The following is a 41437-nucleotide window of genomic DNA, read 5'->3' on the forward strand; positions in this document are numbered from 1 at the left end:
AAACAAATAAAAATCCAGCCCCATATTTCAACAGCAAGGCTTTTAAAAGCGGCTAAAAAATCACCTTGAAAGGGCTGATCTATAGAGTTGCAACTTATACAGTTACAAAATACAGTTGCAAAAGTCTGATTGAGAAAAAACAATAGTGTAATTGAACATGTTAAAGTACCAAATTCATCCTGTAACGCCTTTTCAGCAAAATTGTTCATTGGTTATTTGTGAGTCAACCAATAAAGCAGCACTCATTGATCCGGGTGGTGAGGCAGAACGATTAATTACCGCGGTTGCAACAGCTGGCGTGACGTTGGAAAAAATATTATTAACCCATGGCCATCTGGATCATGTAGGCGCTACTCAGCAGATTGCCCGCCATTTTCAAGTGCCTGTTATTGGTCCTCACATTGCGGATAAATTTTGGTTAGATGGTTTACCTGAGCAAAGCCAAATGTTTGGTTTTCCCCTGGTGAAAGCATTTACCCCTGATCAGTGGCTACAGCAAGGCGATCATGTAATGGTGGGGGAGCAGCTTTTTAATGTGCTGCATTGTCCAGGCCATACGCCTGGGCATGTGGTGTTTTATCATCAGCCGGCGTCGCTGGCCTTTGTTGGAGATGTTATTTTTGCTGACTCGATTGGACGAACCGACTTTCCCCAGGGAAATCATGAAGCACTGATCCACTCTATAACACAAGTGTTATTTCCACTAGGTGATGAGGTGGAGTTTATTCCTGGTCATGGCCCTAACTCAACGTTTGGTCAGGAAAAATGCACGAATCCATTTGTCAGTGGACAATTTGGTTAGCCTGTTCTTCTTTATCTTTACTACATCATCTACACAGCCCGTATAAGCTAGCAGCGGGGGGACTCGCAAACTCATGGGGTTCGTCTATTCTAAAATCACCAGCCAGTGATTTTGTCACTATTGAGTAGAAGGTGTAGTAGAGGATGAAAAGCATTCGCATGAAATTAACACTCATTATCATGAGTGTTACTTTAATTCCCCTCATCGTGTTAGCTTCTATATTAGGTTTTCAAAGCTATCAGTCTGCGCGCCAAGCTTTGGAGTATCAGGCTCGTGAACAATTAGTTTCTATTAGGGAAGTAAAGAAACAACAGATAGAGCGGTATTTTGGCACCATTCGTAATCAAGTGCTTAGTTTTGCTAATGACCGAATGATTATTGATGCTATGGCAGAGTTTAAAACCGCCTTTGCCAATTACCGTAGTGAGGCTGGAGAATTAGACATTAGCAAGCTTAAACCTGAGCTCAAGCAATATTATGATGGTGATTATAATAATGAGTATGCCAGCCGAAATAGTGGTGCAAAAAAAGACATTGGCAGTTTATTTAATCAGTTAGATGATGACTCTATAGCATTACAACATGCTTTTATTAAAGCAAACCCAAACCCCTTAGGGGAAAAGGATAGCTTGATAAAGCTCGATGGAAATACTCGTTATGCAGCTGCTCATGCTAAATATCATCCTCATATTCGTGAGTTTCTCCAGCGCTTTGAATATTACGATATTTTTATGGTAGACCCAGAAACAGGTGATATTGTTTATTCTGTTTTTAAAGAATTAGATTATACCACTTCTCTTAAAAGCGGCCCTTATGCTAATTCGGGTATAGGCGAAGCGTTTAAAGGTGTAGTTAATGCCAGTGATCGAAAAGTTCACTTAACGGATTTTGCCAGTTATACACCTTCTTATGAAGACCCAGCCTCATTTATTGCCACTTCTATTTATGATCAAGGTAAAAAACTGGGAGTGTTAATTTTTCAGATGCCGATTGATCGCATTAATTTAATTATGACCCATGAAAAACATTGGAAGGAAACAGGATTAGGAAAATCAGGGGAAACCTATTTAGTAGGTGCTGATTATACCATGCGGAGTATGAGTCGGTTTTTAATTGAGGATGCAAAAGGTTATGAAGCCGCGCTGGTCGCTGCAAAAATCGATCGTAAAGTTATTGATACTATTTTATCCAAGGGAACCACTATAGGGCTACAGCCAGTCAAAACAGCAGGTACCCAAGCGGCGATTGCTGGCAAAAAAGACTTTCAAATTTTTCCTGACTATCGCAATGTGCCAGTGCTGTCTGCTTATAGCCCGTTAGCAATAGAGGGGTTAAATTGGGCAATCATGAGTGAAATTGATGAGTCAGAGGCATTTGAAAAGGCTGATGAACTGCAGGTATTTATTACTCAGGTCAGTTTTGGTGTGGTAGCAGTATTTTCAATACTTGCTTATTTATTGAGTTTATTGGTTTCTAAATTATTTACTTACCCTATCACTAAGTTAGAAGACAATATTTTATCCATTCAACAAGATGCTGATTTAACCAAACAAATAAAGCTGGATGTTAAAGATGAAATAGGTCGAATTGCCAGTGCTGTTAATGGTATGTTGAGTAAGTTTAATCATACGGTAAAACATATTACCAATGCGGTGGTAGATTTACAGCAGTCGGCTAATAAAATGGCTGGTTTAAGTGCAAGTACCGCTGATGGGGTTATGCAACAACAATCTGAATCACAACAAGTGGCAACCGCTTCAACGGAGATGAATGCTACTGCCCAAACAGTCGCCTCCAATGCAGCTTCTGCAGCACAATCTACCGACCGGGCAAACCAGTTGAGTGAAGAGGGTATTCAAATTGCCAATGAAACTAATGTGTCTTCTGAGGCGTTGGTTAAAGAGGTATCAGAAACTGCCAGTACTATGGAGCGAGTAGAAGCAGATAGCGATAAAGTTGGCTCAGTGTTGGATGTGATTCGTAGTATTGCTGAACAAACTAATTTGCTGGCATTAAATGCGGCTATTGAAGCTGCGCGTGCAGGTGAGCAGGGGCGAGGTTTTGCAGTGGTGGCTGATGAAGTAAGAACTTTGGCTCAGCGTACTCAAGATGCTACCCAAGAAATTCAGCAGATGATAGAAAGTCTGCAAACAGGCTCTCGCGAAGCAGTAGCAATGATGAACCGTTCAGTTGAGCGAGCAGCAGGCAATAAGAACCAGGTTGAACGGTTGAGCGAAGCATTAAGTGAAATTAGTCATTCTGTTGCAGAAATTAATGAAATGAATACCCAAATGGCAGCGGCAGCAGAAGAGCAGCAAATGGTAGCCGATGGTATTAATAGCAGTATTGTACGTATTAATGACATTTCTTCGAGTACAGCGAGTGACGCGCAAAGTAGTTTAGATACAGGACAACATGTGGAGCGATTAGCCAAACGATTGGAATCGTTGGTTAGTGAATTTAAAGTGTAAAATAACTATAACAGGATGAGCAATATAATTAGCCGCTGGTATGTTGTCATAGGGTAAGCATTATTTTTGTAGCAGGTGGTATTTTCTGTGTAGCAAGCACTAGCACCTATTTTCTGGCAAGTTTTTTACAACCATAATATACCTACATTAAAAAAAAGCAACGCTGTTAATGGAGAAGACCTAAATGGAGGAGAAACTGTTGTTTTATGTATGTAAATGGGCTACGAAGCTTACTTTCGTAAAAACCGGAAGAGTAACTGCTTCTAAGGACTTTCCATAATCACTCAATTAAATATTTCATTATTCTTGATCTGTTTCATAAACTGAAGAATTATGCCCGGAAAAAAGACGTGGCATCAGTAGAATGCTTTTCACTGATGTAACTAACCAGGGTGATTTTTCACAATGCAAAGCGTAAGCATTGTTTGTCAACAAGTGAAACATATTAATCGCTTGATCATGCCAATCAGGGTCTGGATTGGCCGGTTAAAAAGCATTGGGCGCTTCAAAGCCAGGCAGCGGACGGTGATTGCTTGGTGGCTGGCATTATTGCCCCAGCTTGGAGCTTGCCTCACTTTCCCTTTGCCTGAAAATGGCGACGATGTGATAGGTGATCAACGGATTATTATAACGGCTTATACTGATACCTTCGCTGATTTAGCCTTAAAAGAAGGAGTGGGCTTTTTAGCGTTAATAGCAGCTAACCCAAAAGTGGACGCTTGGGTTCCTGGAGAAGGAACCGAAGTCGTGTTACCAACGCAAATGATATTGCCACCAGGTCCACGTAAAGGCGTTGTTATTAATCTGGCAGAACTCCGGCTTTATTATTATCCGCCCAATGATCCTGTTGTGATGGTTTACCCTATTGGAATTGGCCGTAAGGGGTGGGAAACGCCGTTAGGTAAAACCAGGATTACTCAGAAAAAACCTAACCCTTCCTGGCGGCCTCCTGAGTCAATTCGTCAAGAACGGGCAATGAAGGGTGAGTTTTTGCCTGATGTCATTCCACCAGGCCCTAATAACCCATTAGGCAAATTTGCCTTGCGGTTAGGTTTTCGTGGTAGTTACCTCATTCATGGGACCAACTTGGATTTTGGTGTGGGGATGCGAGTCAGTCATGGTTGTATCCGACTGTTTCCTGATGATATTGAAGAGCTATTTTACTGGGTCGACCGAGGTACGCCTGTTAGGGTGATCCATGAGCCTTATAAAATTGGCAAGCTAAATGGTGAGTTTTATGTGGAAGCCCATGAGCCCCTGTCTGAAAAAAAACAGCATCATCAAGCAGCGCCCTATCGCGCCTTGGAAAGCTGGTTTGAAGTGATTGATGCGCAAAAGGCAACGGTTGATCAGCGAAAGATTTTAGATGTTCTCACTGAACAGCAAGGAATGCCAGTGAAAGTGTCTGCTGACCTAAAGACATCAGCCACAAAAGTAAACCACACATCACCTCATCCTTAATGGCTTGTCATTTATTTTTAAGCACCTCATTGTAGGTGCTTTCTTTTCTCTTTTTTTATACCTCTTTAATAAAAAGATTGCCTTTCTTTTGCTATTAGTTCTTTTGAACGTTTTCCTGAAAGTACGACCACGGTTAATCTGAAAAAGGCTGGATAGGTTTTAGCTGGATGAGTATGTTGCTTGTTGATGTTTATAACAGGAAGTAGAAGAAATTCGGCCTATAAGGCTGTCAGATGATAATAGCGTGGTTTCTGGCAGGGCTTTAAGGCTACCTACTGGTAGCCTTAAAAGTATCACTAACGGGTGCTGATTACTTGCTGTAGTGAGAGCGATTCATACGATCTAGCTTCTCTAAAATCTGATCAGCTTTTGCGTCAGCACTGTTTGCAGTTGACTCAACACGATCTAAGCGATTACTTACGTCATCAAGTTTAGCTTCGATAGCATCAACACGACTGCTAGAAGCACAACCAGTCATAATGGCCATTGTTGTGACAACTAGAGCTGCCTTTAACATTTTAGTGTGCATTTTATGCCCCTTATTCTCGTTGAATTAAGGTAAATGGATACAATCAAATCCTTGGGTATTAATGACTGGTGCCTAAGCACCGACCATGCCTGACGCCCCCGTTAGGCATACAGCTTTTGACCACAAGGTTAAAAGCCACTCAACAACTCAGTATGGACGACAATTAGCATTGCGCAAATTCCAACTAAGCGCCAAGCTCAAGCTTAGGATTTGAGAAGCGCTAGGATAATTAATTTGCCCCGTTTGAAAAGCCAAGCTTTAGGCATTTTTGAAAAAAAATGATGATGAAACACTGTTTTAAATATCGGTCATTAGTATACCTAAGGTCGAATTTTGACCAATTATGATCTGAACGCAGTTATTTTTTATTATGCTGAGTAAGTACTCTAAAATTTCTTAAAAAATGACAACGAGTGTAGTCATTTTCTAATACTAATGTTGTGCTTTATCTGCATGAATAATAAGACTGAACCGGTCTAAAATTGTGTTAAATAAATCTCCTCTGTCTAGCGCTGAGAGCTCTTGCATACTGGCAATGTCTGCTCGATGCAGGTGTAGGTATGGAGCGGTAGTTTTGAATGCTTGCAAATCGCCCTTCAGGATTATAGGAAGGAATGGTGCACCAGTATTTTCCATAAAGGTTTGATTAAGAAACTCAATACCTTTGGTAAGCGAAAAATGTTTTAAACATTCATCTTTATGAATGGGAATACCCAGGTAATATCCATTACGATGTAAGTACTTGCCAGAATATAAAATGATACCTGTATTTTTAATACTATTTGGTGTAATGAATTGATAGGTGTTGTCATAAGCACAGGGGGTTGGCTCAATCATGAGGCGACCACCATCATCAACAGACTCAACATTAAAATGACTGTAGAGTTTGTGGCTTGCTGGGCTGTAAATACAAAAGCTATGTGAGATTTGTAGGAAAAAATCACTGGCTAACTGGCTGTTAGCTAAGTGAGATAAATCCCACATAAGGTCTGGATTATAGGTCGACTCTTGTCGTAATTGTGCTGCCATCATAATTTAAATTTACACGTCAGAAAAATGCATTTCTAAAGTAACACTACTCTGACTAATTATAGTTCATAGTTTCAAATTATGATTACTTTATCGTCATAAATTTGTAGTGATTTGTATACCTTACGCTTTGGGAATATCAGTAACCTGGTTCTTTAGTTGGAATCGTTGCGGCTCATGGGGTTGGCAAGGGGAATCAGGATAATAATCAAACTCAGTATAGAGTGGGTTGACTTTGATATGGCTAAAGCTAACGGTTTGGGCATCTTCTCGATGCATACAAATGGAGTAGGCTGATGCTTTGGGTTGATGACTGCGGTGTAGTTGTAATAAATCCTGACTGGTTAAAGCGCATGACTCATTTTGAGCAGAGGTCGAAGTATTTGAAGAGGTTCTCAGAGCTTCATAGCAAGCAAGGCGGTTAGCTAAAACGGTTTGGGTGGCAACGGAAGAAGAGCTAAAAAAAGGATGTTCAGGCTGCTGTTGTTGAAAGGTTTGGTTATCCCAGTCGAACTGATGAACTAACAGTTGTTTGAGTTGACTTTGGCTGTGCCAGATAGGGGTAAAAATAAATAAACTAAAAGGGCGATATAAATGATAATCAAGCTGCTTTAACCAGTGTTGTTGGGCTTGCCAATCAGTAAAGCTGGCTAACTGATGAACCAACAGGCCGCGGCTTTGTTGCTCTGATGACACTTCCCCTATATCTGCCTGATAGAGGTTAAGTAGCGCGATAATTTGCCCATATTCTGTTGCTGCTAACCAGCTCCCCCCTCCTACTGGATCAATGGGCATTAAGCTAAGGGTGGGGGAGTGATTAATGAGTTGTGGTGGAAGAGCCGCCGCACGGCTTTTTTGCTCATCTCGATTAAAAAAAACTTCGTAGTGGTCGCTATGAACTAGCCAACTTATTGTGCACATTGAATTTAAAACTTTCGCAACTGCTGTTGCTGATATTCTAAAGTAGCAGGGGCTACACCAAAAGCTTCATCAACAGGAATTTTTTTCAGCTTCAGAATAACACTGATTAAGGCGTAATGGTGTACGGCGTGACTGGCACTAAATAAGAGTTCTCGTTGAAAGCTGGTCACACAACTAACTGGAGAGGGGTTCTCAACGACCAAGCTGCGTAAGGTCATGGATTGATTGTCTAACTCCAATAATCGTTTTAGCCATTCTTGTAGGCTAACAATCTGGTTTAAGGCTGCAGCAGGGTTGGATTCTACTTCGGTACCTCGTTTACGTTGATCATAATCCAGCACACTGCCTGGTTCCCAGTTTTGTAAGTGGGTGTAATGATCAAGCACATGACGAATATGCTGGCCTATGGAGCTGTTTAAGGGGGCTGCTGGGGTCTGGTAGTCATCAATGGACAACTGTTGGATTAGGCTAAATGCCTGGTTTAATACGGCAAGACTACCTTGAATTGTTGCCTTCATAGCACTCCTTGAGACAGTTGAATATTGCTTTAAAGTGATGACTCCACATATTGCTATTAACAAAATGTGTATTAAAAAATTAAATTTTAGTGTGTTTGCTTCTCAAGGCCATTAATTAGCATAGTGTCTAATCAATGTGATGATCAGCTTAGTGTTGCCCGCCAGCTTAACTACCGAGACCTAAAAATGAGACAAAATATTTCAACTAATGGCACATTTTGTATGGGCTTGTATGGGCGGCTAATAGTTCATGCATAAATAGGTAGTTACCTTATTTTGTACATGCATCACTCTAGTCTAGCTTTGTTTAGCACCTTCAACGAGGGTACTAGCCAAGCAGTCCTGTGGTTATAGCTAAAATTGCATATAATAACTCACTACTTTCATAACTCTGTGAAATAATTTGCATATTAGTTTGGTCTGTATAACTAGTGAGTCATTTGAGGTTACTACTCATAGACAGTTTTAAAGTGAATACCTATTGTTGGCACAGGTAATTTGAAGGTTTGTTTCCATGCTAGAAACATTGTTAGCTATCTCTCAGCAGCCGCTGACACTTGCTATCTTGCTCGTGCTGATCAGTTATTTACTAGAAGATGTAGCAATTATTTTAGCGGCATTGTTAGCATTGGATGGTTATCTTCCTATCAGTTGGGGTATGACAGCTGCATTTATTGGAATCTGGAGTGGTGATTTAGGCTTATATGGGCTAGGGCGTTTAGCTCGTCGTTATCAATGGGCGCAACGGTATGTTGCAAACCACCCTAGAGTGAAGCAATTTGGCAGTTGGCTGTCTGACCAGCTATTAGTGAAAATTTTAATTTGTCGTTTAATGCCCGGATTACGTTTTCCCGGTTATGTGGCTTGTGGGTTATATCAATTGTCATTGGCGACCTTTTGTCTGGCAATTTCACTAGCTACTCTGGCATGGACCGTATTGATATTTGCTGGCTTTTATTTATTTGGTGAGCTATTTGAAGGCTGGTTTGAACAAGCAAAATGGGGGTTGATTCCGATAGCGCTACTATTGATTTGGTGGTCGCGCCGGAAATCCCAACAAGCGATAATTAAGGAGCTAGTTTCGTGACGAATGCGCCGGTTTATGAAAATGCCCTCATTGAGCAAGCCGTTAATCCTACCTTTGCGAATCGTCCGGTGCACCCTGGGATGCCTCCCTTGGATTTATCAGGCAAAGCGGTATCATTTTTTGAATTTTGGCCTACTCAGCTTGTGTATTTACCAGTCGTAGTGCAATGGTTACTACTGGCGATTAGATACCGTTCGCTTAATTTACCGCTCATTGCTAACCCAAACATTCCATTGGGTGGTATGGTAGGTGAGGCGAAAAGTGATGTATTTAAATTAGCTAAAAGGGATGCAAAACAATTTATTGCGCCAGCTATTTCTTTTGTCACTGATAAAAAAAATACGGCAAGAGAACAGGCCGCTCGGGCAGTTGACATGTTGGCTAGTCAAGGAATGCAATTACCGTTAATTGCCAAGCCGGATATTGGCTGTCGAGGGGTTGGGGTACGAATTGTCCGGGACCAACAGCAGTTAGCGGATTATATAGAGGGTTTTCCCAACCAGGCCAGTTTGATTTTACAGGAGTTGGTTCCTTATGAAGCTGAAGCTGGCATATTTTATATCCGCTATCCAGGAGAAGAACAAGGGCAGATTTTTTCTATTACCTTAAAGTATGCACCTTATGTTTTTGGTAATGGCACGGATAATTTACGAACGTTAATTGAAACAGACCCTCGTGCAAGTAAAATTGCGCATCTTTATTTGGCTAGGCATCAGCAGCACCTTGATAAAATATTACCTAAGGGACAACCCTTTCGCTTAGCATTTGCTGGAAGTCATAGCCGTGGCTCTATTTTTCGGGATGGTAAACAGTTAATCACCCCTGAATTAACAGCTAAGCTGGATGAAATAACCAAGGATATTGATGAGTTCTATTATGGTCGACTGGATGTACGTTTTAAAGATGCTGAGTTACTTAAACAAGGCCGTGATTTTAAAATTGTCGAAATAAACGGGGCCAGTAGTGAGGCAACCCATATCTGGGATCGTGGTGCTAGCCTAAAAGATGTCTATAAAGCCCTTTTTTATCAATATAAAACCTTGTTTGAAATAGGCGCGATTAATCGGCAACGAGGCTTTAAAACACCAAGCCTGAAAGCGTTATGGCAAGCCTATAAAAAAGAAAAAATGCTGGTAGCTAATTATCCGGCGACTGAATAATTATTTTTTTCAGACATGAGCTATTTTTAGGATAGGTATGTACTCACAGCGAAGGATAATTTAGGCGAGGCCATCGAGTGATGAGGTCCCAGGAGTTTAGATAAACTAAATGACTGGGGTGAAGACAGTTTATTGCTCCTGCATAAACTGCATTCACACCATCCTTGGTGCTTAACGACGATAACAAAGCCTAAAAATCATTCGCGAAGAGTAGGTTTTATCAATGCAAAGAGAGGTAACGGCATGAAACGATGGCTAATTGTGCTTTTTAGTTTATGGGTTAATTCTGCTCTGGCAGGGGATGCTATTTACACTGGATTTTTTAGTAATAAAGCGGTAAGTGGCTATGATACAGTGGCCTATTTCACCCAAGGAAAACCAGTAAAAGGTAAAAGTCAGTATAAGTATACCTATCAAGGTGCCGACTGGTTTTTTGCTAGTCAAGAACATCTTGATTTGTTTAAACAAAGCCCAGAAAAATATGCTCCTCAATATGGTGGATTTTGCGCATGGGCAGTAGCAGCAAAAAACGCACGTGCTTCAGCTGACCCTAAAAACTGGAAAATTGTAGATGGTAAGCTGTATCTAAACTACGATGATAATGTACAACAAAAGTGGCTCCAAGATATCCCTGGCTTTATTGTAGAAGGTGATAAAAACTGGCCTAAACTACTCACCGAATAAAACTACCCCTCGAGCAGACATCAACAGGCTTTAGCTCGAATATTAAGCATCATTGATATTTGATGAGCTATTCGAGCTAACACTAAAATTTGTTAATTCACATTAAGTTATACCTTAACAGTGGTTCACTAGTCACAAAAAATCACTAGTCATATTAGTAGCAGCCTCTCAAGTGAGAACTGTTTAGCCAATAGCCTGCTAATACACTGTCAATCAGTTGGAATATTTTATGAAACGTCATTACATCAAATGGTTACTATGTGGATATATTGCTTTCATATTTGTGCAATCTTTATTTTTTAAATTCTCAGATGCCTATGAGACACAACATATTTTTGGTGTGTTAGGTGAATGGTCAGGCTTACAGTGGTTTGCAGATTTTGGTGCATATGGGGTGGGTATCGCAGAACTGATTGCGTCGATTATGTTATTTATCCCAGCCATTAGGCTTTTAGGAGCTGGGCTGGCAGCAGGAATAATGTCTGGAGCGATCTTTTTTCACCTGTTTACGCCATTAGGTATATCTATGCCAGAATTTAATGTCCAGGGAGAAGTGATTGGTAATGATGGTGGTTTACTATTTATTAATGCATGTATCGTATTTACTTGCGCCATTATTGTTGCGATCTGGGAATGGGTTGGAGGCAACCATCTGTTTGCCAAGCATTGATAACTGTTGTATGGATAGCGACCTGTTTGATCGCAAGTTGCTCTCCAGGGGGGAGAAATCATGACGCAGCAAGTGACGCCTTTTCAGTTACCTAAGTTGACTCGGCTGGGAATTGTTGAAGGTGTATTAGAGCGCCTGTCAGGGCTACGTTATTTAGATACGCTTTATCAGCGTCGCCATCAGCAATTACAATCTTCTGACCCTGCTGCATTTGCAGGCTATACCCTTGATGCCTTAGGGGTAGATTACAGCGTGGTGGAAGGACAGATTGAGAATATCCCCTATCAAGGTGCTGGGATCGTAGTAGCTAACCACCCGTTTGGTGCGATTGAAGGGGTGATCTTAGCGCATTTGCTACTGCGCTATCGACCTGATGTAAAGATTATGGCTAATCATTGGTTGCAGCAAATCCCAGAGCTAGCAGACGCTTTTATTGGTGTGGATGTGTTTGCCACGGCTGACAGCCAACGACGTAACCGCAAAGGGTTAAAAGCGGCTTTAGACTGGGTTCGTCAAGGCGGCTTGTTAATGATATTCCCAGCAGGAGAGGTGTCTACGTTTAACTTCAGAGAGCAGCAAGTCGTTGATCGGCCGTGGAACCGCTTAGTGGCTACTATTATGCGGCGAACCCAGGCACCTGTGACCCCGATTTATATTTCGGGCAAAAACAGTTGGCTGTTTCATGCGGCAGGAATGATAAATGCTAATTTACGCACGGGCTTGTTGGTCCGCGAAATGATTAACAAAAAAAATCGCACCATTGAATTACACATTGGCCAGCAAATTCCCTTTAAAGAGGTTACTGCGCTGGATTCTGATCAGGCGCTGACTGAGTATTTGCGAATGAATACTTATTTATTAGCCCATACTCATGCCCGTGCTACCCAAACGGATAAGCAGCCCACTTATAGCCCTCAGCCGATTGCTCAGCCACAAACTAAAGCGGCTTTAGCACACAATGTGGCGGCGCTGCCTGATAGTTGTTTACTGATTGATAATGGGGAATTTAAAGTCTATTGTGCTTCAGCCGATCAGCTACCGACTGTTTTGCCAGAAATTGGCCGGTTACGTGAGTTAACTTTTCGAGCGGTTGGTGAGGGCACTGGGGAGTCAGTTGATCTTGATGAGTATGACCAACACTACTTGCATCTGTTTATTTGGTTTCCAGAACAGCAGACTATCGTTGGTGCATATCGGCTTGGTCGGTTAGACCAATTGTTAGAAAAACAAGGGATGGCATGCCTTTATACGCGTAGTTTATTCAAATTCGATCAGCGGTTTTTGAGTAAACTGGGGCGGGCCTTGGAAGTGGGGCGTTCGTTTGTTTGTGCTGAATACCAAAAAAGCTTGGCTCCCCTGTTTTTATTATGGAAAGGTATCGCTACCTATGTAGCGTCTAACCCTCAATATAAAACATTGTTTGGCCCTGTCAGTATCAGTAGTGATTATCAAGAATTTTCTCGTCATTTAATGGCTCGTTGTTTGTCTGCTTTCCATAAACATGAGGATATGGCGGAATTTGTTAAGCCAACTAACCCGTTACCCAAATATAAGTCAAACTGCTGGCAACCGGGCTTACTAAAAGGGCTGGCCGATATTCAGCAATTATCTAAGTTAATTACCCGTATTGAGGGAGATAAAGGCATTCCTGTTTTACTCAGGCAATACCTGAAATTAAATGGCCAATTGGTTTGCTTTAATGTAGATAAAGATTTTAATGATGCACTGGATGGTTTGATTATTGTAGATTTACTGGCAGTACCAGAAAAAACCTTACAACGATACATGGGCAAAACGGGCATTCGCCAGTTTTATGATTATCATCAGCGTTTATCCCAAGTCAGCTAATATCGAAATCTAGTTTCTAATTGTGCTCACAGGGTCTGTTGACAGGCCTTGTGCTGATTCTCTTCCGGCTCCACGCCTATTCACCCTTGAACTTTCCTCATACACTGTTAGCTGCGACTGCTACAATTAGTGGAATCTGTCAGACAGTAAAATAGATTAAGTGACTATAGATTAAATTGCTATAAATTAAGTTACCTATGCATAGCATGTGCCGCATTACAGCAGTAATTAGTCGGTGGCTGTGGCTACTGCTACTCTTATCTTTTTTGTTAGCCTGCAAACCGCCTCAGACTCACCTTCGAGTAGGTACGACGGTGGAGATTGGTCATGAGACGTTATTTCTTGCCCGTGAACTGGGGTATTTTGATCAAGCACCTATTCACTTAGTTGAGTTAACTTCCCAAAGCCAGGTAATGAACGCACTACGGTCTGAAACCATTGAAGCAGCCATTCTTTCCCTGGATGAAGTGATTAAATTACTGCAGTCAGAACTAGCAGTAAAAGTGGTATTAGTATTATCCATTTCTCATGGAGCAAATGCATTAGTCACTCAACCGTCTATTAAACAAATAGCTGATTTAAAAGGGCGACGCATTGGCTCCAGCCAAAATGCAGAAAGTATTTGGCTGCTTGAGCAAGCATTAGTGAAGGCGGGAGTTGATTTTAAAGAAATTAGTTTAATCCCCATTCACCAAAATGAGCATATTAATGCTTATAACCGCAATTTAGTGGATGGAATAGTAACCTTTGAGCCATTGCTTTCTCGATTAGAGCGGCTTGGCGCTACTGTGCAGTTTGATAGTGCGCAAATGGCTAGCAAGATAATGCAAGTACTGGTGATTCGGGAAAATGTAATTGACCAATACCAGCAGTCTATTGAGCAATTATTAGCAGGCTATTTTAACGCGGTGGAGTACCTTACTTATAATCAACGGCATGCCATTAATTTAATTGCACCCCGTATGACAATTTCCACTAGTACCATTGAGCAACTTTATAAAAAAATAAAAATAATGGGGTTGGAAGACAATCAACGCTTACTGATTGGTGAGCCGCCAATCGTCAGACTCACGGTTGAATCCCTACAAAGGGTTATGTTAAGCCATGGGTTAAGTCAGAGAATTTTACTGATTGATCAAGTTATTGATAGTCGATGGCTAGGGACCACTGATGATGTTCACTAGTGCCCGATTGTTATCATTACGCTTGCTCATTCCCCTGTTTGTGATGGTTTTATTCGGTATTTTAATTACTGGCATTTTATTGTGGAATGCTCGTGAGGCACTGGATCAGAAAGAAGAAGAGGTTTTAGGCCAGGTTAAGCGAGAAATCACCTTACTGCAGCAAAAAATGTCAGAAGCATTTGTTGATGGTGATTGGCGGGAAGCAGAAGAGTTTTTAGTCTATTTTGGTATTTATCCTGAATTTAATAGTTTAGCGCTGGTAACACCCAGTAAAGAAATTTTGTATGCCACACGTTTTGCCTGGAAAGATCAACTAGTGGTATCAGTATTACCCAACTTTGATATTAGTCAGTTCGCCATGGTCCAACTGCAATATAAGCCAGTTTATGTAAAAAATGACAAAAAACGGCTGCTGCAAGGGTATGTACCGGTTGAGTTGGGGTTACGGGACCATGAATTGCGCTCCAATCATTTAGCGGTATTGTATGTAGAGTATGACTTAAACCAGCTCCATCAAGAGGTTTGGTATAACTTTTGGACGCATGCTGTCGTGTTATTGTTAGCAGGGCTGTTGACAGCACTGGCATTGTTATGGGGGTTATCTTATTGGGTTATTCATCCGATCAAAGTGTTAGTAGAGGCTGCAAAGCGAGTGGGTAAGGGCAACTATGATGTTCATGTACAATTAAATGAAAGTCGAGAATTTAATAAGCTGGGGCGCACCTTAAATTTGTTGGCTCATGAAGTGCGCCGGAATATGACAGAATTAGCTGAGCGAAAAATCAGATTTGACGATTTTTTACAATCTGGACTGATCGGAATGGCAATTATTAAGCCCAATATGCATTGGCAAGAATTTAATAATCGCTTATGCGAAATTCTTCATTATCAACCAGAACAAATGATGGAGCAGGACTGGTTTGAGTTAACCCATCCTGATGACAGAGAAACAGAGCGTCAATTATTGCGCAAAGTATTAGCAGGAGAGTGGGAAAGTTATACCTTAGACAAACGCATGTGTTGTAGTGATGATGAGGTGGTTTATGTCTCAGTGAATACTAAATGTGTTCGGGCATTATCAGGTAAGCCAGATTATTTTGTGGTATTTGCGCAAGATATTACTGAGCGAAAAAACTCTGAAATTGCCCTAATGGAAGAGCAGGCATTATTTAACACAATTCTAGATAATATTGTAGATGGAATCGCGGTATGTAACCGAGAAGGCATTTTAACATTATTTAATAAAAGCTTACAGAATAACTATGGCCTGCTTTTTAAACGACTGCCACCAGAAAAGTGGCTAGAGCATTACCCGGTGTATCAGGCTGATGGAAAAACACCAATGGAATTAAGTCAGTTGCCGTTATTTCGGGCTTTGCATGGTGAACAGGTCAATGATTTAGAGATGGTTTTTTCTGGAGATAATCAGCAACCCATTGTGGTATTGGCCAGTAGTAATCCACTGATTAATGCAGCAGGAAAAAAATTAGGAGCAGTTGCCTCTTATCATAATATTACCCAGCGGGTCCATGCTGAATCGGAAATGCGGTTGGCTGCTATTGCGTTTGAAACACACGAAGCGATCATGATTACTGATCATCAGCATAAAATTTTGCGGGTTAACAATGCATTTACTGAAATTACTGGCTATGACAGTGAAGAGGTAATTGGCTGTAGTCCAAATATATTATCATCTGGTCAACATGATGATCAGTTTTTTCAAGCGATTAATAAAGCCCTGGCAGAGCAAGGCTATTGGGAGGGGGAAATTTGGAATCGACGAAAAAATAGAGAAATATATCCACAATGGGAAACGATTACAGCAGTAAAAAATAAATATGATCAAATAACCCATTATGTATCAACATTTGAAGATTTAACGGAGCGTTTGAAGTCTGAGGCAGAAATTCAGCGCTTGGCATTTTTTGATAGTTTAACGGGGCTACCTAATCGTCGCTATTTGGATGAACAATTACAGAGTGAGTGTTTAAAATCCTTAAGCACGCGTTTAGTGGGGGCTTTACTGATAGTTGATTTAGACCACTTTAAAACCATTAATGATTCTCGCGGCCACCAAATTGGTGATGAGCTATTAAAACAAGTGGCAGAACGTTTAACGTTAGTTATGGAAGAAGATCATACCCTCGCCAGACAAGGAGGAGATGAATTTGTCATTTTATTGGAAGGTTTTTCAACCGACAGTGATTATGCTGTCCAACAGGTAACTGAATTAGCGATTGGCTTACTGGAACAGCTGCATAACCCTTTTATTATTGAAGGCGAGAACTTTCATATTACAGGCAGCATTGGTATAGCGACCTATCCCTTTACTGCTGATAATCCCATTGACTTAATGAAGCGAGCTGATGCGGCACTCCACCGTGCGAAGGAGGCCGGGCGTAATACGATTCAGTTTTTCTCAGATGATATGCAACAAGAGGCAGATAAGCGCTTACAGTTGCATAATGAGTTGCGCCAAGCGGTCGAAACGGAGCAATTAATTTTATATTTTCAGCCTCAAGTGTCGGTTAATGAGGGGCATGTGGTGGGTGCTGAAGTATTAGTGAGATGGCTGCACCCAGAGCGAGGGATTGTCTCACCAGTTGATTTCATTCCGTATGCTGAAGAAACAGGACTTATTTACCCATTAGGTATGTGGGTTATTCGACAAATGTGTCAGCTGGTTCATTTTTGGCAAGCTGAGTCTACAGGATGCTCCGTAGAACACTTCTCGGTTAATATTAGCCCTTATCAGTTTTATCACCCTGACTTTATTTCGGAAGTGATTAATATTCTTGAGTTAACTCAGGTACCAGGTCATTGTTTAATGTTTGAAATAACTGAAGGGCTGGTATTGGATAATTTGCAAGATACTGTACAGAAAATGGAAAAACTTAGAGAGTTAGGGATTCGTTTTTCAATCGATGATTTTGGTACGGGGTATTCTTCGTTAAGTTATTTACGTAAGCTTCCTTTAGATGAGCTGAAGGTGGACAAGTCATTTATCGACCAGGTATTGCATGACAGTAGTAATCAAGTCATTGTGGAGACCATTATTTCCATGGCTCGGCATTTACAGCTCAAAATTGTGGCAGAAGGGGTCGAGACATCAGGGCAGCTTGATTTTTTAAGGGAACATCAGTGTGACTTATACCAGGGCTATTATTTTTCACCGCCTTTGCCCTATGCAGAATTTCGGCAGCGCTGTGCGAAAGAGATTAAGCCAATTGAACAAGAGTAAGCCACTCTAATGAGCTTACTCTTGATAGTAATCGGTTAAACGCCGGTTGCTAAATCCCTTAATACGGCTTGTACACTGTCTTTAGCATCACCAAATAACATCCGAGCATTGTCCTTAACGAACAAGGGGTTCGCTACCCCGGCATAACCAGATGCCATTGAGCGCTTTAATACAACCACTTTTCTTGCCTTCCACACTTCTAACACTGGCATGCCAGCAATGGGGGAACTTGGTTTTTCGACAGCATCTGGATTAACGGTGTCGTTGGCGCCAATCACTAATACCACATCTGTTTCTGCAAAATCGCTGTTAATTTCATTCATATCCAGAACAATATCATAAGGCACATCAGCTTCTGCCAGTAATACATTCATGTGGCCAGGTAGCCGACCTGCTACAGGGTGAATGCCAAAACGGACACTTTTTCCTTGTTTGCGGAGTTTTTCAGTCAACTCACTAACGGCCATTTGGGCATGGGCAACAGCCATGCCGAAGCCTGGCACAATAATGATATTTTTGGCTTCCGCCAGGTAATCTGCTACCTCAGCATGGCTAATGGATACAGGATCACCCTGGTCATTTTCAACACTGGCAACCATAGCCCCTTCATCGGTACCAAAGCCACCTAAAATGACACTGATAAAGGAGCGGTTCATACCACGACACATGATGTAACTCAAAATAGCACCCGATGAGCCAACCAACGCACCAGTGACAATCAATAGGTTGTTTGCCAGCATAAACCCTGTCGCGGCAGCCGCCCAGCCTGAATAACTGTTCAGCATTGAAATGACCACTGGCATGTCAGCGCCACCGATGGCAGCAACCAGATGAATACCGACCAGTAATGCAATAATGGTCATAATCAATAAATAAAATGTGCTGGCACCACTGTAACCAGCTGGCACGAACTCCATGCCCAGCCAGATAGTAATCAGCAGTGCGCCCAGGTTGAGTAAGTGACGAAAGGGAAGCATTAAGGGTTTGCCCGAAATGGTGCCCTGTAACTTTCCAAAGGCGACAATTGAGCCAGTAAAGGTGATAGCACCAATAAAAATACCTAAATAAAGCTCTATGTTATGAATAACATGTGCCGCACCGCTCAATGTGGCTTTATCTGATACCAAATAGCCTGACCAGCCTATTAACACAGCAGCTAAACCAACAAAGCTGTGTAATAAAGCAACCATTTGAGGCATTGCAGTCATTTGTACTTTTTTGGCTAATATAAACCCTATTGAAGAGCCAACTAACATGGCGAAGATAATCAGGCCATAAGACTCAACGTAAGCACTCATAGCCGTTGCCAAAATAGCAACAGCCATACCAATCATGCCGTATATATTGCCGCGCTTGGCGGTTTCCTGGGCACTTAAACCACCTAGGCTTAAAATAAACATCACGGCCGCAAATAAGTAGGCCATTGCAATCATTCCAGTCATTTTTATCGCCTCCTGGTTATTTGCGGAACATTTTTAACATGCGGTGGGTAACAAAAAAGCCACCTGCAATATTAATAGTGGCAATGAGTACAGATACAAATGCTAGGAAAGTAACGACACCTGACCCTGAGCCGGTAATTTGTAATAAGGCGCCTATGACTACAATACCTGAAATAGCATTGGTGACGCTCATTAAGGGGGTGTGCAACGAGTGGCTGACATTCCAGATGACTTGCCAGCCAATAAAAATGGATAAGATAAACACAGTAAAGTGGGTAACAAACTCTGGAGGGGCTGACTTACCAATGCCTAATAAGCACAAGCCGGCCACCAACCAAAAGGCAATCAATTGTTTGGTGTTGGTTTTTTTATCTTGATTTTTATTAACGGCGGGTTGTGCGGGTACCGCTGTTGATGGCTGTGCTTGTGGTTGAGCGGTTACTGGAGGGGGCGCAGTTGGTTGTATGGGGGGAGGGGGCCAGGTAATGTTCCCTTCTTTAACGACAGTAGTTGCCCGAATCACTTCATCATCAAAGTTAACGTTAATGGTGCCATCTTTTTCAGGGCTTAATTCCGACAGTAGATGTACTAAGTTAGTGGCATATAATGTTGATGACTGGGTAGGTGAAAGGCTAGGTAAATTAGTGTAGCCAATGATGGTAACACCGTGCTTGACGACTTTTTTTTCTGGCTCGGTTAATTCACAGTTGCCGCCTTGCTGAGAGGCCAAATCAACAATGACGGACCCCTCTTTCATTGTCTCTACCATATCCGCTAGCCATAATTTAGGCGCTGGCTTACCAGGAATGAGGGCGGTAGTAATCACAATATCAACATCTTTTGCCTGCTCTCTAAACAAGGCCATTTCCGCATCAATAAAGGCTTGGGACATTTCTTTGGCATAGCCACCACTACCACTGCCATCTTCTTCGATTTCAACCGTTAAAAACTCTCCGCCTAGAGACTCCACCTGCTCTTTAACAATAGGGCGAGTATCAAATGCTTTGACGATAGCTCCCATACTTTTTGCAGTGCCTACAGCAGCTAGCCCGGCAACGCCTGCACCAATTACTAAGATTTTGGCTGGTGGAATTTTGCCTGCGGCGGTAATTTGCCCGGTAAAAAACCGACCAAAATTATGAGCAGCTTCTATGACTGCACGATAACCGGCAATATTGGCCATAGAACTCAGCACATCAAGTTTTTGAGCCCTGGAGATTCTAGGTACGCAGTCAATCGCAAGGGTATTAATTTGTTTATCAGCTAAAGTGGCTAGGTAATCTTCATTTTGTGCGGGAGAAATAAAACAAATAAGGGTGGTATTCGGTTTTATATGGCTTAATTCGTCAGCAGAGGGGGCTTCTACTTTTAGAATGATGTTGGCATTAGCTAATAGTTTGGCGTGATCACTCTCAAGAGTAGCGCCTGCTGTTTCGTATTGGTTGTCAGGAAACTTAGCAGCAGCACCGGCATTACTTTCAATGGAAACACTAAAACCCATTTGAATAAGCTGTTGAACACTGGCGGGCGTAGCTGCCACCCTGGACTCCAGTGGGTTGGACTCCTTTGGTATGGCAATGTGCATGATGTTTTACTCCTTCCTAATGATGGACGACTGAGAATAGTTGCTGCGCTTGTTATTTTTTTGAGTAATACGACACTATTTTGACATACTTATCAGGCAAACAGGGTTACAAACGACTTACGTTTTTATAACGGTAAGATGTCTTTCATGTGTCGTTTTTAAGCAAACAGGTGTATATGTTTCACCGATAGACAAATTTATACCTAATTTCCGAAGAATTGAAATGGCTATTTGCGACACCCTTTTAGGGTATAAACATTAGAGGTAGGGCTGACTGCATCAGTTGATTTATTAATTTGATTGGCTGTCTGCATCATAAAAGCCACTGGCGAGTTGTTGAAATAAGCGAGAGTAGGTGCCGTTTTGTTTAATGATCTTTAAGCCTTGATTAAATTGCTTGACCAGTTGTTCATTGTTGGATAACTTTTTATTAATAATTAAAGAATACTCACGGGTTTGAATGACTTTAGGGGCACTAGTAATTAATGTGCTTTGTTGCGGTGAATATTGGGTGCGTAAATAATATTGACCAACCTGCTTGGCTTGAGGTATCGCATCAATACGGTGCCCAAGTAATCGATTAAATAAATCAAAGTAATTGCCAGCACGTTCTAAGCGTAAAATCCCTTTTTGTTCGGCTTTTTCAAAGAAGGGATAAGCTGTATGCTGAGTGCCACCAATCACTTGTCCTTTTAAGTCGTCTACATGTTGCCAGCCTTGGAGTGGGGTGCTTTTTAAATGGAACAATACTTCTTCATCTTTTACAACAGGGTCTGAATAGATAAAGTGGTTGGCGCGTTCAGGGGTGTATATCCAAACCAATGTACCATGCCAGGTTTGGTTGATACCTTTGCCAGTCAGAGCATACTGATAGGCGCGTGACCAGGGGAAGAAACTATAGTGTACTTTAATACCAACACTAGAGAAGGCTTTACTCACAATATGAGAAGCAAAGCCATGATGGGGTAGTGCCTGACCAAGGTAAGGTGGCCATTCGCCATTGGTTAAATTGACCGTAGTAATGGTAGCTTTTTCAGCAAAGCTTTGAGTCGAATGTAACCATAGGGTTATAGTAAATATATAGGGCTTCAGCATCCATAGTCGGCACACTAGAAGTTTATACTTATGCCTTAAGTCTAATCGTCTTTGGGGCAACATATGACAGTCTGTACCAGTAAATCTCTGTTGCTATTAATTGTATATACGTTAACTATTTTACCAATCTATACAGTATATGTAGAAAGTGTTTTAAGTTGTGAGTTAACGATATTTGGTAATTCTAATAAACCACCTAAAAACTACCTAGATCAACAGGGTAAGCCTCAAGGGATCTTAGTGGATATGATGTCTTATCTAGGTGAGAAAATGGATTGTAAATTTAACATTCGGCTTTACCCTTGGAAGCGGGCTTATAAGTATGCGCTCGCCGGGGAAGGTGGAATTATCGGTTTTTCAAAGAACTCTCAGCGGCTTAAACTATTTGATTACTCTGAGGTTATGTATTATGACGATATGATTTTGGTGACTACCCAACGAGGTAAGTTTGATTATCAGTCGATTAAAGATCTTCGCGGAAAAACCTTAAGTGTTACTTTGGGGTCAAGCTTTGGAGATGAATATGATAATGCCGTTGCTAGTAAGCTATTTAGTGTACGAGCAGCTCCCTTTCCAGAGGATCGGTTATTGCAGTTATTATCAGGCCAAGTTGATGTCGTGTTACTAGGGCCTGGAAAGCTTGGCTTACACGCAGCGATTGCTCAAAATGAAAAGCTGAAACAACAGCAAAATCAATTTGTCATTTTACCCAAGCCTTTTAAGCGAGATCCTAACTTTTTAGGTATTGCAAAAACCTTGAACAGGCAGCCATTTATTAAGCGCTTTAATCAAGCATTACATGAGGGGGTTAACTCAGGTAAGTTTAATGACATTCTATTGCGTTATTTAACTGAAAAATAAAGAGTGAGCCCCCTATCAGCTAGCAACTTCTGTACCTATTGATTCTCCCTTATTTTTTACTGTTACTTTAAAATAATGAGTTACCATTTTTTTTCGATCTTATGATGTTTTTTTGTAAAGCAGTGCTAGACTTGAAATCAGCTTATAGTTTATGTAGTTGCTGCTGAAGGGGTTTAACCATGAAAGCACTAATTGGTTTGATTTTTACTGTATTAGCTTTACCAGTATGGGCAGACCCAACCCAAGGAATCACCTATATTACGGAAGAATTTCCACCCTATAACTTTAAAGGGGAAGGCGGTGAAGCGGTTGGGATGAACACTGATATATTAGTGGCTATGTTAGAAAAACTGAAAAGTAGTCAGGCACGAAAAGATATTAAAATTCAGCCTTGGGTGCGTGGTTATCGAACTACCCAGGAACCAGGTAATTTAAATGTGCTCTACTCAACTACCCGCACGAAAAAAAGAGAGGGTTTATTTAAGTGGGTAGGTCCATTATCCAAAGGATCAAATGATTTAATTGTGCTTAAAGGTAATCCAAAGAAAGTAATGGTCAACTCGCCTGAGGACTATAAAAAGTTTAAATATGCAGCCATTCGTGATGATTTAGGTGAATTGTTACTGAAAGAGAAAGGCGTGCCTAAAAAGAATATTTCTCAATCTACAAACTTTTTTGCAATGATTAAAAAATTGCAAGATGGTAAGGTTGATGCCATTTCTTATAATGGTACGGTAGCCAAATGGTTGATAAAAAAAGAAGGGTTAAGTCCAGCCGATTTTGAAAGTGCAGTATCGACACCAATTGGAGAGCATTATTTTGCTTTCAACAAAACCATTGATGATGAAGTGGTCAAAGCTCACCAGAAAGCACTGGAAGAGGTGATGGCAGATACTACTTTTGTTCAATCTGTGCAAGATAAGTACTTGAAATAAAATGTCTATACACATGGTATGGAGTTGCTACACAACTGTTAGTACTGTAATTGAATGCCCTTAGTGATAAGGGCATTTATTTTTGTAAGTATGATCTAGGTGTTAGGGATGACTAATTTAGTGATATTTAATTTTTTGCATGATGTATAGACTCAATATACTAGTTTAGATACCGAATACGAAGAGTATACTGCTTATAAAGGGTAATGAATAAGGTAGATAAGGGGAAATCTCAAGTAGTAATGAGTTTTGCTTGCAATAAACAGCATTTAAATAATACTATGGTATTCAATGGTACGTAAAAAGTACTGCCCATAAAATAACTCGCGACTGGTATAAACATAATAGCTATCAATATAAAGTGAGGGCGTAGTAAAATGGCAGTCAAGCTAAAACGACACAGTAGTTATGTCGCTATCTTTTTGAGTTTTTTGCTCTTGTTTTCTTCAATGCTCTCTGTAGCTGAAGTTACCCCTAATTTTAGAGTCATCTTGCTTACTGAAAATTATCCTCCCTATAACATGAGTGTAGATGACAAGAACTTCGCCAGGGGGGATAATGTTGATGGTTTGGCCACTGATATTGTCCGGGAAATGTTTAAACGAGCTGGCGTTAAGTATTCATTAAGCCTTCGTTTTCCCTGGAAACGAATTTTCGAACTAACGGTTCAAAAAAGACGGTACGGACTTTTCTCCACATCTCGCACCCCGGAAAGAGAAGATCTTTTTAAGTGGGTAGGGCCTATTGCTTCCAGTGACTGGGTGTTTATGACCTTAAAGGATAAGCCTATCAAAATTAACAATCTGGATGAAGCGAGACCTTATCGTATAGGGGGCTACAAGGGTGATGCTAAAGCAAAATACTTGGAGTCACAAAACTTTAAGTTGCACTTGTCCTTTAGAGATAATGAAAACATTAAGAAATTGCAAGCAGGTAAAATAGACCTTTGGGCAACAGGTGATTTATCAGGTCGTTATTTAGCTGCCCAAGACAATTTTAGAGACCTGAAAAAAGTATTTACCTTTAAGAAAAGCCAACTGTATTTAGCGATGAATAAAGAAACACCTAATGCAGTTATAGAAGCGTTACAAAAGGCATTAGATTCTATGGAAGAGGACGGTACTAAAGAAAAAATTACCAATGACTACTTATAAGTCAGTTAACTGAAAAATTATTATATGTATTCACCAAAAGCAGGGATGCTATCATTTCACTCATTCCCAAACCTATTTGCCTTAAGTGGTATTTACAGTTATACGTCGAAAGCACTATGATCGTGAGATTTTCTTAACACGAAACATAGTGACTGCATGAATAAAGCAATTGTCTCCTGGAGTGGTGGTAAAGATAGCTGTCTTGCCTTATCTCAGGCGTTACAGCAAGGATATGAAATTGTTGCTTTATTGGTAATGATGAATGATCAAGCCCCTTTTTCCAGGTCGAATGGGGTATCTAAAGCCGTCCTCCTCCAGCAAGCCCAGATGATGAATATTCCCATTTCTTTTGTGTATTCATCCTGGGCTGACTACGAGACTTCACTAGTTTCAGGCCTAAAAGAATTAAAGCAACAATACCAGACAACTACTTGTATATTTGGTGATATTGATATTATTGAACACCGCCAGTTTGAAGAAAAAATCACCAAAGCAGCATGTATGACTGCTCACCTGCCACTATGGGGGCAAGCCCGAACAGCTGTATCAAGTGCCATTATCGCTGCAGGTATTAAAGCCAAACTATCCGTAGTAAGAACCAAAGTAATGTCAGGTGATTTTTTAGGAATAGATTATCATCAACTGCCGTTTAACCAGCTTGAAGCAATGAATATTGATGTGTGTGGTGAAAATGGAGAGTTTCACACCATTGTGTATGACGCACCATTCTTTAGTAGGCCGATTGAGTTAGGGGTTAAGGAAAGGCATACGATTGATGATGTGGAGTTGTGTGAGTTTGTTGTCCTTAAAGAGTCAGTAAGGGTGTAGAACTATGACTACTTTATTCCAAGCTTTTATATATTCCTAAACAAATGGTATATTTGGCTAGTATAGTATTATAAATCCTTGAAAATAAAATTTAATGTTATATATTCACCAAGTAAGAGCAATCGGTAGGCTAAAATTTAAACTGATGTGCTTTACAAGGTAGAGTATAGATAACTCTTTTTTCACAGATAAATGTAGGCAGTTGCTAATGGATAATAGTTTTGCCTTTGAATCTCTGGAGTCTGTTCGCAAGAAGTTACTTGATTTAAGTAGTCGCAATTCACTAATTAACTACCGTCACTCTAAGTCAAATAGCGTACGTTTGATAGATGAGCTACCAGATCAAATCTATAGCGTATTACAGCAAGGTGACCACTCCTTAACTTTTATTCCAGTGCCTGAGCCCTCAGAAACTGAGTTAATTCAGGCCGGTTATATTGTTATTGATAGGCAATCAGGTGAAAAAGTTAAGAATGAGTATCCAACAGAAGACGTGTGGGCAAAGCGCCTTGGCTTGGACACGGGTTATGATCTACCACCTGCAGATGCAAAACTTCAGGGCGCTGCAAAGCATCAGGATCATCAACTACAAACGCTGCTTTATGCTTCCTCTTTAGAAGCAAGATTACGTAGTATTCGCAATAAGTCAGAAACTGCAATTGAAGAAAGTGGAGCAAATGTACTGTATTTGGCACTTGGTTTCCTACAATGGTATGAAAGCCCTGTTTCAGATGTGGCTCGGCTGGCACCTTTATTTACTCTACCTGTGCGGCTTAAGCGAGATAAGCTCGATAAAATGCTGGGGGTATATCGTTATAGTATTGACCTTAAAGATGATGGGCTTTTCACTAATATCACCTTGAGTGAAAAGTTGGCGAATGATTTTGGTATGATCTTGCCAGAAGTGAATGAAGATATAAATCCAGAAGAGTATTTTGATACTATCCAACAAACTATCCTCTGCGCAAAACCTCGCTGGAAAGTTTGCCGTTATGCATCTCTGGTCTTGCTGGATTTTGCTAAACAAACCATGTATCAAGATTTAGACCCACAAAACTGGCCAGAAAATCACAGCATTCAAAATCATAATTTGATTAGAAGATTTTTTCATTCGGTCGCTGATGAGGAAGAGGTTGGTATTTCGTCTTATGTTAATGAGTATTCTATCGATGATATTGAAAATGTTCATAGCCACTTCCCTTTAATTTATGATGCAGACAGCTCTCAACATAGTGCACTGATTGATGCTGTAGAGGGAAAAAACTTAGTTATAGAAGGGCCACCAGGGTCTGGTAAATCGCAAACTATTACTAATTTGATAGCAGCTTGTATAGCAAATGGGCAAAAAGTGTTGTTTGTTGCTGAAAAAATGGCAGCATTAGACGTAGTGAAAGGACGTCTTGATAAAGCTGGCTTAGGGGATTTTTGTTTAGAATTACATAGTCATAAAACAAATAAGCGAAAAATACTTGATGATTTGATTCAACGAATTAATAGGCTGGGGGAGTATCCAAAACCAGGCAAGCTTAATGATAGTATAGCCCGGTATGAAGATTTAAAAAGTAAGCTTAATTATTATGTTTCTCAAATAAATAATAAGTGGAAGCAAACAGGTCTCACTATACATCAAATCTTAAATAAAGCCACTCGCTATCGCGAACAATATGGCATTCAACCTGATACACTGGAAATTGAGGGAGTCAGTGGTCAAACGCTGACGAGTGTTAAGCAGCAAGCTTTGTTAGATGATGCTGATATGCTGGCAGATATTTTTAATCAGGTAGCTGAGCAGGCAGAAGGAGGAAAAATCTATAATCATTATTGGTATGGTGTCGATAATACTGAATTATTAGGTTTTCAGGCAAAAGAATTATGTCAGGCATTAAAACATTGGAATGGCAGCCTTCAATGTTTAAATCATCATTGGCAACGACAAGTAATACAGTTACAGTTGACAATTGATCCAAATACCTTACTGGAAACCATAGAGTCAATTATTGATGCATTGGCTTTGTTACCCAATATTCAAGGTGAAGAGCTACTGGGGGATTTAGTAGAAATTGCCCAGCAAGGCGAGGCCTTTAAGCAAATGCTAGACGGGTACCAATGGATTCATGCTGAAAATGACAGTTTAAGTACAATAATCAAACCAGAGTTTATTAGTGATAGTAATACAGTAAAAAAACTGGATAAAGTATTGACAGAATTTCGAGGTCTCGGTATTAGGTATGAAGAAACACTAGATGCATTAGGGCAAGATAAACTTAGTTTACTGAAGTCGGAGGAATTAGCAAATTCGATTAATATTCAGCTTGAGCGGATTAAGGAAAAAATCCCACGAGAGCTGCATCCGGTATTTGTTTTTACTTATCCTGGTTTACAAGAGCTGTCTAAGTTATCAAAGTTGCTTAATGCTCTTCCCCCAGAACTATGGCGTTATCGGCATGTCTTGTTTGATAATCCTGATTTAGATGTGTTGCTGAAAGAGCTAAAGCATTATCTGCAAAAGTTGCTGCCTTTGCATGAGCAGCTACAATCGTATTTTAAATTAGATAACCTTCCACAGTCCGGGCAATTAAAGTCCTATCAAATGGCTTTGGATAATGCAGGGTTTTTCTGTTTTTGCTCTTCACAATGGCGTCAAGCCAGGCAAGCTATTTTAGCTTTAGTATTACAGCCAAAACAAGGTAAAAAACAAGCTTTTAATTTATTGACTGAGCTAATTGAATATACTGAAGGTGTTGAATATATTAACCGCCTGCATCAACAAGATCCACTACTTGGTGAGTGGTTTCAAGGAGTGGAAACACCAATAGAGCGTATTATGGTCTTACGCTCTTGGTACCAGGCGGTTCGTGAGGAGTATGGCATTGGTTTTGGTGATAGAGTAGCGATTGGAGAGGCTTTGTTTACTCTAGACAGACAGTTGGTGCAAAGCATAATTTATGCGCTTAATGGTGAGTTAGGCGTGCAGGTTGAACAGTTAGTTAAGATAACTGAAATATTGCAACAGCGGTATCCAACATTTAGCCCTCTCTTGCATAGAAAAACATCACCAACAGGTCCTGTTGAATTATTAAGAGGTTTACATAAAAAACTTGATCAGTGTTTGGGGCAATTAACCTTTGCCAGCCATCATCAGATCACGGTAGGTGATTTACAGTGCCGGCTTCAACAGCTAACTGGGTTACAAACGCGTATAGAGGCATGGCGCCTAAACCCTGCGGTTCAGTACTTTACTCAAGAAAAACTGCCATTATCAATAATGCCTGGATCAGCATCAGAAAGATTATTAACAATTGGTCGTAATTCTCTGGCCATTGCAGAAGTAGTGATTAACATACCAGCGCTTGTTAATGCTATTTCAGCGGAACCAACAGTAGCCCGTTATCAAGCATTACAAAATAGTTATGCTGAGCTAAGTGAATTGACAACGCAAGCACGACAAGCTGCAGAGCAATTTATTAACCAAGGTAAAGTTAATAAAGATGAGTGGTTTGAATCGTCCCAGGGTGCCATACAGTCACTAATTGAAAGCAACCAAAAAGCCCTTGCAAAGGCAAACTGGCTGGACACTTGGCTGGATTATATCAGAGTAAAGCAAAAGCTCTGTGCAACTGGCTTACGAACAATAGTTGAAGGAGTAGAAAACAGTTATTTGTTGACAAAAGATTTACAAGCAATTGTACAGCTTGTGATGTATCACCAGCTTGCTAAGGAAATATTAACTGAACATAAAGAGCTGGCTGAGTTTAGTGGCATGGAGCAAATGGCAATTCGTCGTAAATACCAGGAGTATGATAAAAAATTACTTGGACTACAGCGGCAAAAAATAGCCTACCAAGTGGACCAGGTGACACCGCCTGTGGGTGTTGCTGCCGGGCGAGTTGCAAATTATACCGAAATGGCTTTAATTCGTCATGAAGCAACTAAAAAAGCACGTCATATTGCTGTTCGTCATTTATTGCAGCGATCAGGTAAGGCTATTTTAGAGTTGAAACCCTGTTTTATGATGAGTCCTATGTCTGTGGCACAATATCTTGTGCCTGGGAAATTTGAGTTTGACCTTGTTGTCATGGATGAAGCATCACAAATACGACCAGAGGAAGCTTTGGGAGCTATAGCCAGAGGTTCAAGGCTAGTTGTTGTTGGTGATCCCAAGCAACTGCCACCGACTTCGTTTTTTAGTAAAATAGCTAGCGATGTGCAAAATGATGAAGAGAGTGTAGCTTTGGAGGACTCAGAAAGTATTTTGGAGTCTGTTATACCCATGTTTACAACTCGTAGGCTGCGCTGGCATTACCGTTCACAACATGAATCTTTAATCGCCTTTTCTAACCAACATTTTTATGATTCAAACTTAGTATTGTTTCCCTCACCATTCAATAATTCAGATAAATACGGCATAAATTTTATGCGGGTGAACGGTTGCTTTTATCAGCGTCGTAATAGAGAAGAAGCCCAAGAAATAGTCAAGGCAGTGAGTAATCAGTTAATAACAAGGCCTCAGGAAACAGTTGGTATTGTAGCAATGAATTCCTCTCAACAGGATGAAATTGAGTTGCAATTGGATAAAGTAATAAAAGAAGACCCGGATTTTCAGCATGTTTATGAAGAAAATCGTTTCTCGGGTGAGCCGCTATTTATTAAAAACCTAGAAAATGTGCAAGGGGATGAGCGAGATGTAATTATAATTTCCATGACGTATGGCCCTGAGCAACCAGGAGGGCGGACGATGCAGCGGTTTGGTCCAATTAACTCCAATGTTGGTTGGCGGCGTTTGAATGTACTCTTTACCCGAGCTAAAAAGCGAATGTATATTTTTTCTTCCATGGATTCCAGTGATGTACTTGTTAGTGGAAAAAGTAGCAGAGGGGTACAGTCATTGCGGGCGTTTTTGGAATATTGTGAAACAGGGCATCTACATCAGTCACAGTACACTGGTAAGTCAGCAGATAGTGACTTTGAAATTGCCGTCATGCAAGCACTGGCCTCTCATGGATATCAATGTGAGCCTCAACTAGGAGTAGCGGGTTATTATTTAGATTTAGCTGTCTATGACCCTGGTCAACCAGGCCGTTTCTTAATGGCTATTGAGTGTGATGGGGCAACTTATCACTCAGCAAAATCAGCCCGGGATCGTGATTGTTTAAGACAGGAAATTCTTGAGGGGTTAGGTTGGAAGATACGACGAATTTGGTCCACTGATTGGTTTAAAAACCCGGCAGCTCAACTACAGCCAATTATTCAAGAGCTTGAACGACTCAAAACAACAACATCCAATCCTGTTCAGGAGATACAAACAACATTTGGATAGTTGTTAAACAGGGGGTTGATTACCAATCAATTCCCTGTTGGGCTTTAATCCCTACATCAAAAGCATGCTTTACTGGTTTTATTTCACTTACTGTATCAGCTAATTCAATTAATGCTTTCGGGCATCCGCGGCCAGTAATTATCACTGACTGTTGTTTAGGCCGGTTTTGTAGCGTGGTAATGACTTCATTTTCATCTAAATAGCTATAACGGATCATATAGGTCAGTTCATCCAACAACACCAGTCGTAGTTCTGGATTTGTGAGCATGGTTTTGCCGGATTGCCAGACCGCCTGGGCGGCGGCGGTATCTTTTTCTTTATCCTGGGTATCCCAGGTAAAGCCAGTAGCCATAACATGAAATTCCACTCCATGCTGCTCCAGTAAATCCCTTTCTCCGCAAGCCCAGGTGCCTTTAATAAACTGAATTACACCGGCTTTAAAACCATGGCCCACACAGCGGGCTACATTGCCAAAACCGGCGGTGCTTTTACCTTTACCATTGCCCGTTAGAATAATAATAATACCACGCTCTTCTGTTGCTTCAGCCACTTTTTGATCAATATGGGCTTTTTTCTTCGCCATTCGGGCTTGGTAACGGGCTTTTTCTTTGTCAGTTTGGGTCATAATATACGGCGTTAGCAGTTAGTTAGGTCGATAAATCAAGGATACTAACGTATTGATTCCATCTTCTTCAAAGCCTTTATTGGTTTCATAATCTTTATCAAAGATATTATTAATTTTCCATTGTAGGGTAATGTCGTCTGTTAGCTTATAGGATTGTAATAAGTTCACACTGCCATATCCGGATAAGTCTTCACGGCCACTGACATTATGTCGTTTTCCTTGTAAAAACCATTCGACACCCAACGTATAACGGTTCCAGCTTTTATTAAGGCTCATATTCAATAACTGTTTACTACGAGAGGGGAGAGTGTTATCTGTATCTTTATCTTTAGGGTCCAGCAAGGTTAAGCTAGCTGTATAGTTCCAGCCTAATAGTTCAGTGGCTAACTCAGCTTCAAGCCCTTGGATTTCTGCCTGGTTGATATTCTGTCTTTGAATAATATTGCTATTAGGAATATTTTTATTGGCAATGAGGTCTTTAATTTGGGTTTCAAATATGCCAATTCTCCATGAGCTAATATCTGAAAACCCCTTTAAGGCTAACTCATAATGCTTTGCTTGTTCAGGATTGAGGTTAGGGTTACTTTGGTAACGATTTCCTGCATATGTATAACTAGGGTAATAAAGGTCATTAAAAGTTGGTGCTGCAAAAGATTCTCCAAAACTGGCAATAACTTGCAAATCATCATTAAACCAGTAGCCGTAGGAAAACTGTTTACTGGTATGGTGACCAAATTGCTCGTTATCTTCATGGCGTAGGCCAAGGATAATATCGTGATTACCGTAGGTTATTTGGTCTTGAATAAAATAGGCATGATTATAACGGGAGCGCTTATTAAAAATTGATTCACCTATAATATGATCATCAGTATAGTCGTAGCCCAAAGTCAAGTGATGATTTTTATTTAGCTTCCAGTTAATCTGAGCTGTTCGTGAATAGTGTTTACTGTCAAATCTATAAGATAAACTATCATCTAGATCGTTTCGTGTGTCTGACAAGTCTTTCGCTTGGCTGACTCCTAGTTTTATATTTAGTGAATCTGTAAACTGATGATTGATCTCTGTGCCTAGGGTCTGTAAGGTAAATTCAGAAAATTGATTATTTGGAGTAAAGTTATCAATTTCTGTTTCTCCTTCATTTTGAAATAGATAGGCTGTAATAGCCGTCTGTTGAGATAGATTATGCTTCAGGTAGGCATTAATACTGTTATTACGAAAGCCATCATTCTCTTTTCGAGAGTCACTTTTGCTTCTATTAAACCCTTCAGTATTGTGATAACCCAGTTTTAAATTATAAAAAGTATCTTCAATTTTACCGCTAATGCCGCCAACATATTTTTCAGTTTTATGGGAGCCTCGGCTGATTTTTAACTCAGGGGCTAAGGTTTTGTCCGTATCTTTGAGGGAAATAATATTAATCACTGCGCCCATAGCCGCTGCGCCATAAATGGCCGCTTTTGGCCCGCGCACAACTTCCACCCGCTCAACTGTATCCAGATCAATTAAGCTAATTTGGCCTTGTCCACTAGTAGGCTGATTAATTCTAATACCATCAATTAGTACTAAAGTGTGTCTAGTTGCAGTGCCGCGGCTAAAAATTTTCGTAGTAGAACCAACACCTCCTGTTTGTTGTACATCCAACCCAGGTACCCGTTTAAGTAATTCCGGTAAATCCTGTGCCTGGCTTTTTTCGATGGCCTCACGGGTAAATAACGTAACGGGGGCCAGGCTGTTGGCGACTGTTGTAGGGGTAAGGGTGGGGGTGACTACAATTTCATCCAGTACGACAGGAGCTTCACTGGCCGCGATAGCCTGCCCAGTAATGAATAAACTAATAAACAGTGGCTTGGGGGTAAAGTTTGGCATTGTTAAAACTCAAAACCTTATGGTGTAACAACTTAGTTATTGGTTTTGAGAGGGATCAGGAAGTAAACAGCTTATTTAACCAACCACAAGTTGTTTATTCCCCTGGTGGAGCCCTCCGCATGACCAGGTATAGCTATTTTGTTGGCCGGTATCGGGCTTATAGTCATTTGTTTTTTACTAACGCAAATGCACATTAACAATACAAATCACTACTTACCGTTGCGGGGGCAGCGTTGGTTTTACACCAATCTTCCCGTTTAACCCAGTTATATCACTTCTCAACGCTCTCGCTAGATTGAGTAATAGGGGGTTCTGAAGCAGCAGTCGGGATACTGCTTTAGCTATAAAGGCCATGGATGGCCTTGTATAGCGGCAGAAGAATACCCTATTACTCCATCTGCTACTTAGTATCACTAGGCACCAACAAACCGGTGACTGTATGTAGGTGAGTTGGTTGAGTCAAATTAATCAAATTCAAGTATATGTTGAAAAAAATTCATATTAAAAACTGGCGAACCACTTAGTGAATGCAGGATAATTAAAATTATCAGCTAACTTATTGATTTTATTGAAACTAATGGAAATTCAAAATACAAATGACAATGCGTTTTGGTTGCGTTTCGCTAGTGCAGCCTCAGTGATTACGGCAGTGGTTTTAATCCTGGTGAAATCCATTGCTTGGTTTTTTACAGGGTCAGTGAGTTTATTGGCATCACTGATTGACTCTGTGCTGGATGGGTTGGCTTCTGTCGTTAACTGGATAGCCATTCGCTACTCGCTCAAGCCTGCAGATAAGGAGCACCGATTTGGCCATGGTAAAGCAGAGTCACTAGCCGGCTTAGTACAAGCAGCCTTTATTTTAGTCTCAGGTGTTTTTTTGGTGCTAAATGCTATTGATCATCTTAAACGACAGGTTGTACTTGAGTCTGAATGGTTGGGGATTGGGGTTATTGTATTCGCTATTCTGGCAACCTTGGGATTATTAACAATTCAGTATACCACTATTAAAAAAACAGGCTCTGTGGCAATAAAAGCCGATTCACTTCATTACCGAGCGGACTTATTAAGTAATACGGCAGTATTAGTTGCACTGGGATTAACCGCCTGGGGGTGGCCGCAAGCCGATGCATTGATTGCCATTGGTATTGCAGGCTACATGGTCTATGGTGCCAGGGATATATTGATGGAAGCTATTAATTTATTAATGGATCATGAGCTACCAGATGCAACTCGCCAGCAAATTACTCAATTAGTGTTACAGGTGGAAGGGGTAAAAGGTGTACATCAGTTAAGAACCCGTCGCTCTGGCATGACCCCGATTATTCAGTTACACCTAGAGCTGGATAAACATTTAACATTAGAGGCTGCTCATCAAATTTCTGATAAGGTGGATGCCGCTATTTTAAACCAATTTCCTGATGCCGATATTCTTATTCACCAAGATCCGGTGTAACTCGGTATTCACTGGGGGATAATCCCGTCCATTGTTTAAACCGGCGGCGAAATGACCGAACATCATGAAAGCCCACGGCATGTGCGGTTTGCTCAATGGTTGATTGCGTATTGATTAAAATCTGCTTAGCTGTGACTAATCGGACCTCGTCGAGTAATGCTTGATAGTGAGTATTTTTTTGTTGTAACCGCCGCTGTAGGGTACGTGCTGATATGCCTAATTGGGCTGCTACTTCAGCGGGCTTAGGAATATTAGGCATCATTTGTTGGATAGTAGCCGACACCTGTTGGCTGATATCCTGATTATTCAATTGACTGATTAATTGATTGGCATGTTGTTCTAAGGTTTGCAGTAACCCAGGGTCCGCCTGGCGCAGTGGTACTTGTAAATGTTCACGGGAAATCCACACAGCATTTTGAGGTGCCTGAAAAACGATTGAGCATTGAAATATTTGTTGGTATTCCACTTGTGCAGATAAGTTAGGGGCTGCACGGGTTAGCTCAATTTTTTGTGGGTTTTCATTTCTATCAGTAATCCAACGACCATAATTGACCCAAGAGGCCAAACAGTGATCAACCATGTGCTGGTGCACTAACGAGTCAGTAAACTGGCATTGCCAACTTAAAACCAGCCCTTTTTCACTTGGCTTTAATTGGGAGCGCCCCATATCTCCCACCAGTGCTTCATAACGTTGAATCCGATCAACAGCTTCAGCCAATGTCGCGCAATTCATGGCGATATACCCCAGCACATGGTAAGAGCCAGGCTGAACAAATTGTGCAGCATGCAGGCCAAACAAAGGGTCATTACTTAGTTGAATAAATTGGTGTAGCAGCTTTTCCATTGCTGATAACGATACCCTTGAGCTGCTAGACGACAACTGGCTTGGATTAATGCCTGCCTGTTTGGCCAATGGCTCAACAGGCAGGCCATAGTGCTCTGCCAGCTTAATAAATTGGCTTAAGGCGGCTGTTGAGGTTGATCCGATGGTACTTGTCATAAGCAGTGTTCTGGCATGTCAGGATTAGCCCCTTAAATCGGCGTTAATGGTCAGTGACGTTGGCAATACAAACGTTAGTATAAAATAGGAACACTCAAGAATTAACTTGAATTTTTATCACTAATCCATCCCGCCTGGCCATGCTGCAAACGCTTGACATAGGCCCAAAAGGAGCAGGTTGATGACAAAACGCCGCTGGAACAGTTGGGGCTGGGAAACAGTCAGCTACCCTTTGCCTGAGCAGGCAACTCATTTTTTAATGGATAAATTAGGGGGGGCAACACCGCTGCCCATTGCTTCTCTGCAAGAGGTTTTAGCTAGTGTGCCTGAATCTAGGCTTGAAGCCCATCCATTGGTTGATTGTTCTGCGGAGGTACGGGTTAACCATTGCCGGGGCCAGAGCCTGGCAGACTGGCTAGCATTAAAGTCTGGACAATTAGGTGTGATACCGGATGGAGTGGCTATGCCCACCACCAGTGAGCAGGTGGCAGAGTTATTACAGTGGGCAAAGCAACATCAATATAAAATTATCCCTTATGGTGGTGGTACTTCAGTGGCTGGCCATATCACTCCCCAGGCTTCAGAACAGCCTATCCTGACGTTAAGTCTGGTTCGGCTCAACCAGCTGATTCATGTTGATAAAGATAGTCTACTAGCTACCATCGGTGCAGGAGCCACAGGCCCGCAAGTAGAAGCACAATTGCAAAGCCAGGGTTATACCTTGGGGCATTTTCCGCAGTCATTTGAATTCTCTACATTAGGCGGTTGGATCGCGACCCGCTCCAGTGGTCAGCAATCGCTCTACTATGGACGTATTGAGCAATTATTTGCGGGGGGGCGATTGGAAACACTAGAGGGGCCTTTAAATATCCCCGCTTTTCCAGCATCTGCGGCAGGGCCAGATTTACGAGAGTGGGTATTGGGTTCTGAAGGGCGAATTGGCGTTATTACTGAAGCGATTATGCGGGTGTCGCCTTGTCCCTCATATGAGTCTTTCCGGGTAGTGATATTACCCAGCTGGGAGCAAGCGATAGCACTGCTCAAAAAGCTTGTGCAATTACGATTAGGGTTGTCCATGTTGCGCTTAAGCGATGGGGTAGAAACCGATACTCATCTACAGCTGGCTGGTCATCCTCGCTCGATTAATGCCCTGCGTTGGTATTTGCAAAAGCGTGGTTGTGGGCAAGGGATGTGTATGCTGACAGTGGGTTTTACCGGGCAACAAAAAAGTCAGTATCAAAACAAAATTAAATTATTTAAACAGCTGGTCGCGCAACATAAAGGAGTGAGTACTGGCGAGTGGTTAGGGAAAAAATGGGCTGCCGGTCGGTTTCGTTTACCTTATTTAAGAGAGGCATTATGGCAGCGTGGTTTTTTAGTTGATACAGTGGAAACAGCTATTGCCTGGTCGCAAATTAACTTATTGAAGGAACAATTAGAAAATGCTGTGGCTAATGCCTTGGTGGATGAAGGAGAAAAAATTTGGGTGTTTACTCATGTTTCTCACTGTTACCCGCAAGGGGCCAGTTTATATACCACCTTTTTATTTCGTCAGGCGGATAATTACACAACAACTTATGCACGTTGGCAGAAGTTAAAACAAGCCGCTTGTGAGGCGATTGTTAAAGTAGGGGGAACCATTAGCCACCATCATGGTGTGGGAAAAGATCATGCCCCTTATTTAAAGGCTGAAAAAGGCGAACTAGGCATTCAGCAAATAAAAAATTGGCTAACGAACTTTGATTCTAATCAACAATTAAATCCAGGTACCTTACTACCCAGTACTTTATTACCGAGCGCATTAACACCTGATTCAGATAAAGAAGACATAAGTCGTTTATTGCAAGATGATCCAACAGATAATCAGCTGAGTTTACATCATGATGCCTGTCAACAAATGGCTTGAAATCAAATCACTTACCCGACAACAGCGGTGGCACCAGCTGCAACATCATCAACCGATTGATGTGGCCGTTATTGGTGGCGGTATTACGGGCGCCGCTATTTTTCGAGAGCTAGCCCGTTATGGCGTTAAAGTGGGGCTATTTGAGCAAGGCGATTTTGCCTCAGGCACATCCAGTCGCTCTTCTAAATTAATTCATGGTGGCTTACGTTATTTAGGCAAAGGACAGCTTTCGCTGGCTTTTCAGTCTATTCGTGCCAGACAATGGCTTAAACAACAACTGCCGGGTTTGGTTGAACCATTACATTTTATGACTCCCCATTATCAAGGGCATTTTCCCGGCCAGCATAGTTTTGATTGGTTACTAAAAATTTATGATTCCTTAGCGAAAGAGTCTCAGGCACATTCGCTAAGTGCCCATCAAGTATTGACCAGACAACCATTGGTAAATTTACAAGGCTTGCAAGGTGGCTCTGTTTTTACCGACTGTATTAGTGATGATGCACGACTGGTGATGCGATTAATTACTGAAGGGGAAGCCGATGGTGGCATTGCTCTCAATTATACCAAGGTGACATCCATCCAACAGGAAAGGGGAGGCGTGACCCTTGAAGTGGAGGATGCTGTATCTAAACAGTCTACTTCACTTGCCGTAAAAGCAGTTGCTAATGCAGTAGGCGTTTGGATTAATGGTCATGATTATCAACAGCCTTCACTTTATCGGATTCGGCCTCTGCGCGGCAGCCATGTACTCATCCCCGGTTGGCGATTACCAGTGAGTGGTGCGCTGAGTTTTTTTCACCCTGAAGACAGGCGACCTATTTTTATTATTCCCTGGCAGGGAGCCACGGTAATTGGTACCACTGATGTTGATCATACGGCGCCTTTAACCAGTGATCTAGCAATCACTAACAGTGAAATTGATTATTTATTATCTGCTTGTAATCAATTATTACCTGAGCTTCAATTAACCCTCTGTGATATTCAAGCCAGTTGGTCGGGGGTGCGACCAGTGCTCGCCGGTAAAGAAAAAGATGCCCCCTCTGCGTTAAGTCGAGAGCATATTTTGTGGCGTCGGGGAGCGATAGTAAATGTCACAGGTGGTAAGCTCACGACATTTAAGGCTATTGCTGAACAAACCTTGGCTCTGTTAAGAGAGAGTGCCCAATTACCGGCTTCACCTGTTAATTCTCATTGGTTTCGTCAAGTAAAAAGACAGCCTCTGTTGCCTTTTACTCAGCTATCTTTTACTACTCAACAGCGCTTATACGGCACTTATGGTGCTTGGTTAAGTCTATGGTCGCTACAAAATAAACGATCGCTACGACTATTTTCACCAGCCCCGACTCTTTACGCTGAGCTTGAATGGATTTTACAGCAGGAGCAGGTGGTACATTTAGATGATTTATTATTGCGTCGCACCCGCATCGGGTTATTATGCCCGTTGGGGGGAAGTCATTGGTTATCCGAATTAAAGCCATTATGCTGTCAGTGGCTAGGCTGGAATGAAGTTAAATGGCAGGCTGAAGTTGATCGTTATCTAACTATCTGGCAACAGTCTTATAGTCTTCCTGAGTTGTTAACGGAAGCGGCTTGAAATATAAAAAAGTATCTTTAATTCCCACCTCCTAATGCCGCCCCCCTTTGAAAAAGGGGGGCTAGGGGGGATTTAAAATTGTTAAGCTTTTTTATTCTGCCTTAAATGTAAAAAACAGCGGGTTGTTTCAGGTGCTTTGAGTCGGTTTTCATGAAATTTCCCCTTTTTAAAGAGTTTACGGTAAAAGGGTGTTGAAAGTAATTTGAGTGTTTGATACGAAATAACAGGATATTCTTCCTCCGCTCTTGAAGTGCTATCCCTGGCCCATCAAGAGCTAAAAAGGCATCCATGCCTTAGCTACAGAATACCCTATTACCTCATATCTACTAGCTTTTTGATAGCCTGATAGGTAGGAGGGAGTAATGATTAGCTCTGAAAAACCCTCGTTTGAGGAGAAAAACCTAAAAGTAGTTTGTTGATTGATCTAGGAGATTAGTTATTAGTCAAGATCCATTAATTCTGGCCATTGATAATGGTACCCAAAGTGTACGAGCTTTGGTGTTTAACCTGGCTGGACAGTTGCAGTATAAAACCAAAATACCCTTACAGCCGTATTTTTCTCCTAAACCAGGTTGGGCAGAGCAGCAACCAGAATACTATTGGCAGTCTGTTGTGGCAGCTTGCCAGCAATTATGGCAGCTGGATTCCAGTATTAAACAACGCTTAGCTGGGGTGACGGTGACTACCCAGCGGGGCACTGTGATTGCCATGAATAAACAGGGGCGCCCGTTACGACCAGCGATTTTATGGTTAGACCAACGGCGAGCTGAATTACGTGGCAAGGTACCTCAGCCCTGGCGTCTGTTATTCGCCGGGTTAGGATTAAATTCAACGGTTAACTACTTTCGATCAAAAGCACAAGCCAATTGGTTAGCTCAGTATGAGCCAGAATTATGGGAGCAAACCGATAAATTTTTATTATTATCAGGCTATTTAAATTATCAGCTCACAGGTGAATGGGTAGATTCGATTGGCGCTATGGTGGGCTATTTACCCTTTGATTATAAAAGGCTGGCTTGGGCTAGACCTAAAGACTGGAAATGGATGTGTAGTGGTGTAGCACCAGAGCAATTACCACGACTGGTGGCGCCCACCACAACTATGGGGCAGATTACTCAGCAAGCCGCCGAGCAAACCGGAATTCCAGTCGGTTTACCTGTGATTGCTTCTGCCTCTGATAAAGCCTGTGAAGTATTAGGCTCGGGTGGCATAACCCCTGATATTGGTTGTTTAAGTTATGGCACTACTGCCACCATTAACACGACAAATGCTAAGTACATTGAACCCATTCGGTTTATTCCTCCTTACCCTGCAGCAGTACCCACAGCTTATAATACGGAAGTGATGATTTACCGTGGCTACTGGATGGTCAGTTGGTTTAAAGAACAGTTTGGCTTAAAAGAACAGCAGTTGGCGGAAGTACAGGGTACTGAACCAGAAACGTTATTTGATGAATTAGTCGAATCAGTCCCAGCTGGTTCTATGGGGTTAATGCTACAACCTTATTGGTCCCCTGGTTTAAAAGAGCCGGCTGCTAAAGGCGCTATTTTAGGTTTTGGTGATGTGCATACTCGTGCCCATATGTATCGAGCCATTTTAGAAGGGCTGACTTATGCCCTAAGAGAAGGTAAAGAAACTATCGAGCGCCGAGCTAAAACCCCTATTACACAACTACGGGTGTCAGGCGGTGGGGCCCAAAGCCAGGCGGCCATGCAAATCACCGCTGATATTTTTAATATGCCTGCAGTCAGGCCCCATACCTTTGAAACCTCTGGGCTAGGTGCTGCCATCGACGCAGCCGTTGGCTTAAAATTACATTCCACAATCGAAACTGCAGTACAACAGATGGTGCATACAGGCGATGCATTTGAGCCAATTAAGGAAAATGCCGACCGGTATAATGCCCTGTATAATGAAGTCTATTTAAAAATGTACCGACAGCTTAAACCTTTTTACCAAACTATCAGAAAAATCACCGGCTATCCAGAGTAGACCCTAACGCTGTATATCTTTTCTGATCAGGATTGTTTCACTTCCTTTATTCCAGCATTTCTACGGCCGTACCCCTAGGAGGGTGTCGCAAAACTACTGCGTTTGCAAATACAGCGTTAAAAATCAGCTCAAAGTACTCATTTATTAAGTATAAACTCCGCCTTTTCGCCGATTTTTGC

The 41437-nt window shown here is 41.5% G+C and carries 29 protein-coding genes and 1 riboswitch; of the genes, 19 read left to right on the forward strand and 10 right to left on the reverse strand.

Annotation, left to right across the window (positions count from 1 at the left end):
• Positions 1 to 157 precede the first annotated feature (157 nt).
• From ORQ98_RS23135 to ORQ98_RS23145, 3 genes are all read left to right on the forward strand, one after another.
• Positions 158 to 802, forward strand: coding sequence for an MBL fold metallo-hydrolase (locus ORQ98_RS23135; RefSeq protein WP_274691187.1), 645 nt, complete (start codon positions 158 to 160; stop codon positions 800 to 802).
• Between the two features lie 143 nt (positions 803 to 945).
• Positions 946 to 3273, forward strand: coding sequence for a methyl-accepting chemotaxis protein (locus ORQ98_RS23140; protein WP_274691188.1), 2328 nt, complete (start codon positions 946 to 948; stop codon positions 3271 to 3273).
• A gap of 405 nt (positions 3274 to 3678) precedes the next feature.
• Entirely contained in the window at positions 3679 to 4734 is a 1056-nt protein-coding gene (locus tag ORQ98_RS23145) for a L,D-transpeptidase family protein (RefSeq protein ID WP_274691189.1), read from the forward strand.
• A 310-nt stretch (positions 4735 to 5044) separates the two neighbouring features.
• On the opposite strand, the gene ORQ98_RS23150 is transcribed toward ORQ98_RS23145, so the two are convergent.
• The 4 genes from ORQ98_RS23150 to ORQ98_RS23165 form a co-directional block, all read right to left on the reverse strand.
• On the reverse strand, positions 5045 to 5263 hold the full coding sequence (locus tag ORQ98_RS23150; protein WP_274691190.1) for a hypothetical protein: 219 nt from the start codon (positions 5261 to 5263) through the stop codon (positions 5045 to 5047).
• 432 nt (positions 5264 to 5695) lie between these two features.
• The gene (locus ORQ98_RS23155; protein WP_274691191.1) at positions 5696 to 6295 is read right to left on the reverse strand and encodes a hypothetical protein; all 600 of its coding nucleotides are present in this window, start codon (positions 6293 to 6295) and stop codon (positions 5696 to 5698) included.
• 120 nt (positions 6296 to 6415) lie between these two features.
• Positions 6416 to 7213, reverse strand: coding sequence for an NRDE family protein (locus ORQ98_RS23160; RefSeq protein ID WP_274691192.1), 798 nt, complete (start codon positions 7211 to 7213; stop codon positions 6416 to 6418).
• A gap of 5 nt (positions 7214 to 7218) precedes the next feature.
• A complete protein-coding gene (locus tag ORQ98_RS23165; RefSeq protein WP_274691193.1) occupies positions 7219 to 7731 on the reverse strand; it encodes a DinB family protein in 513 nt (170 codons plus the stop codon).
• A gap of 514 nt (positions 7732 to 8245) precedes the next feature.
• On the opposite strand from ORQ98_RS23165, the gene ORQ98_RS23170 reads away from it, so the two are divergent.
• The 7 genes from ORQ98_RS23170 (at position 8246) to ORQ98_RS23200 (ending at position 17605) form a co-directional block, all read left to right on the forward strand.
• Entirely contained in the window at positions 8246 to 8818 is a 573-nt protein-coding gene (locus ORQ98_RS23170) for a DedA family protein (protein WP_274691194.1), read from the forward strand.
• Entirely contained in the window at positions 8815 to 9978 is a 1164-nt protein-coding gene (locus tag ORQ98_RS23175) for an ATP-grasp domain-containing protein (RefSeq protein WP_274691195.1), read from the forward strand. The genes ORQ98_RS23170 and ORQ98_RS23175 overlap by 4 nt, the downstream gene beginning before the upstream one ends.
• Positions 9979 to 10221: 243 nt before the next feature.
• Positions 10222 to 10662: a YHS domain-containing (seleno)protein gene (locus ORQ98_RS23180; protein ID WP_274691196.1), complete on the forward strand. Its 441-nt coding sequence runs from the start codon at positions 10222 to 10224 to the stop codon at positions 10660 to 10662.
• Between the two features lie 229 nt (positions 10663 to 10891).
• Positions 10892 to 11332 carry a hypothetical protein gene (locus ORQ98_RS23185; protein WP_274691197.1) on the forward strand — a complete coding sequence of 147 codons (441 nt, stop codon included), beginning with the start codon at positions 10892 to 10894 and terminating at the stop codon, positions 11330 to 11332.
• Positions 11333 to 11392: 60 nt separating this feature from the next.
• Entirely contained in the window at positions 11393 to 13180 is a 1788-nt protein-coding gene (locus ORQ98_RS23190) for a bifunctional lysophospholipid acyltransferase family protein/GNAT family N-acetyltransferase (protein WP_274691198.1), read from the forward strand.
• 206 nt (positions 13181 to 13386) lie between these two features.
• Complete coding sequence (locus tag ORQ98_RS23195; protein WP_274691214.1) at positions 13387 to 14364, forward strand: ABC transporter substrate-binding protein; 978 nt, start codon at positions 13387 to 13389, stop codon at positions 14362 to 14364.
• Entirely contained in the window at positions 14351 to 17605 is a 3255-nt protein-coding gene (locus tag ORQ98_RS23200; RefSeq protein ID WP_274691199.1) for a bifunctional diguanylate cyclase/phosphodiesterase, read from the forward strand. Before ORQ98_RS23195 ends, ORQ98_RS23200 begins: the two co-directional genes overlap by 14 nt.
• A gap of 35 nt (positions 17606 to 17640) precedes the next feature.
• Here the strand turns inward: ORQ98_RS23200 and pntB are convergent, their stop codons facing one another.
• From pntB to ORQ98_RS23215, 3 genes are all read right to left on the reverse strand, one after another.
• Complete coding sequence (pntB, locus tag ORQ98_RS23205; RefSeq protein ID WP_274691200.1) at positions 17641 to 19047, reverse strand: Re/Si-specific NAD(P)(+) transhydrogenase subunit beta; 1407 nt, start codon at positions 19045 to 19047, stop codon at positions 17641 to 17643.
• A gap of 16 nt (positions 19048 to 19063) precedes the next feature.
• Positions 19064 to 20632 carry a Re/Si-specific NAD(P)(+) transhydrogenase subunit alpha gene (locus ORQ98_RS23210; RefSeq protein WP_274691201.1) on the reverse strand — a complete coding sequence of 523 codons (1569 nt, stop codon included), beginning with the start codon at positions 20630 to 20632 and terminating at the stop codon, positions 19064 to 19066.
• 291 nt (positions 20633 to 20923) lie between these two features.
• Positions 20924 to 21727, reverse strand: a complete 804-nt coding sequence (locus tag ORQ98_RS23215) for a substrate-binding periplasmic protein (protein ID WP_274691202.1) — start codon at positions 21725 to 21727, stop codon at positions 20924 to 20926.
• Positions 21728 to 21790: 63 nt separating this feature from the next.
• Here ORQ98_RS23215 and ORQ98_RS23220 point away from each other — a divergent pair, with 63 nt between their 5' ends.
• The 5 genes from ORQ98_RS23220 (at position 21791) to hhe (ending at position 30822) form a co-directional block, all read left to right on the forward strand.
• Positions 21791 to 22588 carry a substrate-binding periplasmic protein gene (locus ORQ98_RS23220; RefSeq protein WP_274691203.1) on the forward strand — a complete coding sequence of 266 codons (798 nt, stop codon included), beginning with the start codon at positions 21791 to 21793 and terminating at the stop codon, positions 22586 to 22588.
• Positions 22589 to 22767: 179 nt separating this feature from the next.
• Entirely contained in the window at positions 22768 to 23523 is a 756-nt protein-coding gene (locus tag ORQ98_RS23225) for a substrate-binding periplasmic protein (RefSeq protein ID WP_274691204.1), read from the forward strand.
• A gap of 377 nt (positions 23524 to 23900) precedes the next feature.
• The gene (locus ORQ98_RS23230) at positions 23901 to 24677 is read left to right on the forward strand and encodes a substrate-binding periplasmic protein (protein WP_274691205.1); all 777 of its coding nucleotides are present in this window, start codon (positions 23901 to 23903) and stop codon (positions 24675 to 24677) included.
• Positions 24678 to 24833: 156 nt separating this feature from the next.
• Entirely contained in the window at positions 24834 to 25505 is a 672-nt protein-coding gene (locus tag ORQ98_RS23235; RefSeq protein ID WP_274691206.1) for a Dph6-related ATP pyrophosphatase, read from the forward strand.
• A 208-nt stretch (positions 25506 to 25713) separates the two neighbouring features.
• The gene (hhe, locus tag ORQ98_RS23240) at positions 25714 to 30822 is read left to right on the forward strand and encodes a DUF4011 domain-containing anti-phage protein Hhe (protein ID WP_274691207.1); all 5109 of its coding nucleotides are present in this window, start codon (positions 25714 to 25716) and stop codon (positions 30820 to 30822) included.
• 19 nt (positions 30823 to 30841) lie between these two features.
• Here hhe and cobO read toward each other — a convergent pair whose 3' ends face one another.
• Positions 30842 to 31447, reverse strand: a complete 606-nt coding sequence (gene cobO, locus ORQ98_RS23245) for a cob(I)yrinic acid a,c-diamide adenosyltransferase (RefSeq protein ID WP_274691208.1) — start codon at positions 31445 to 31447, stop codon at positions 30842 to 30844.
• 18 nt (positions 31448 to 31465) lie between these two features.
• On the reverse strand, positions 31466 to 33313 hold the full coding sequence (locus ORQ98_RS23250; RefSeq protein ID WP_274691209.1) for a TonB-dependent receptor domain-containing protein: 1848 nt from the start codon (positions 33311 to 33313) through the stop codon (positions 31466 to 31468).
• 126 nt (positions 33314 to 33439) lie between these two features.
• A riboswitch (cobalamin riboswitch) is annotated at positions 33440 to 33611 on the reverse strand.
• Positions 33612 to 33890: 279 nt separating this feature from the next.
• On the opposite strand from ORQ98_RS23250, the gene ORQ98_RS23255 reads away from it, so the two are divergent.
• On the forward strand, positions 33891 to 34766 hold the full coding sequence (locus ORQ98_RS23255) for a cation diffusion facilitator family transporter (protein ID WP_274691210.1): 876 nt from the start codon (positions 33891 to 33893) through the stop codon (positions 34764 to 34766).
• On the opposite strand, the gene ORQ98_RS23260 is transcribed toward ORQ98_RS23255, so the two are convergent.
• Complete coding sequence (locus tag ORQ98_RS23260; RefSeq protein ID WP_274691211.1) at positions 34744 to 35766, reverse strand: AraC family transcriptional regulator; 1023 nt, start codon at positions 35764 to 35766, stop codon at positions 34744 to 34746. The two genes, ORQ98_RS23255 and ORQ98_RS23260, sit on opposite strands and share 23 nt — an antisense overlap.
• Positions 35767 to 35947: 181 nt before the next feature.
• On the opposite strand from ORQ98_RS23260, the gene ORQ98_RS23265 reads away from it, so the two are divergent.
• The 3 genes from ORQ98_RS23265 (at position 35948) to ORQ98_RS23275 (ending at position 41258) form a co-directional block, all read left to right on the forward strand.
• Positions 35948 to 37672, forward strand: coding sequence for an FAD-binding oxidoreductase (locus ORQ98_RS23265; protein WP_274691212.1), 1725 nt, complete (start codon positions 35948 to 35950; stop codon positions 37670 to 37672).
• Positions 37647 to 39266, forward strand: coding sequence for a glycerol-3-phosphate dehydrogenase/oxidase (locus ORQ98_RS23270; protein WP_274691213.1), 1620 nt, complete (start codon positions 37647 to 37649; stop codon positions 39264 to 39266). Before ORQ98_RS23265 ends, ORQ98_RS23270 begins: the two co-directional genes overlap by 26 nt.
• A 465-nt stretch (positions 39267 to 39731) precedes the next feature.
• Entirely contained in the window at positions 39732 to 41258 is a 1527-nt protein-coding gene (locus tag ORQ98_RS23275) for an FGGY-family carbohydrate kinase (protein WP_342455222.1), read from the forward strand.
• The last annotated feature ends 179 nt before the right edge of the window (positions 41259 to 41437 follow it).

The sequence above is a fragment of the Spartinivicinus poritis genome, assembly GCF_028858535.1.
In the GTDB taxonomy this organism is placed as follows: domain Bacteria; phylum Pseudomonadota; class Gammaproteobacteria; order Pseudomonadales; family Zooshikellaceae; genus Spartinivicinus; species Spartinivicinus poritis.

Excerpts from the sequence above, each read along its gene's own strand:
- ORQ98_RS23135 (WP_274691187.1), top strand. The coding sequence starts at position 158 with ATGTTAAAGTACCAAATTCATCCTGTAACGCCTTTTCAGCAAAATTGT.
- ORQ98_RS23140 (WP_274691188.1), top strand. The coding sequence starts at position 946 with ATGAAAAGCATTCGCATGAAATTAACACTCATTATCATGAGTGTTACT.
- ORQ98_RS23145 (WP_274691189.1), top strand. The coding sequence starts at position 3,679 with ATGCAAAGCGTAAGCATTGTTTGTCAACAAGTGAAACATATTAATCGC.
- ORQ98_RS23150 (WP_274691190.1), bottom strand. The coding sequence starts at position 5,263 with ATGCACACTAAAATGTTAAAGGCAGCTCTAGTTGTCACAACAATGGCC.
- ORQ98_RS23155 (WP_274691191.1), bottom strand. The coding sequence starts at position 6,295 with ATGATGGCAGCACAATTACGACAAGAGTCGACCTATAATCCAGACCTT.
- ORQ98_RS23160 (WP_274691192.1), bottom strand. The coding sequence starts at position 7,213 with ATGTGCACAATAAGTTGGCTAGTTCATAGCGACCACTACGAAGTTTTT.
- ORQ98_RS23165 (WP_274691193.1), bottom strand. The coding sequence starts at position 7,731 with ATGAAGGCAACAATTCAAGGTAGTCTTGCCGTATTAAACCAGGCATTT.
- ORQ98_RS23170 (WP_274691194.1), top strand. The coding sequence starts at position 8,246 with ATGCTAGAAACATTGTTAGCTATCTCTCAGCAGCCGCTGACACTTGCT.
- ORQ98_RS23180 (WP_274691196.1), top strand. The coding sequence starts at position 10,222 with ATGAAACGATGGCTAATTGTGCTTTTTAGTTTATGGGTTAATTCTGCT.
- ORQ98_RS23185 (WP_274691197.1), top strand. The coding sequence starts at position 10,892 with ATGAAACGTCATTACATCAAATGGTTACTATGTGGATATATTGCTTTC.
- ORQ98_RS23190 (WP_274691198.1), top strand. The coding sequence starts at position 11,393 with ATGACGCAGCAAGTGACGCCTTTTCAGTTACCTAAGTTGACTCGGCTG.
- ORQ98_RS23195 (WP_274691214.1), top strand. The coding sequence starts at position 13,387 with ATGTGCCGCATTACAGCAGTAATTAGTCGGTGGCTGTGGCTACTGCTA.
- ORQ98_RS23200 (WP_274691199.1), top strand. The coding sequence starts at position 14,351 with ATGATGTTCACTAGTGCCCGATTGTTATCATTACGCTTGCTCATTCCC.
- pntB (WP_274691200.1), bottom strand. The coding sequence starts at position 19,047 with ATGACTGGAATGATTGCAATGGCCTACTTATTTGCGGCCGTGATGTTT.
- ORQ98_RS23210 (WP_274691201.1), bottom strand. The coding sequence starts at position 20,632 with ATGCACATTGCCATACCAAAGGAGTCCAACCCACTGGAGTCCAGGGTG.
- ORQ98_RS23215 (WP_274691202.1), bottom strand. The coding sequence starts at position 21,727 with ATGCTGAAGCCCTATATATTTACTATAACCCTATGGTTACATTCGACT.
- ORQ98_RS23220 (WP_274691203.1), top strand. The coding sequence starts at position 21,791 with ATGACAGTCTGTACCAGTAAATCTCTGTTGCTATTAATTGTATATACG.
- ORQ98_RS23225 (WP_274691204.1), top strand. The coding sequence starts at position 22,768 with ATGAAAGCACTAATTGGTTTGATTTTTACTGTATTAGCTTTACCAGTA.
- ORQ98_RS23230 (WP_274691205.1), top strand. The coding sequence starts at position 23,901 with ATGGCAGTCAAGCTAAAACGACACAGTAGTTATGTCGCTATCTTTTTG.
- ORQ98_RS23235 (WP_274691206.1), top strand. The coding sequence starts at position 24,834 with ATGAATAAAGCAATTGTCTCCTGGAGTGGTGGTAAAGATAGCTGTCTT.
- hhe (WP_274691207.1), top strand. The coding sequence starts at position 25,714 with ATGGATAATAGTTTTGCCTTTGAATCTCTGGAGTCTGTTCGCAAGAAG.
- cobO (WP_274691208.1), bottom strand. The coding sequence starts at position 31,447 with ATGACCCAAACTGACAAAGAAAAAGCCCGTTACCAAGCCCGAATGGCG.
- ORQ98_RS23250 (WP_274691209.1), bottom strand. The coding sequence starts at position 33,313 with ATGCCAAACTTTACCCCCAAGCCACTGTTTATTAGTTTATTCATTACT.
- ORQ98_RS23255 (WP_274691210.1), top strand. The coding sequence starts at position 33,891 with ATGGAAATTCAAAATACAAATGACAATGCGTTTTGGTTGCGTTTCGCT.
- ORQ98_RS23260 (WP_274691211.1), bottom strand. The coding sequence starts at position 35,766 with ATGACAAGTACCATCGGATCAACCTCAACAGCCGCCTTAAGCCAATTT.
- ORQ98_RS23265 (WP_274691212.1), top strand. The coding sequence starts at position 35,948 with ATGACAAAACGCCGCTGGAACAGTTGGGGCTGGGAAACAGTCAGCTAC.
- ORQ98_RS23270 (WP_274691213.1), top strand. The coding sequence starts at position 37,647 with ATGATGCCTGTCAACAAATGGCTTGAAATCAAATCACTTACCCGACAA.